Annotated in this window: 55 protein-coding genes and 4 tRNA genes (1 of these 59 running past the window's edge); 26 read left to right on the forward strand and 33 right to left on the reverse strand. The window is 51.9% G+C overall.

Going from position 1 to position 56,849, the window contains the following annotated elements; translation table 11 throughout:
• From dnaA to gyrB, 5 genes are all read left to right on the forward strand, one after another.
• On the forward strand, window positions 1-1,812 hold the full coding sequence (dnaA, locus tag CpATCC19410_RS00005; RefSeq protein WP_014400874.1) for a chromosomal replication initiator protein DnaA: 1,812 nt from the start codon (window positions 1-3) through the stop codon (window positions 1,810-1,812).
• A 583-nt stretch (window positions 1,813-2,395) separates the two neighbouring features.
• Window positions 2,396-3,583 (forward strand): DNA polymerase III subunit beta, encoded by a 1,188-nt coding sequence (gene dnaN, locus CpATCC19410_RS00015; RefSeq protein WP_013240862.1) that lies wholly within the window; start codon window positions 2,396-2,398, stop codon window positions 3,581-3,583.
• 66 nt (window positions 3,584-3,649) lie between these two features.
• The gene (gene recF / locus CpATCC19410_RS00020; protein ID WP_014400877.1) at window positions 3,650-4,864 is read left to right on the forward strand and encodes a DNA replication/repair protein RecF; all 1,215 of its coding nucleotides are present in this window, start codon (window positions 3,650-3,652) and stop codon (window positions 4,862-4,864) included.
• Window positions 4,854-5,426, forward strand: coding sequence for a DciA family protein (locus tag CpATCC19410_RS00025; protein ID WP_013240864.1), 573 nt, complete (start codon window positions 4,854-4,856; stop codon window positions 5,424-5,426). The genes recF and CpATCC19410_RS00025 overlap by 11 nt, the downstream gene beginning before the upstream one ends.
• 139 nt (window positions 5,427-5,565) lie before the next feature.
• Window positions 5,566-7,611, forward strand: a complete 2,046-nt coding sequence (gene gyrB, locus CpATCC19410_RS00030) for a DNA topoisomerase (ATP-hydrolyzing) subunit B (protein WP_013240865.1) — start codon at window positions 5,566-5,568, stop codon at window positions 7,609-7,611.
• Between the two features lie 81 nt (window positions 7,612-7,692).
• Here the strand turns inward: gyrB and CpATCC19410_RS00035 are convergent, their stop codons facing one another.
• The 3 genes from CpATCC19410_RS00035 to CpATCC19410_RS00045 form a co-directional block, all read right to left on the reverse strand.
• Entirely contained in the window at window positions 7,693-8,127 is a 435-nt protein-coding gene (locus tag CpATCC19410_RS00035) for a DUF6918 family protein (protein WP_014400878.1), read from the reverse strand.
• Between the two features lie 313 nt (window positions 8,128-8,440).
• The gene (locus CpATCC19410_RS00040; protein WP_013240867.1) at window positions 8,441-8,704 is read right to left on the reverse strand and encodes a hypothetical protein; all 264 of its coding nucleotides are present in this window, start codon (window positions 8,702-8,704) and stop codon (window positions 8,441-8,443) included.
• Window positions 8,701-8,913: a hypothetical protein gene (locus CpATCC19410_RS00045; protein ID WP_014400879.1), complete on the reverse strand. Its 213-nt coding sequence runs from the start codon at window positions 8,911-8,913 to the stop codon at window positions 8,701-8,703. The genes CpATCC19410_RS00040 and CpATCC19410_RS00045 overlap by 4 nt, the downstream gene beginning before the upstream one ends.
• A 167-nt stretch (window positions 8,914-9,080) precedes the next feature.
• On the opposite strand from CpATCC19410_RS00045, the gene gyrA reads away from it, so the two are divergent.
• The 11 genes from gyrA (at window position 9,081) to CpATCC19410_RS00100 (ending at window position 17,542) form a co-directional block, all read left to right on the forward strand.
• A complete protein-coding gene (gene gyrA / locus CpATCC19410_RS00050; protein WP_013240869.1) occupies window positions 9,081-11,645 on the forward strand; it encodes a DNA gyrase subunit A in 2,565 nt (854 codons plus the stop codon).
• Window positions 11,645-11,989, forward strand: a complete 345-nt coding sequence (locus CpATCC19410_RS00055; protein ID WP_013240870.1) for a DUF3566 domain-containing protein — start codon at window positions 11,645-11,647, stop codon at window positions 11,987-11,989. Before gyrA ends, CpATCC19410_RS00055 begins: the two co-directional genes overlap by 1 nt.
• A 185-nt stretch (window positions 11,990-12,174) precedes the next feature.
• Window positions 12,175-12,251: transfer RNA gene (locus CpATCC19410_RS00060), tRNA-Ile, on the forward strand.
• Between the two features lie 8 nt (window positions 12,252-12,259).
• Window positions 12,260-12,332 (forward strand) — tRNA-Ala (locus CpATCC19410_RS00065).
• 99 nt (window positions 12,333-12,431) lie between these two features.
• Window positions 12,432-13,211: a YwiC-like family protein gene (locus CpATCC19410_RS00070; protein WP_014400880.1), complete on the forward strand. Its 780-nt coding sequence runs from the start codon at window positions 12,432-12,434 to the stop codon at window positions 13,209-13,211.
• A 326-nt stretch (window positions 13,212-13,537) separates the two neighbouring features.
• Entirely contained in the window at window positions 13,538-14,053 is a 516-nt protein-coding gene (locus CpATCC19410_RS00075) for a YPDG domain-containing protein (protein WP_014300357.1), read from the forward strand.
• A gap of 232 nt (window positions 14,054-14,285) precedes the next feature.
• Window positions 14,286-14,358 (forward strand) — tRNA-Ala (locus CpATCC19410_RS00080).
• Between the two features lie 4 nt (window positions 14,359-14,362).
• Window positions 14,363-14,611, forward strand: coding sequence for a hypothetical protein (locus tag CpATCC19410_RS00085; protein ID WP_054250846.1), 249 nt, complete (start codon window positions 14,363-14,365; stop codon window positions 14,609-14,611).
• 72 nt (window positions 14,612-14,683) lie between these two features.
• Complete coding sequence (locus CpATCC19410_RS00090; RefSeq protein ID WP_014300358.1) at window positions 14,684-15,685, forward strand: substrate-binding domain-containing protein; 1,002 nt, start codon at window positions 14,684-14,686, stop codon at window positions 15,683-15,685.
• Window positions 15,682-16,767 carry an ABC transporter permease gene (locus CpATCC19410_RS00095; RefSeq protein WP_013240875.1) on the forward strand — a complete coding sequence of 362 codons (1,086 nt, stop codon included), beginning with the start codon at window positions 15,682-15,684 and terminating at the stop codon, window positions 16,765-16,767. The genes CpATCC19410_RS00090 and CpATCC19410_RS00095 overlap by 4 nt, the downstream gene beginning before the upstream one ends.
• Window position 16,768: 1 nt before the next feature.
• Window positions 16,769-17,542 (forward strand): ATP-binding cassette domain-containing protein, encoded by a 774-nt coding sequence (locus CpATCC19410_RS00100; RefSeq protein ID WP_014400882.1) that lies wholly within the window; start codon window positions 16,769-16,771, stop codon window positions 17,540-17,542.
• Window positions 17,543-17,609: 67 nt separating this feature from the next.
• Here the strand turns inward: CpATCC19410_RS00100 and CpATCC19410_RS00105 are convergent, their stop codons facing one another.
• On the reverse strand, window positions 17,610-18,281 hold the full coding sequence (locus CpATCC19410_RS00105; RefSeq protein ID WP_013240877.1) for a hypothetical protein: 672 nt from the start codon (window positions 18,279-18,281) through the stop codon (window positions 17,610-17,612).
• Window positions 18,282-18,358: 77 nt separating this feature from the next.
• On the opposite strand from CpATCC19410_RS00105, the gene CpATCC19410_RS00110 reads away from it, so the two are divergent.
• The 3 genes from CpATCC19410_RS00110 to CpATCC19410_RS00120 all read left to right on the forward strand — a co-directional run bounded on the left by CpATCC19410_RS00110 (window position 18,359) and on the right by CpATCC19410_RS00120 (window position 21,017).
• Window positions 18,359-18,895 (forward strand): peptidylprolyl isomerase, encoded by a 537-nt coding sequence (locus tag CpATCC19410_RS00110; protein WP_013240878.1) that lies wholly within the window; start codon window positions 18,359-18,361, stop codon window positions 18,893-18,895.
• A gap of 61 nt (window positions 18,896-18,956) precedes the next feature.
• Window positions 18,957-19,727, forward strand: a complete 771-nt coding sequence (locus tag CpATCC19410_RS00115) for a rhomboid family intramembrane serine protease (protein ID WP_013240879.1) — start codon at window positions 18,957-18,959, stop codon at window positions 19,725-19,727.
• Window positions 19,728-20,669: 942 nt separating this feature from the next.
• Window positions 20,670-21,017: a DUF5979 domain-containing protein gene (locus CpATCC19410_RS00120; RefSeq protein WP_013240882.1), complete on the forward strand. Its 348-nt coding sequence runs from the start codon at window positions 20,670-20,672 to the stop codon at window positions 21,015-21,017.
• A 728-nt stretch (window positions 21,018-21,745) separates the two neighbouring features.
• On the opposite strand, the gene CpATCC19410_RS10785 is transcribed toward CpATCC19410_RS00120, so the two are convergent.
• Entirely contained in the window at window positions 21,746-21,892 is a 147-nt protein-coding gene (locus CpATCC19410_RS10785; RefSeq protein ID WP_013240885.1) for a hypothetical protein, read from the reverse strand.
• 343 nt (window positions 21,893-22,235) lie between these two features.
• Here CpATCC19410_RS10785 and CpATCC19410_RS00125 point away from each other — a divergent pair, with 343 nt between their 5' ends.
• On the forward strand, window positions 22,236-22,589 hold the full coding sequence (locus tag CpATCC19410_RS00125; RefSeq protein WP_014400884.1) for a type I-E CRISPR-associated protein Cas5/CasD: 354 nt from the start codon (window positions 22,236-22,238) through the stop codon (window positions 22,587-22,589).
• Window positions 22,590-22,663: 74 nt separating this feature from the next.
• Here CpATCC19410_RS00125 and CpATCC19410_RS00130 read toward each other — a convergent pair whose 3' ends face one another.
• Window positions 22,664-23,698 (reverse strand): IS1/IS1595 family N-terminal zinc-binding domain-containing protein, encoded by a 1,035-nt coding sequence (locus CpATCC19410_RS00130; RefSeq protein ID WP_014300361.1) that lies wholly within the window; start codon window positions 23,696-23,698, stop codon window positions 22,664-22,666.
• 413 nt (window positions 23,699-24,111) lie between these two features.
• Between CpATCC19410_RS00130 and pld the strand changes: the two genes are divergently transcribed.
• Window positions 24,112-25,035 carry a phospholipase D Pld gene (pld, locus tag CpATCC19410_RS00135; RefSeq protein ID WP_013240889.1) on the forward strand — a complete coding sequence of 308 codons (924 nt, stop codon included), beginning with the start codon at window positions 24,112-24,114 and terminating at the stop codon, window positions 25,033-25,035.
• Window positions 25,036-25,087: 52 nt separating this feature from the next.
• Here pld and CpATCC19410_RS00140 read toward each other — a convergent pair whose 3' ends face one another.
• The 3 genes from CpATCC19410_RS00140 to CpATCC19410_RS00150 are packed head-to-tail and all read right to left on the reverse strand — an operon-like array spanning window position 25,088 to window position 28,016.
• Window positions 25,088-25,954, reverse strand: coding sequence for an ABC transporter ATP-binding protein (locus CpATCC19410_RS00140; RefSeq protein ID WP_014400885.1), 867 nt, complete (start codon window positions 25,952-25,954; stop codon window positions 25,088-25,090).
• Window positions 25,955-25,962: 8 nt separating this feature from the next.
• Complete coding sequence (locus CpATCC19410_RS00145) at window positions 25,963-26,949, reverse strand: FecCD family ABC transporter permease (protein WP_013240891.1); 987 nt, start codon at window positions 26,947-26,949, stop codon at window positions 25,963-25,965.
• Complete coding sequence (locus tag CpATCC19410_RS00150; protein WP_013240892.1) at window positions 26,949-28,016, reverse strand: iron chelate uptake ABC transporter family permease subunit; 1,068 nt, start codon at window positions 28,014-28,016, stop codon at window positions 26,949-26,951. The genes CpATCC19410_RS00145 and CpATCC19410_RS00150 overlap by 1 nt, the downstream gene beginning before the upstream one ends.
• Window positions 28,017-28,062: 46 nt before the next feature.
• On the opposite strand from CpATCC19410_RS00150, the gene CpATCC19410_RS00155 reads away from it, so the two are divergent.
• Window positions 28,063-29,115: an ABC transporter substrate-binding protein gene (locus tag CpATCC19410_RS00155; RefSeq protein WP_014300363.1), complete on the forward strand. Its 1,053-nt coding sequence runs from the start codon at window positions 28,063-28,065 to the stop codon at window positions 29,113-29,115.
• 131 nt (window positions 29,116-29,246) lie between these two features.
• On the opposite strand, the gene crgA is transcribed toward CpATCC19410_RS00155, so the two are convergent.
• From crgA to CpATCC19410_RS00195, 8 genes are all read right to left on the reverse strand, one after another.
• The gene (gene crgA / locus CpATCC19410_RS00160) at window positions 29,247-29,516 is read right to left on the reverse strand and encodes a cell division protein CrgA (RefSeq protein ID WP_013240894.1); all 270 of its coding nucleotides are present in this window, start codon (window positions 29,514-29,516) and stop codon (window positions 29,247-29,249) included.
• Window positions 29,517-29,628: 112 nt separating this feature from the next.
• Window positions 29,629-31,623 (reverse strand): Stk1 family PASTA domain-containing Ser/Thr kinase, encoded by a 1,995-nt coding sequence (gene pknB / locus CpATCC19410_RS00165; RefSeq protein ID WP_013240895.1) that lies wholly within the window; start codon window positions 31,621-31,623, stop codon window positions 29,629-29,631.
• Window positions 31,620-33,140 carry a serine/threonine-protein kinase gene (locus CpATCC19410_RS00170; protein ID WP_013240896.1) on the reverse strand — a complete coding sequence of 507 codons (1,521 nt, stop codon included), beginning with the start codon at window positions 33,138-33,140 and terminating at the stop codon, window positions 31,620-31,622. The genes pknB and CpATCC19410_RS00170 overlap by 4 nt, the downstream gene beginning before the upstream one ends.
• Window positions 33,141-33,147: 7 nt before the next feature.
• Complete coding sequence (locus tag CpATCC19410_RS00175; protein WP_013240897.1) at window positions 33,148-34,608, reverse strand: penicillin-binding transpeptidase domain-containing protein; 1,461 nt, start codon at window positions 34,606-34,608, stop codon at window positions 33,148-33,150.
• Window positions 34,605-35,978, reverse strand: coding sequence for an FtsW/RodA/SpoVE family cell cycle protein (locus CpATCC19410_RS00180; protein WP_013240898.1), 1,374 nt, complete (start codon window positions 35,976-35,978; stop codon window positions 34,605-34,607). Before CpATCC19410_RS00180 ends, CpATCC19410_RS00175 begins: the two co-directional genes overlap by 4 nt.
• Entirely contained in the window at window positions 35,979-37,490 is a 1,512-nt protein-coding gene (locus CpATCC19410_RS00185; protein ID WP_014400889.1) for a PP2C family protein-serine/threonine phosphatase, read from the reverse strand.
• A complete protein-coding gene (locus CpATCC19410_RS00190) occupies window positions 37,490-37,969 on the reverse strand; it encodes an FHA domain-containing protein FhaB/FipA (protein WP_013240900.1) in 480 nt (159 codons plus the stop codon). The genes CpATCC19410_RS00185 and CpATCC19410_RS00190 overlap by 1 nt, the downstream gene beginning before the upstream one ends.
• 76 nt (window positions 37,970-38,045) lie before the next feature.
• Window positions 38,046-38,999 carry an FHA domain-containing protein gene (locus CpATCC19410_RS00195; protein WP_013240901.1) on the reverse strand — a complete coding sequence of 318 codons (954 nt, stop codon included), beginning with the start codon at window positions 38,997-38,999 and terminating at the stop codon, window positions 38,046-38,048.
• 349 nt (window positions 39,000-39,348) lie between these two features.
• Here CpATCC19410_RS00195 and CpATCC19410_RS00200 point away from each other — a divergent pair.
• A tRNA-Leu gene (locus CpATCC19410_RS00200) sits at window positions 39,349-39,432 on the forward strand.
• Between the two features lie 222 nt (window positions 39,433-39,654).
• On the opposite strand, the gene CpATCC19410_RS00205 is transcribed toward CpATCC19410_RS00200, so the two are convergent.
• The 8 genes from CpATCC19410_RS00205 to CpATCC19410_RS00240 form a co-directional block, all read right to left on the reverse strand.
• The gene (locus CpATCC19410_RS00205) at window positions 39,655-40,368 is read right to left on the reverse strand and encodes a CPBP family intramembrane glutamic endopeptidase (protein WP_013240902.1); all 714 of its coding nucleotides are present in this window, start codon (window positions 40,366-40,368) and stop codon (window positions 39,655-39,657) included.
• Between the two features lie 138 nt (window positions 40,369-40,506).
• On the reverse strand, window positions 40,507-41,037 hold the full coding sequence (locus tag CpATCC19410_RS00210) for a DUF2812 domain-containing protein (RefSeq protein WP_013240903.1): 531 nt from the start codon (window positions 41,035-41,037) through the stop codon (window positions 40,507-40,509).
• A complete protein-coding gene (locus CpATCC19410_RS00215) occupies window positions 41,034-41,357 on the reverse strand; it encodes a PadR family transcriptional regulator (protein WP_013240904.1) in 324 nt (107 codons plus the stop codon). The genes CpATCC19410_RS00210 and CpATCC19410_RS00215 overlap by 4 nt, the downstream gene beginning before the upstream one ends.
• Before the next feature lie 174 nt (window positions 41,358-41,531).
• Complete coding sequence (locus tag CpATCC19410_RS00220; RefSeq protein ID WP_013240905.1) at window positions 41,532-42,530, reverse strand: ABC transporter substrate-binding protein; 999 nt, start codon at window positions 42,528-42,530, stop codon at window positions 41,532-41,534.
• A 9-nt stretch (window positions 42,531-42,539) separates the two neighbouring features.
• Window positions 42,540-43,310, reverse strand: coding sequence for an ABC transporter ATP-binding protein (locus CpATCC19410_RS00225; RefSeq protein ID WP_013240906.1), 771 nt, complete (start codon window positions 43,308-43,310; stop codon window positions 42,540-42,542).
• Window positions 43,307-44,431, reverse strand: a complete 1,125-nt coding sequence (locus CpATCC19410_RS00230) for a FecCD family ABC transporter permease (protein ID WP_013240907.1) — start codon at window positions 44,429-44,431, stop codon at window positions 43,307-43,309. Before CpATCC19410_RS00230 ends, CpATCC19410_RS00225 begins: the two co-directional genes overlap by 4 nt.
• A gap of 70 nt (window positions 44,432-44,501) precedes the next feature.
• Window positions 44,502-45,884, reverse strand: coding sequence for a magnesium transporter (locus tag CpATCC19410_RS00235; protein ID WP_013240908.1), 1,383 nt, complete (start codon window positions 45,882-45,884; stop codon window positions 44,502-44,504).
• Between the two features lie 277 nt (window positions 45,885-46,161).
• Window positions 46,162-47,760, reverse strand: coding sequence for an alpha-amylase family glycosyl hydrolase (locus tag CpATCC19410_RS00240; RefSeq protein WP_014400890.1), 1,599 nt, complete (start codon window positions 47,758-47,760; stop codon window positions 46,162-46,164).
• Between the two features lie 290 nt (window positions 47,761-48,050).
• On the opposite strand from CpATCC19410_RS00240, the gene CpATCC19410_RS00245 reads away from it, so the two are divergent.
• Window positions 48,051-48,341, forward strand: coding sequence for a hypothetical protein (locus CpATCC19410_RS00245; RefSeq protein ID WP_013240910.1), 291 nt, complete (start codon window positions 48,051-48,053; stop codon window positions 48,339-48,341).
• A 156-nt stretch (window positions 48,342-48,497) separates the two neighbouring features.
• Here the strand turns inward: CpATCC19410_RS00245 and CpATCC19410_RS00250 are convergent, their stop codons facing one another.
• From CpATCC19410_RS00250 to CpATCC19410_RS00270, 5 genes are all read right to left on the reverse strand, one after another.
• On the reverse strand, window positions 48,498-49,772 hold the full coding sequence (locus CpATCC19410_RS00250) for an MFS transporter (protein ID WP_013240911.1): 1,275 nt from the start codon (window positions 49,770-49,772) through the stop codon (window positions 48,498-48,500).
• Between the two features lie 634 nt (window positions 49,773-50,406).
• A complete protein-coding gene (locus CpATCC19410_RS00255; RefSeq protein ID WP_014300367.1) occupies window positions 50,407-50,616 on the reverse strand; it encodes a hypothetical protein in 210 nt (69 codons plus the stop codon).
• A 378-nt stretch (window positions 50,617-50,994) separates the two neighbouring features.
• On the reverse strand, window positions 50,995-51,639 hold the full coding sequence (locus CpATCC19410_RS00260) for an anti-sigma factor (RefSeq protein WP_013240912.1): 645 nt from the start codon (window positions 51,637-51,639) through the stop codon (window positions 50,995-50,997).
• Complete coding sequence (locus CpATCC19410_RS00265) at window positions 51,636-52,223, reverse strand: sigma-70 family RNA polymerase sigma factor (protein ID WP_014400892.1); 588 nt, start codon at window positions 52,221-52,223, stop codon at window positions 51,636-51,638. The genes CpATCC19410_RS00260 and CpATCC19410_RS00265 overlap by 4 nt, the downstream gene beginning before the upstream one ends.
• 59 nt (window positions 52,224-52,282) lie before the next feature.
• Window positions 52,283-52,576 (reverse strand): hypothetical protein, encoded by a 294-nt coding sequence (locus CpATCC19410_RS00270; RefSeq protein ID WP_014400893.1) that lies wholly within the window; start codon window positions 52,574-52,576, stop codon window positions 52,283-52,285.
• Window positions 52,577-52,933: 357 nt separating this feature from the next.
• Between CpATCC19410_RS00270 and CpATCC19410_RS00275 the strand changes: the two genes are divergently transcribed.
• On the forward strand, window positions 52,934-54,571 hold the full coding sequence (locus tag CpATCC19410_RS00275) for a cytochrome c biogenesis protein DipZ (protein ID WP_013240915.1): 1,638 nt from the start codon (window positions 52,934-52,936) through the stop codon (window positions 54,569-54,571).
• A 205-nt stretch (window positions 54,572-54,776) separates the two neighbouring features.
• Window positions 54,777-55,403 carry a hypothetical protein gene (locus CpATCC19410_RS00280; RefSeq protein WP_013240916.1) on the forward strand — a complete coding sequence of 209 codons (627 nt, stop codon included), beginning with the start codon at window positions 54,777-54,779 and terminating at the stop codon, window positions 55,401-55,403.
• Window position 55,404: 1 nt separating this feature from the next.
• On the opposite strand, the gene CpATCC19410_RS00285 is transcribed toward CpATCC19410_RS00280, so the two are convergent.
• The 3 genes in view from CpATCC19410_RS00285 to CpATCC19410_RS00295 are tightly spaced (each overlapping or abutting the next) and all read right to left on the reverse strand, a layout consistent with a single transcriptional unit that may run on beyond the window.
• A complete protein-coding gene (locus CpATCC19410_RS00285) occupies window positions 55,405-56,067 on the reverse strand; it encodes an ABC transporter permease (protein ID WP_014300370.1) in 663 nt (220 codons plus the stop codon).
• Window positions 56,064-56,702 carry an ABC transporter permease gene (locus tag CpATCC19410_RS00290; protein WP_013240918.1) on the reverse strand — a complete coding sequence of 213 codons (639 nt, stop codon included), beginning with the start codon at window positions 56,700-56,702 and terminating at the stop codon, window positions 56,064-56,066. Before CpATCC19410_RS00290 ends, CpATCC19410_RS00285 begins: the two co-directional genes overlap by 4 nt.
• Window positions 56,699-56,849, reverse strand: the end of a protein-coding gene (locus CpATCC19410_RS00295; RefSeq protein ID WP_014400895.1) for an ABC transporter ATP-binding protein. The gene runs 737 nt beyond the window's last position; only the last 151 of its 888 coding nucleotides appear in the window; its start codon lies off the right edge, out of view — the gene reads right to left on this strand; it ends in the stop codon at window positions 56,699-56,701. Before CpATCC19410_RS00295 ends, CpATCC19410_RS00290 begins: the two co-directional genes overlap by 4 nt.

Genomic DNA, 56,849 nt, shown 5'->3' on the forward strand with positions numbered 1-56,849 from the left:
GTGTCGGAGGCTCCATCGACATGGAACGAGCGGTGGCAAGAAGTTACTAATGAGCTGCTGTCACAGTCTCAGGACCCGGAAAGTGGTATTTCCATTACGCGACAGCAAAGCGCCTACCTGCGTCTGGTTAAACCAGTTGCTTTTGTAGAGGGTATTGCCGTTTTAAGCGTTCCTCACGCCCGAGCGAAAAAAGAGATTGAAACTACGCTGGGACCTGTTATCACAGAGGTATTGTCTCGTAGACTAGGTCGACAATACAGTCTTGCAGTGAGCGTTCATGCTCCAGAGGAAAATCCAGAAGTATCCTCGGCCACTCCAGATGCTGTGTCTTATTACCAGGAACAATCTGCAGTTTCTGGACAATACGGAGCAACTTCAGCCAATGCTGACTTCCAGAATCAACAAAGCACGATATATCGCAAGCCACAGGAGTCGCAGTATCCTGTGACTTTTGGTGCTTCTTCATACGGAAATGAGAAGTACCAGGAAAATTCCCAAGACCAGGGCATTTCTCATCATCCTTATGGTTTTAATGAGGCTCAACGCATTGCTTCATCTGCCTCTCATGCTGTTCCGCAAAGTGGTTCTGAGCTACTGCACGATCCTGTTCACACACGCAGGACAGATGCTGCCCTAGACCAAAATTATCCGGGAAATACCGGGGGGTGGCGTACTGAGCATATTCAGGAACCCATGCCTACTGAGCAGATTCCTTCCGGCACGCCGCGTACTCGTGAGCAGCCATCGTTTAACCCGGATCGTGCGCTAGCGCTGAACCCGCACTACACATTTGATTCTTATGTGGTCAGCGATTCCAATAAGTTACCCTGCTCAGCAGCGATTGCTGTAGCAGAAAAGCCAGCCCGTGCTTACAATCCTCTTTTTATTTGGGGAGACTCAGGTTTAGGCAAAACCCACCTTATGCATGCAGTGGGTAACTACGCTCAATATTTAAATCCGCGTCTTCGCATTAAATATGTTTCTAGTGAGGAATTCACTAATGAATATATCAATTCAGTGCGAGATGACAGGCAGGAAGCATTCAAGCGTAAATATCGTGAACTAGATATCTTGATGGTCGATGATATTCAGTTCCTCCAGGGAAAAGAAGGAACCCAGGAAGAATTTTTTCATACGTTTAATGCGCTGTATCAGGCAAATAAACAGATTGTTTTATCCTCAGACAGGCCTCCGAAACAGCTGACTACCTTGGAAGATCGGCTACGTACGCGATTCCAGGCTGGCCTTATTGCAGATATTTACCCGCCAGATTTAGAAACTCGAATTGCGATTTTGATGAAGAAGGCGGCGTCGGAAAGCATTGTTGCTGATCGTGAGGCTATCGAGCTGATCGCGAGCCGTTTTAATACGTCGATCCGCGAATTAGAAGGCGCTTTTATTCGTGTTTCCGCGTATGCCTCGCTGATGTCTCCGGATAAGGGTAAACACCGTATTGATCTGCGGATAGCCGAAAAAGCACTCGAAGATATGATGCCGGAACAAGCAAATGAAGAGATTACGGCAACGACTATCCTTGCAGCTACTGCCGAGTACTTTGAGATGGATGTTAATGCGCTCAAAGGCAGTGGTAAGACTCGTGCAGTCGCGCACGCGCGTCAGCTAGCGATGTACCTTTGCCGCGAGCTTACAGATTTATCGCTGCCTAAGATCGGTGAACAATTTGGCGGTAAAGACCACACCACGGTGATGTATGCGGATCGAAAGATTCGTAAAGAAATCACCGAGAAGAAAGAAACTTATGATGAGATTCAGCTGCTCACGCAGCAGATTAAGAGTTCTTCTCGCGGATAAGCTCGTTACTAGTCTCTAAATAAAACTGCCTCCCAGAAAACAGTGGGAGGCAGTTTTATTTTGCCTTTTCGCACGGTCACAAAGATTTTAAAAGTAGTCCACAGAGTTATACACGCTGTGTAATTACAAACTTGTAATTCAGTGATACTCGACACATTTTTGGGATTTCCGACACCGAAAAACGTCTGTGGATAAAGCCCACATAAATGTGCAAGAATCAGCCCTGACCTGGGGATAAAATGTGGATAATCAGCCGGGGTAAAAAGTTATCCACAGGGCGTACATGTTATCCACCGAAATTCCACAGCCCCCTTCACAACTCAAAAATCTGCAACGACCGTAGGATTTCCCTCTCATTTCACAGAGTGCACAGGACTTACTGTTATTACCAACGATTTACTCTTAAAGGAACTAAGTAGAAAGAGGGGCTGGGGAATAACAACTTTTGCGGCTCGGCCTGCGGACTCGTTGGATTCTTGAAATTACAAAAATCTGGTGCTGCGGAGTTTTGCAGCCGAGCCAACCCGGGTACGGTTAGGTCTTGTAATTCCAAGATTCACTCAAGCGAGGAGCCCTCATACGCATGGACGCACAAGCTGTCTCATTCCGGGTCGAGAAGGAAGACCTTTCAGGTGCAGTGAGCTGGGTTGCGCGTAACCTGCCCACAAAGCCCACCCAACCCGTACTACGAGCCGTAGTCATCACAGCCGATGATGAAGGTCTAGAGTTTGCCGGCTTTGACTATGAGATCTCTACAAAAGTTCGTATTTCTGCAGATGTAAGCCAACCTGGACGAATAGCCGTTGCAGGAAAGCTGCTTTCAGACATCATCGGGACTTTGCCAGCAAAACCAGTAGAAATTTTTGTAGAGGGTAGCCAAGCTCTTGTGGTCTGTGGATCCTCTCGTTTTGAGCTTCCGCTTATTCCCTTGGACGAATATCCGATTTTGCCTAAGCTGCCTGCAGCAACAGGCGCCATCGATCCTAAACTTTTCGCAGACGCAGTGCTCCAAGTCGCAGCAGCAGCCGGAAAAGATGACACGCTGCCTATGCTGACCGGTATCCACATGGAGATCGACGGGGAAGACGTCACCCTCACAGCCACTGACCGCTTCCGTCTAGCTTTGCGACGTTTCCAATGGACTCCCGCTGTCCCCGACGCCAAGGCTGATCTGTTGATCCCCGCGAAAAATCTCTCGGACAACGCCCGAAGCCTTGATCAAAACTCGACTGATCCCGTGGAAATTGCCGTCGGCGCCGGGGAAAGCATCGGTTCAGAAGGCCTTTTTGGCATTCATATCGATAGCCGACAGACCACAACCCGTATGCTAGACGCGGATTTCCCCAATGTGAATCCGCTGCTGCCTAAAGTCCATAAGTCAATGGCAAGCGTTGAAATTTCCGCATTAGCAGACGCAATTCGCCGTGTTGCTTTAGTTGCTGAAAGAAACGCGCAGATCAGACTCCAATTTTCTAAGAACGAAGTGATTTTGTCGGCGGGCGGATCTGATGCCGGCCACGCAGAAGAATCGGTTCCTTGTGCATATACAGGCGATGAGGATTTCCTGATCGCTTTTAACTCCGGTTACTTACGCGATGGTCTAAGCGTGATCAAGACAAACCGCGTGGTCTTCGGATTTACCGAGCCTTCTCGTCCTGCAATCATGATCCCGGAACCCGAGGAGCTGCCGGAAGCTGATTCTGATGGCACGTTCCCCACGCCTAATACTGACTTCACATACCTTTTGATGCCGGTTCGACTACCAGGATAAAAGCGAAAACTGCTGGTGAGAGGCTCCCTGCTTCTCACCAAAGACAGCAAGCCAGAGGTAATTACCGTGTACATTCGCGAGCTATCGCTCCGAGATTTTCGTTCGTGGGCAGACTGCCACGTGAATCTTGAACCGGGTGTCACGGTTTTTGTCGGACGCAATGGTTTTGGAAAGACAAACATTGTTGAGGCCATCGGATATATTGCGCATTTGGGTTCTCATCGAGTCTCCCAAGACTCTCCGCTAGTTCACCAAGGCAAAGACTCTGCCCGGGTATCTGTTACTGCTGTTAACCAGGGGCGTGAGCTCACCGCTCATATGCTGATTAAAAGTAAGGGCACCAATCAGGCTCAGATCAATAGAACCCGATTGAAGTCTCCTAGAGGCCTTTTAGGCGTGGTTCGGACTGTCTTGTTTTCTCCTGAGGACCTGAGCCTAGTCCGTGGTGAGCCGGGGGAGCGTCGACGCTATCTAGATCATATTGTTGCTACGAGAAAACCCCGGTTAGCTGGCGTAAAAGCTGATTATGACAAAGTTTTAAAGCAACGAAATTCGCTGTTAAAAACAGCTAGTGCATCGCTTCGCCGAGGTTACGGCGCGGATGATGGAACTCTATGCACACTGGACGTGTGGGATGCTCAGCTTGCTCGGCTTGGCAGCGAGCTCATACACGCTCGACACAGCCTCGTTGAAGAGCTCACTCCGCTTGTTCACTCCGCATATGCCCGAATTGCTCCTGAGTCACGGCCAGCTCGCATTAACTATGAATCTACGGTTCCTGTGCCGGTTGCTGTAACGGATGCCGAGGAGGCGTCGTCAAGCATTCCTGACCTGGATGTACTGGAAGCCTCCATGCTTTCGCAACTGGGAGTGCAGCGAAAAAAGGAGATTGATAGGGGATTAACCCTGGTAGGGCCACATCGAGACGACTTAGCCGTTTTATTGGGCGACTATCCAGCTAAAGGTTACGCAAGCCACGGGGAAACCTGGTCGATGGCGTTAGCTTTGCGGTTAGCAGAATTTCACCTGCTTAGTGCAGACGGTTCTGAGCCTATTCTGATACTCGACGATGTTTTCGCGGAACTAGACTCCAAACGCAGACAAAAACTCGTGGGGATAGCCATGGAAGCAGAACAAGTACTGATTACGGCCGCTGTAGGTGACGATCTGCCAGATAACTTGGCAGAATCAGTGGTACATCGTCATACGGTGACCATGACCGATACATCAGAAGGGCGTATTTCTGAGTTGGACAAGGAAGGAACGAGCGATGAGCAATAAACCTGCTGATGCTGGATCAGAAGATCCCGTAGCAGAGGCATTTGCTGCTATTCGTGCGGAAGCCCAGCGGCGCACAGGGCGCATCCCCGATCTCTCCGTCCAAGCTCCGCGTTCTGGTTTAAAGCTTAATCACGCCCCAGCTGCACCTCGCAAACACCAAAAAACAGGAAAACCAACTGGCCTGGATGGTCGCAGATTACGTCGCTCTTACGACGTTGAGCCCGTGGGATCTGTGCTGAGCAAAGAAATTCAACGCAGGGGTTGGAAACACGGGATTGCCGGCGGCTGGGTGCATTCGCACTGGGATGAACTGGTGGGAGAAAAAATAGCAGCACACACTAAAGTAGAAATGCTCAAGGATAAGTCCCTTTTTATATCCTGTAATTCTACAGCTTGGGCCACAAATTTACGCATGATGCAGCGTACTATTTTGCAGGCTATTGCGGAGAAAGTGGGACCTGACGTAGTGGCCGAGCTCAAAATTTTTGGCCCTAAGACACCTAGCTGGCGCCATGGTCCGTTACATGTGAAAGGTCGCGGTCCACGCGATACATACGGATAAACCGGGGAGAACTGTTATGGAAACGTCTAATTCACCCCTATTTTGCCGTTGTAAGCGTGTGAATGCATTCCCTGTAGGGAGGTAGGCAGTGTAAGATGGAACGGTCTAAGCGTATTTAATAACAAGGAGTGCTCGTTCCGTGGCAACCGCTGAACATGAATATGGCGCCTCATCCATTACGATCCTTGAGGGTCTAGAGGCTGTACGTAAGCGCCCCGGTATGTACATCGGCTCGACCGGTGAACGCGGCCTACACCATTTGGTGTGGGAGGTCGTGGATAACTCCGTAGACGAGGCAATGGCTGGTCACGCCACGCACGTTGACGTCACTCTGTTGGAAGACGGCGGAGTGGAGGTCGTGGATAACGGCCGAGGCATCCCCGTCGATATGCATGCCTCTGGTGCACCGACGGTTCAGGTCGTTATGACGCAGCTCCATGCTGGTGGCAAATTCGATTCTGATTCCTATGCGGTTTCCGGTGGTCTCCACGGCGTGGGTATCTCTGTGGTCAACGCTCTATCCACTCGCGTTGAGGCCGACATTAAACTTCATGGCAAACATTGGTATCAAAACTTCTCCAATGCCGTTCCAGACGAGCTAGTCCAAGGTGGAAATGCACGGGGAACAGGAACCACCATTCGGTTCTGGCCAGATGCTGAGATCTTTGAAACCACCACCTTTAAGTTCGACATCATCGCTCGTCGTTTGCAGGAAATGGCGTTCCTGAATAAGGGACTGACCCTTTCTCTGACGGATAAGCGCGTGAGCGATGAAGAACTTGAGCTGGAGGCAATCGCTGATGAAGGCGATACTGCAGAGAACGTTTCTCTAGAAAAAATAGACTCCGATGCCGATGGGAACATTGAAGCCCCTGCTGCTCCGAAGAAACGGGAGAAGAAAAAGGTCTTTTATTACCCCGAGGGACTCAAAGACTATGTCGCGCATCTGAATAAATCTAAGCAGGTCATTCACCCCACTATCGTTGCCTTTGAAGCCAAAGGTGATGATCACGAGGTTGAAGTGGCTATGCAATGGAACAATGGTTATGCGCAAAGCGTGCATACCTTTGCCAACACCATCAACACGATTGAAGGTGGCACCCATGAAGAAGGGTTCCGTGCCGCGCTTACAACGTTGATGAACCGCTACGCGCGTGAACACCGACTGCTCAAAGAAAAAGAATCTAATCTCACTGGTGACGATTGCCGTGAAGGGCTTTCCGCAGTTATTTCCGTCAGAGTGGGTGATCCCCAATTTGAAGGGCAGACTAAGACAAAACTCGGTAATACTGAGGTAAAAGGCTTTGTTCAGCGCATGGTCAATGAGCATGTAGCAGATTGGCTGGACGCTAACCCCGCAGAAGCAAAGACCATTATCAATAAAGCCGTGTCTTCTGCTCATGCGCGTATGGCGGCACGTAAAGCCCGTGATCTGGTGCGCCGTAAATCTGCAACGGATCTTGGTGGTCTTCCAGGTAAATTGGCAGATTGCCGCTCCAAGGACCCGGTGAAGTCTGAACTTTATGTGGTAGAGGGCGATTCTGCAGGTGGTTCCGCTAAAGCCGGTCGAGATTCCCTATACCAGGCTATCCTTCCGTTGCGTGGAAAAATCCTGAATGTGGAAAAAGCACGGTTGGATAAGGTGCTCAAGAACGCCGAGGTTCAGGCAATTATTACTGCTTTGGGCACAGGCATCCATGATGAGTTTGACATCAACAAGCTGCGGTACCACAAGATTGTTCTTATGGCCGATGCTGACGTTGACGGATCCCACATTGCTACGCTGCTGCTTACCTTGTTGTTCCGATTCATGCCACAGCTTATCGAGGAAGGCCACGTTTATCTGGCTCAACCGCCGCTGTACAAGCTCAAGTGGGGTAAGGGCGACCCCGGCTTTGCTTATTCGGATGCCGAGCGCGACTCGCTTTTGGAAGAAGGCTTAGCGCAGGGGCGCAAGATCAACAAAGATGATGGAATCCAGCGTTATAAGGGTCTAGGCGAGATGAACGCCAGCGAGCTGTGGGAAACCACGCTTGACCCCGAGTTCCGCGTACTGCGCCGAGTGGACATCAATGATGCACAGCGTGCTGATGAAATTTTCTCCATCCTGATGGGCGATGACGTTGCAGCTCGTCGTAGCTTTATCACGCGTAGAGCAAAAGACGTTCGCTTCCTTGACATTTAGGCTAAGAGACTAAAAAACAGGTCGACTCCGAGAAAACTTCGGAGTCGACCTGAACGCGTTTAGTAGTAGATCTACGCGCTGTTACATATGGTTTTGCATGATACGTCCAAGGCCTTCGACATTGGGCTCGATGAATCCGGCAGCTTTGCCGCGAAGCGAGCTATATGCCTTTTTAAGCGCCGGAACGTCGATTTTTTCTGCGTTACGGTCAGCCATAACAAGCAATTCGCTGGATACCTCTGTTTTGCGTTCTGCAAGGAAAACACCAAAATCAGTGGCGCCTGATTCTTCGAACTGAGTCCAATAAGGATCCAGAACCTCGATGACATCGGGGAGGAGGCGGTTAGCAGCTTTTGTGACGATATCGCTGTTGACTGCTTTTGCTGCCCCTATGGCACCTTTAAATGCCATTCCGGAGATTCCTTTTTGCTCAGCAACGGTTGTCTCGATGAATGCAGAAAGCTCTGCGCCCACGGTGGCATGCTTGGTTTCGAGGAGGGACTTCAGACTCGACATATATGTATGTGACCTTTCACAATGATGGCTTATACAGAGATACTTAGGTTATCGCTTGATTATATATAAAGCGACCTCCGTTGTTGGCCACACCAGAGATTGATATGCCCAACAACGGAGGTCGCTCGCGTTGTCATTCTTCCGCCACAGGAAACGCATTTTTTGAACAGTCGAATTATTCACTGCCGTTTACTGTAATCACAACAGTCACAGATGTTACATGATTTAACTCTTTTGCGGCAATAAAATGACGCAAAAACATCTGCCCTGCTTGCCTTTTGTTATTAAAACTATTTCTGTGGGGCTCTAAAAGCTAAGCGTTCAAGTCTTTTAATACCCGGGAAAGAAATATTCCGAAAGATTCGTTGCCTCTGGTGAGCGGGGATACCTGGGGGACGAAAGATCGGAGATATTCCGACTGCTGCGCAGGTGAGGAAAAGGGGGAGGATCCTTCAAAGGAAGCTGTTGTCACTGCTGCGATTGCCGCAATTGCGGCAAAGTCGTTGATTGTGGCGTTGCAGGTGCTGCAGAAGTCGTCGGCAAGCATAAGTACCTGCTCTGGAGACAGGCCTCTCATGGCCGGTTTCCGCGTATGCGGCGTTCAGTAGCTGTGAATGCGGGGAGGTGGGCGCGGGCCAACTCGCGTATTTCAGAGTCTGCTAGAGCGCGTACTGCGGTGTTGATGATGGCTCGCACAGCTGCTTCGTGTTTGCTGGATCCTTGAATTTCGGCGAGCAGTGTAAGAGCCCGGTCCTGTTCTGGGGTTAGTCGTAGAGTCATTGCCACAGGGGAATGGTATCAGTTTGGTAGCAAAAATAGGGCTAGATATGTCTAGATCACGCTTTAATGGGGTACTGGGCAGGTTTAACAGATAGAATCGAAGAGTTAAGTTCTCAGCGACATATTCGAACCGCTGTGTAAGGCTGTTCGGACATACCTAGAAAAGGTGACATATGAGCGACGATCTCTTGGGCGGCGAGGGATTCGATCGGATTCATCCGATCGACCTCAACGAGGAGATGGAGACCAGCTACATCGATTATGCGATGTCAGTTATTGTCGGACGTGCTTTGCCGGAGGTCCGTGATGGACTGAAGCCGGTACACCGCCGCATTCTTTACGCAATGTATGACTCTGGTTATCGCCCAGAACGCGGATACGTAAAATCCGCCCGTCCAGTGTCGGATACCATGGGTCAATTCCACCCTCATGGCGACTCAGCGATTTATGACACCCTGGTTCGTCTTGCCCAAGATTGGAACATGCGTTATCCGCTTGTCGACGGCCAAGGTAACTTCGGTTCCCGCGGTAACGACGGCCCCGCCGCCATGCGTTATACGGAGTGTCGACTCACTCCGTTGGCTATGGAAATGGTCCGGGATATTCGCGAAAATACCGTCGATTTTTCCCCAAACTATGACGGTAAAACCCAAGAACCGGATGTTCTTCCATCGCGCGTTCCTAACCTTTTGATGAACGGCTCAAACGGCATCGCCGTGGGTATGGCAACCAACATCCCGCCTCACAATCTCAACGAGCTTGCCGACGCCATCTTCTGGCTCCTGGAAAACCCAGATGCGGATGAAGCCGCAGCTCTTGAAGCATGCATGTCCTATGTAAAGGGGCCGGATTTCCCTACCTCTGGGCAGATCGTTGGTTCTCAAGGTATCAATGACGCCTACACCACTGGCCGCGGATCTATTCGTATGCGGGGTGTGACTTCCATTGAGGAAGAAGGTAGTCGCCAGATCATTGTGATCACGGAGCTTCCGTATCAGGTGAATCCGGACAATATGATTTCTAACATCGCGGAGCAGGTGCGTGATGGAAAACTTGCCGGTATCTCCAAGATCGAGGATGAGTCCTCGGATCGCGTGGGTATGCGTATCGTGGTCACACTTAAGCGCGACGCCGTGCCGCGCGTTGTACTGAATAACCTGTACAAGCATTCCCAGCTGCAGACTAACTTTGGCGCGAATATGCTTTCCATCGTTGATGGCGTGCCACGCACCTTACGTCTAGATCAGATGCTGCGTTATTACGTTACGCATCAGATTGAAGTCATTGTTCGTCGTACACAGCATCGCCTCGAAGAAGCTGAGAAGCGTGCTCATATTCTGCGTGGTCTGGTTAAGGCCCTGGATATGCTCGACGAGGTTATTGCTTTGATCCGACGGTCGGCCACAGTTGACGTTGCGCGCAGCGGATTGATCGACCTGCTTACTATCGATGAGATTCAAGCTGATGCTATTTTGGCTATGCAATTGCGCCGTTTGGCAGCTCTTGAGCGACAGAAGATCATCGATGAGCTGGCAGAAATTGAAATTGAAATTGCTGATTACAAGGATATCCTTGCTAAGCCGGAGCGTCAGCGTGCCATCGTTCGCGATGAGCTTAAAGAGATCGTGACTAAGTACGGCGATGAGCGTCGTACGCAAATTATTGCGGCCACGGGGGACGTTACTGAAGAAGACCTCATTGCTCGTGAAAACGTGGTGGTGACCATTACTTCTACCGGTTACGCTAAGCGCACCAAAGTGGATGCTTATAAGTCTCAGCGTCGTGGAGGTAAAGGCGTACGCGGCGCAGAGCTTAAGCAGGATGACGTGGTTCGGCACTTCTTTGTCTGCTCCACGCACGACTGGATCTTGTTCTTTACCAACTTTGGCCGAGTCTATCGGCTCAAAGCATACGAGCTCCCAGAAGCTTCCCGTACCGCGCGCGGCCAACATGTGGCTAACTTGCTGGAATTCCAGCCGGAAGAGCGCATTGCTCAGGTTATCCAGCTGCAGTCGTATGAAGACGCCCCATACCTGGTACTCGCCACTGCTCAGGGGCGTGTAAAGAAGTCGCGCCTGTCCGACTATGAGTCCAACCGTTCCGGTGGTTTGATTGCTATCAACCTGGGAGAAGAAGACAAACTTATTGGTGCAGCTCTTTGCTCCAATGATGACGAGCTGCTCTTGGTCTCTGAAGAAGGCCAGTCGATCAGGTTCAGCGCTGATGATGATCAGTTGCGTCCTATGGGGCGTGCTACAGCTGGCGTGAAGGGCATGCGTTTCCGAGGCGACGATCAGCTGCTGGCTATGACCGTAGTGCGTTCGGATGCTTATCTTCTTGTCGCAACGTCAGGCGGCTATGGAAAGCGCACTTCGCTTGAGGAATACTCCCAGCAGGGTCGTGGTGGACTTGGCGTGGTTACCTTCAAGTACACGCCAAAGCGTGGCAAGCTTATCGCTGCGGTGGTCGTTGATGAAGATGACCAGATCTTTGCTATCACATCCGCGGGCGGAGTTATCCGTACTGAGGTCAACCAGATTCGCCCAAGTTCGCGAGCCACCATGGGTGTACGCTTGGTCAATCTAGAAGACGGTGTGGAGCTGCTTGCTATCGACCGCAACGTTGAAGGTGAAGGCGAAGAAACTGCTGAGGCAGTTGCCACGGGAGCTATCGACGGTCCCGCAGATCGTGGTCGTCAGACCGAAGTGAACATTGAGCCTGAAGGAGCAGACCAGTAATGGCAACACGTCATGTTGTTATAACTCGAATTTCGCCTGTGTCGGCGTTTAAGACCGCTCTATCTTTGTCCCTTATCGGTTTAGCTGCCTGGGTCATTTGCGTGGCGCTTTTATATCTTGGAATGCAGGCTGTAGGCGTATGGGACAACGTCAACGAGGTTATTGGTGGCGTTGGTGGTAGCCAAATAGTTACGTTTGGTCTAGTCCTCAGCGTGGCTGCGTTGATGGGTGCTATTACCTCCATCATCGTGACTGTTCTCGCGCCTCTCGGTGCGATTATCTACAACGCAATCGTGGATCTCTTCGGTGGCCTTGCCATCACGTATCGTGAAGAAAACGATTAGTTAGGTGTTGTGACATAAAACGAGGCCTCTTGCTGCGGACATGGAAAACATGATTCCCCGGCAAGAGGCTGTCTTTATTGTCTTTTGTAATGGGATAGCGGTTGTTGGAAGTGTGTAAATATGTGCTATAAGCAGGCGATTTGCTAACTTTCATGGTTTCTAGGTAAAGTTCTATCTCGTTCCCAGGGCCTATAGCTCAGTCGGTTAGAGCGCATCGCTGATAACGATGAGGTCGCAAGTTCGATTCTTGCTAGGCCCACCAGGAACAACGGGGCATTAGCTCAATTGGTAGAGCACCTGCTTTGCAAGCAGGAGGTCAGGAGTTCGATTCTCCTATGCTCCACAGACAAGGACCCAAGCTTAAAGCTTGGGTCCTTTTTGTTGTAATGATCTTAGGCACATCCCCTTAAAGCACTTTTGCGTCGATATTAGAATGGGCTAAATGACTAGAGTTTCGACGCCTCGGAAATCCCGTCGCTCGCCAGGATGGATACCTAACCAGCATGGGGCATGGTTTATGGTGACTGTTCCTGCCATCATCGGCGTGGCCCTCGCACCCGCATGGATTGATATTCCGCTTCTGTTGTTGTGGTGGTGTGGTTATTTTGCATTTTTTGCGGCGAGCGTATGGATGCGCGGACGGTACCGAAAGCACCATCTGCCACCGCTTGTCACTTATGGCGTAGTTACTGGAATTTCAGGTTTAGTGGTTTTGCTCTGTCAATGGCAGCTGGTGGTGTGGATCCCCGCATTCCTTCCTCTCATTGGGATCGCTGTGTATGAAACATGGCGGCGTCGGCCACGTTCACTGCTCTCTGGGCTAGCTACCGTGTGCGCAGCCTGCCTTATTCTGCCCGTTATCACCTGGGCTGGCGATGGCCTCACAGTGCGTGTGTGGGCCATATGCGGGGTCCTGCTGCTGTATTTTGCTGGCAGTATCCCCTATGTAAAAACGCTTATCCGGGAACGCGGCTCTCGACCTTGGCTTATCGGTTCCATAACTTTTCACATAGTTTTTCTGATCATCGCCTGTGTGGCTGCTGCCTATCAGATGGTTCATGTTGCGGTGGCAGTGGTCGCCGGGATTCTTCTACTCCGCGCCTGGCTTATGCCTGTCACCGGTGCGCGCCGGGAACGCCTGTGGACTCCCCGGCAGGTGGGGCTTCTCGACGCTCTTCTAGGGGTGCTTGTTGTCCTAACCGCAGTGCTTCCTCCCGCTTAATGAAGAAAAGGCCGCCGCTTTAGAAAACTTGTTTTCCCTGTTAATCGATATTTTTTCATAATGGCACCGCTGTGCGCTGGGGTTTTTCTGGGATTATTGAACAATCCCATATTTAGTGTGTGATGCAGAACTCACTTTTTGAAAACGGGTGGTAACAAGGGCGATTTTTTGCCGAATTGTGGTTAAAACGAGATCGCCTATTGATAGAAAAATGATTATCCGTAAGGTGGGGCTCGTCCCAAACACGGGACGACAGGATTGAGCATTCGATCATGCCAACAACAGGCATCATCCTGAAACCTTCAATATGGATTAAGGAGAATTGTTTGTCTTCTAACAAGAACGTTGCTCTCCGCAACCTAGCAGTAGCTGCTGGTGCCACCGCTCTAGGCCTTGGGGCGGTATTTGGAACTGCTGGAGCGGCTATGGCCGCTGATGAGCCGGCAACTCCACCAGCCGTAAACGCAGAAAAGCCCGCCCCTTCCATCGAACAGGACACTCCTGTTGACGTGGATAAGCCGGAAACACTAGATCCCGATGAGAAAACCCCTGAGATCGATGATCGTGATGACGTACTGAAGTACGAACCGACCACCGTGAAAGCAGGGCACACCGCTTATGCGGAAATCAAGGGAGATGTTGATGAGGACACCATCTTTGGATACTCACAGTCGGGTATTCCAGAGGGCTGGTTTGTCTCTGTCGATGAAGAAACCGGCAAAGTGAGTGTTAGCGCCAGCCCTGATGCAAAGCCTGGTGACACCTATACTGTGAAGGTCAAAGTAGTGGACCTTGACGGAAAAGTAACATGGGCGGAAGCACCTTTCACCGTGGGTGAGTAAGGAAGTGTATATCTACGCTAACCGCAGGGATTATCTTATCTAAGCAAGGACAATGAGACTCTTGGTAAAAGGGGTCTCATTGTCCTTATTTAATAGGAAGTATGTTGTATAAGCGGTGAGGGATAAAAGGGAACCAAAGTGGGAAAAATTAAGTTTTAAGAGCTGCGATGACTCTAGTTTGTTACCGCATTAGACGTAACGTAGATCTAGTTGCTACACTGATGTCTGCACCGGGGCATTAGCTCAATTGGTAGAGCACCTGCTTTGCAAGCAGGAGGTCAGGAGTTCGATTCTCCTATGCTCCACGGTATGAAGAAGACCACCTCTAAATTTTTAGAGGTGGTCTTCTTGCATGAAATAGGATTTGAGGGCATGGGTGGGGGCGTCGATACGCTTAAAACGATAACGCCTAATTATCAGGATGCTGCAGCGGAAGTACAGCAGCCGAGTCTTGAAAAAGAAACCGGATTGTGGGCCGATGCCGCGCATCCCACAGGAACGGGCATGAGGGGCTGCCCCCGATTGAGGGGTGAGGCTTGTGCAGCTCAAGCCCTCTGAATCGATAAACTAGCTGGTCAGTACAGTACCGTTGAGCTTGACCCTGGTGACATAGTGCGACACTATGCATAGGTGAAAAATCTCCGGTTCCCCCTACATGCGGCGGTCATTACACTCGCTGCATCCGTCGTTCTCAGCGCTTGCTCTGCAACAGGTGGCGCTCCGCGCTCCTCGAATATTACGGGCGGACAATCGGGTGGAGTAGATACGCCTCGCTACGTGGTCGCAATGGTGACGCACGGTGCTCCAGGCGATACTTTCTGGGATTTGATACGTAAAGGCGCGGAAGATGCGGCAAAGAAGAGCAATATAGAGCTGCGGTACGCGTCGGATCCGGAAGCGCCGAATCAATCTAATCTGATTCAAAACGCCATAGATTCCAAAGTCGATGGGATAGCAGTGACTATGCCCAACGCGGAGGCAATTGGGCCAACCGCAAAGAAAGCTGTGGCAGCAAAAATCCCAACGGTGGCGCTCAACGCAGGACTAGATGCTTACCAAAAATATGACATTTCTGCGTTCTTTGGACAGGAAGAAAAGGTAGCCGGAACTCTAGCTGGTAAACGCCTTGCACAGGATGGGGCTAAGCACGCTCTCTGCGTTATCCATGAGCAAGGTAACTCTTCTCAAGAAGCTCGCTGCGCGGGCCTTAAAGAGGGGCTTGCAGACGCCGACGTAGAAATTCTTTATGTCAATGGTAAGGATATGACCAGCGTGCAATCCACAGTGCAGGCAAAGCTAGCTCAGGATAAAAGCATCGACTGGGTGATGGGGCTAGTAGCCCCTGTCGCTCTCACCAGCGTGGATGCAGTAAAAAACTCTGGAAGCTCAGCCAAAATATCAACTTTTGATACTAACGCTCAGTTAGTGACCGCCATTAAGAACGGTACAGTGCAGTGGGCCGTAGATCAGCAACCGTATCTTCAGGGATACCTGGCTATCGATGCGCTGTGGCTCGCACAGCGTAATGGTTCGACTGTTGGCGGAAATAGACCTGTTTACACAGGTCCGAGTTTTGTTGATGCCACCAACGTAGACAAAATTGCAGACTCAGCAAAGGAAGGCCTGCGTTGATTATTCCTCGCCCTACCGCACAATCCGCAGCAGCAAGTACCGCGGACGTCGGAACTGCCACCAAAAGCGACGATCGGCTACGTCGGCGGACAGGCTTTTCGGCGCTGATTCGGCGTCCAGAGTTTGCCAGCCTGCTAGGCGCAGTAGCCATATTCGTTTTATTTTTGAGCGTGGCGCCGTCGTTTCGCTCCATTGACGCATTAACCACGGTCCTTTACGCAAGCTCTACTTTAGGAATCGTCGCTGTATCTGTGGGCCTGCTCATGATTGGCAGTGAGTTTGATCTGTCCTCGGGGGTTGCTGTTACTACAGCCGCGTTGGCTGCGACGATGCTGAACTACAACTTGCACCTCAACAGCTGGGTTGGGGCGTTACTGTCTTTATTTATTGCTCTGGCGATTGGTGCGTTGAGCGGGTACCTGGTTACCAAGACCGGTATTGATAGCTTCCTGATCACACTAGCGGCATTTTTAATGCTGCAAGGACTTAACCTGGCCATTACTAAGCTCGTAACCAGCCAAGTAGCTACTCCCAGTATCGCGGATATGGAAGGATTTCCCTCAGCGCAAAAGGTCTTTGCCGGTACCGTGCACATAGGCAGCGTCTCTGTGCGCGCGACTGTTTTTTGGTGGATATTCTTTGTAGCAGCGAGTTCATGGTTGCTGTTTAAGACGCGGTTTGGCAACTGGATTTTTGCAGTAGGTGGGGATGCCAACGCAGCACGTGCCTCTGGCGTTCCCGTGGCACGCGTCAAAATTATTTTGTTCATGTTTGTCGGTTTTGCCGCCTGGTTTGTGGGTATGCATAACCTCTTTACCTTTGACTCCATTCAAGCTGGTCAAGGCGTAGGAAACGAGTTTTTGTATATTATCGCCGCGGTGATCGGCGGCTGTGCAATGACCGGTGGGCGAGGCACGATCATAGGCACTGCTATTGGTGCCCTCATCTTTGGAATGACAAACCAGGGGATTGTTTATGCAGGATGGAATCCCGATTGGTTTAAGTTTTTCCTCGGAGCCATGCTGCTTTTTGCAGTGCTCACTAATACTTCCTTTGCCACACTAACCAAGGGGAGAAAATAAAATGGATACGTCTACAACCCCGATTATTGAGCTCCGCGATATTACTAAAAGCTATGGTGCATTTGATGCTTTACGCGGTGTGAACCTGAGCGTTGCGTCAGGTGAGGTAACGTGCGTTTTAGGTGATAACGGCGCCGGTAAATCCACACTCATCAAGATCTTATCCGGCCTGCATAAACAGACCTCTGGAGAGTTGCTTATCGACGGCCAGCCAGTAACTTTTAGCGGCCCCCGTGCAGCATTAGACAATGGCATTGCTACTGTTCACCAAAACTTAGCGGTGGTTGGGCAGATGTCGGTGTGGAGAAATTTTTTCTTAGGACAAGAGCTCACAGGTTTTTTGGGGCGTCTCCGTGAATCTGAGATGCGCTCGATTGCTCAAGAACAATTGAAGACTATGGGGATTGATCTTCCCGATATAGACGTAGAAGTTGAGTCGCTATCGGGTGGGCAACGCCAGGTGGTAGCGATTGCTCGCGCGGTCTATTTTGGTGCTCGCGTTATTATCCTTGACGAGCCCACTGCGGCTCTCGGCGTGAAACAATCTAGCATGGTGCTGCGCTTTGTAGCAGCTGCACGAGACAAAGGTCTCGGCGTTGTTCTTATTACCCACAACCCTCATCACGCGTATTTGGTAGGGGACCGCTTTACCATCCTCAACCTGGGCAATCAGATACTCAATGCATCGCGGGATCAGGTGACCCTGGAGCAACTAACGCAACAAATGGCCGGTGGCGGGGAACTAGAGGCATTGAGCCACGAGTTATCTCGTTAGGGCTGGGGAGGCGTCGATAAGCAAAAAACACCGCCTCTTCCTGAATCTCGCGGAGAGGCGGTGTTGTTTACTTGGTGTCCTTAGAATCCGTATGCTGCCTTAGCTGATCTTCTAGGGATCCGAGGAGCTTTTCATCTCGCTCTGTGGCGCCTTCTTCCGGAGAAGAAACATGCTCTTCCTCGTCATCCACCGGGGTTTGAGTGGAATAGACAAGGCGAGATTCTTCTGTGTTCACAGAATCCGCACCGAAGTCCTCTACGTGTGGTGGTTCAGTAGAGACGACGTTGCGCTTGCTTAAAAAGTAGTAGGCGACGGCACCGATAGTGGCAAGGATTGTAGTGAAGACAGAGAAGTTGAACAGGCGTTTGCCAAAGCTAGGCTGCTTCTTTGGAGCTGCGCTCTTCTTGGCGGATTTTGCAGCCTTTCGTGCCGCTTTTTGAGCTTTTTTAGACTTCTTGTTTACCGTCTTCACTGTGTTGTCTTTAGCCGCTGCGGCATCAGCGATCGCGGAGTCAAGTCGCTTGCGAGCTTGCTCAGTAAGAGAGCTGACACGCTCTTGCGACTGATCATAAAACTCGGTGACATTGGCTTTCACGTCTTTGTGGATGTCATCGTAAGAATCAGCAGCGTTGAGTAGCGCATCGTATGCTTCACGAGTCTTACGATCGCGGTAGTTTGCGTACTTGTCGTATGCGGCCTTGGTAACCAAGATCGCGCCGCGAATGGTGCTGCTATTCATAGGATACTCCCATCAGAAACTGACAAAAATGAGTTCGTTGTCCTTTCTAGCGTAGCGAGGTTAACGCATTCGCGCTTATGATGGTGCGTATGACTTTGAAAACCGCTACCGCGATTTTGCACACCAACCGTGGCGATGTTGCAATCGAGCTCTTTGGCAACCACGCACCAAAGACTGTAGAAAACTTTGTCACCTTGTCCGATGGCTCCGCAGACTACAAGACTGAGAATGCATCTGGGACTACTGAAGGACCGTTCTACGATGGAGCAGTGTTCCACCGCATCATCGATGGCTTTATGATCCAAGGTGGTGACCCCACCGGCACAGGTCGTGGCGGCCCAGGCTACATGTTTGCAGATGAGTTCCACCCTGAGCTCCAATTCGACCGCCCGTTCCTCCTAGCCATGGCTAACGCTGGCCCAGGGACTAACGGTTCCCAGTTCTTTATCACCGTGGTGCCCACCCCGCACCTCAACAACCACCACACCATTTTCGGTGAGGTAACCGACCCTGCATCGCAGAAGGTTGTTATGGATATTGCTCAGACTGCTACCGACCGCATGGATCGCCCTGTCGAACCAGTTGTGATCGAGTCTGTAGAAATCACGGAGTAAAACGCTTCACGCATCCCCAAGTATCGCGACCACTATGGCGCGAGTACTTGGGGTTTTCTGTATGTTCCACGAGAATGGAGGAATGTCCGACCCGAGAATCCTCCATGCAGCGTATAAACAAGCTCCTGTCACAGTTCTACTGAGCTTATCGACGCTCATCATTTTCCTTATTACGGCTTTCCAATCGCAGTCGATAACCGACAATCTTTATGACTCTTGGATCGGTACCCACTGGATTCTCTATACACCAGAGATGCATGAACCTCTAGGAATGTTGCGCGCAATTGGGTCAATGTTCCTGCATATCGGGCCTGGTCACCTTGCAATCAATATCTTTCTCCTTTTCTTTTTAGGCCGAGAGATTGAGCAATGTATAGGCTCTGCTCTGTTTTGCGCGGCATATTTTATTAGTGGATTAGGCGCATCGTTAATGATTATGATCATGGATCCGCTTTCTCCGACTGCTGGAGCCTCTGGGGCCATTTATGGGTTGATGGCGATCATGGTTGCCATAGCAGTAACACGAAAAACTGATATTCGTGCGCCTCTCATTCTGGTTGCGGTGAACGTGGGATACTCGTTGATTGCCGATAACGTCTCTCTTTGGGGACACATCGGTGGGCTTGTTGCGGGCTCAGTGGTCGCGCTTCCTCTTATGGCTTTTCATCGTAAACACGTTATTGCTGGCGGTACTGGTGGATTTTTGGTTTATGGAATGCCGAGAAATCATCGCGCTTTTACCAAAGACCGGTTAATCACATGGTTTGTAGTAGCTGCGATTGTTGTGTGTGAAGCTATTGGAATTTGGATAGTCGGTATGAAGTTGTTGTAGCACTGTTAAAACAGTTCAGTGCTGTGGGATCGTTTGCGTGATCTTGCAGCACTATTTTTATGCGTTGGTCTTTCCTCTGTGGATAGTTTTAATCTTCCGAATACGTCTGTTTATACACAACCTTGATGGACGATTGTTCATTTAAATTACAAACATGGGATTTATGCCCGTATATATGGAGTTATCCACTGAAATTACACAGATTTTTGGAATAATTTGTAGTTCTCACAATGACATGAATTATCCACAAGAGTTATCCACACTGTGGATAATTACACGAGTGTTGTTCACTTCTCCAATCTCTAATCTCTGATTTTTCGAGGCGAATGACCTGCACTTTTTCAGAAGTTCTCGAACAAAAACCCAGGTGGGGAAGAAGTGCACAACTTTATCCACAGGGTGTGAGAAACCTCTGGGGATAATGGAAACACTGGGTTCTACACATTTTTATACACAGCCTGTGGATAACTTTGTGCACAGTTGTACACATGGCAGTGGAAAGAAAAATTGGGACCGATGGTGACCCTATACTTATTGCAGATGTGAAGCGCTGTGGTGGGGAATAAAATCAAAGCGCCGATTGTATCCGATTGGCTAGGATGCAACAGTTCTTGTGAATAAAAAGCGGTGGGGCTGAACGCTGCTATGCGGCTTATGGCTAAAAATGAGTGGTTGTATCGACGAGGACTGGGTAAGAGTTTTGGGACTCGGAACACCCGTGTTGCGTCACACCTGTGGATGGGATTGCTCACTTATTGGGAAGCGTTTCTAGGGTGGAAGCGTGCCGTGGAGAAACCTTATGAGTGCCATAACCTTCTCAACTGCACGCCACAGCAGGTATCCGTTGAATTTCCCCTAACTCCAGCCCGCTCATCTCTTTGCTCACTATCTCAACCGAGAAGCCTGCTTTAGGTTCTACTGTCTATAACACCGCAGAAGTGAATGGCAGAAAGATCAGTGGTAGCGTTACGTTCCCTAGCGCCGGTGGCCAGGGGGCGGGGAAGCAAAGGCGGGTTTACGATTGAAAAAATTGTTTCCGGGGAGCGTACCTCGAAACAATTTTCCTTTGCGTGGTCGTGCACGTCGCAAGGCAAAGAAATGAAGAATGGCACTATTAAACTCACAAACGGGGACGTGCATCATGAGAAACAGCTGGATAAAGATGCCTCGTGCGTGATTAAAGAGGAAGATGCTGATGCAGCGTCTGAGAAGAAGCATTCTTTGAAGTGGTCTGTAGACAGTGAGGAAAAAAGAAGGGGAGTCCGTAACCATATCCATCAGGCAGCCTGAAGAACAGGCAGTTCAAGTAGTAGCAACGAATATTTATTGCCAGGGAGAACCAGAGGATCCGGAGATCCCTCCCGTGCCTCCTACGACTACAACCACGTCGGTGCCGCCGTCGTCATCGCCAAGAACTACAGAACCCACGCGGGCACCGCGTAATCCTTTATCTTGGTGATAATCAGTGTGCAGACGAGGAGCTAAATCTTCGTCTGGAAAGCTCTATTGCCCCGCTGAGTTAGAAGGTCGCCGATTTTAGTTCCAGAGGAAAGCGCATACGCTCATGAGACTCTGCATTTATGGAAATGTAGATGATGACTTTTCTCTTCATGGTCGCCTTGGTAACGCTATCAGCGGCAGCACTCTACGGAGCCAAATATTCGAGCGATTCCAGAGGACGCGGGTGATTCTTGCTAATTGCCGCAGTGCTCTTTATCTTCACTGTCCTGCTAACTATAGGAAGCTTCAGCTTCTGGCTATAGCCGGTAGAACTAGCCACGAATGCGCGTTCCCAACTGTACGGTTCGTGTTAGAGCTACCAGCTATAAAGAAACGTAAAGACTCACACCGCACCATCTCCCTCGACGATTCCGGCGACTACCGCAGACTCTCCGAAAGCTAGCAAGCCGAAGCTGACCGCTTGGACAACAAAGCCGGACACCTAACAAGCGAGATAGCCGTGCTGGTAAAGATCCGTGCGGAAGTCGAGCGATATCCAGAGACACCAACACAAGAGATTAAGGATGCATGAGTGGTAAATCTGCGTAGCTGGAACTACCTCCGCGTACGCGGAGAAAAGCGGCACGCAAAGCCGAAAGCTTATCCACGCCCGTCCCGAGCGCTGCCGCTAGCTGCTCATCGGTATGAAGATGCCGAGTGCGCATGATGTATCGAGGGCGCCGGCACGGACTCTGAATTGGGGTGCGAGATTCATTTGTTTTCCTTCCAAGTCAGTAGTGCGAGTAGTGCGATAGGGACTAGCAGCAGCGGGGGGGGCGCCTACTGCGGTGACGATCAGTGCGCTGGTGAGGTATATGCCGTATTTGGTTGTTTTGCTCATGGTGTTTTCTTTTTCTTTGGTAGTGTTTTGGGTAAGCCCCGCGGCGCTGGCTAATAGGGTTAGCCAGCGCCCGGGGTCTCACTGGAACTACCTCAGCATACGCGGAGAAAAGGACGGGAAAACGGCCCAGTGCTAAGACAACTCGTTTAACTCCTGATGGACGCGGAATGACAAGCATTATCCAGCGTACCTACCTGGCAGAAGCTGAATTTATCGTCGAAGTAGCGTCAGATACGCATGGTGAGCTGTTGCGTGATGCGCTACGCGCACCGAAGTTCAGCACCTATCTAGGGCGGAAGGCTTTCGCGCCAGCATTCCCGTTCTTTTTAGGCGCCACTGCGGACGTCGATGTGCTTCATCGCATCCCTGCTTGCGATCTTTCTGGCACTAAACGCGATACTGCGCGGGTTCAGATCCATCATCGCAGTGCTGGTCTGCAGACCTCTGCGGAGCATATTAATGTACCTGCGGTGCAGGAACGTTCTGATTGGTTAGAAAAGACAAAAGCGCTGTTTACATAGCTCTTAAGTGGTCTCTCACAGAAGCATGAGGGACCACTTTTATATTATTTGTAGACTCCGACGGTGCTGGATGATCATCTCCAGTGATCATGGCTGATAATGCGCTCGGGTATAAAAGGAGACTCGGTCTTACTATTCAGATACCACTCCACCATTCTGCAGCCATGATCGTGGTTGATACCACGGTGTGCACTGAAAAGATTTGTAATATCTGTGCTGATGGTCTCTCCCAACTGTGAATCGCGACGAGACAAAAATACGTTGTGGGCAACAATGTCGGATCCGGAAAAAGGAAAGAAGAGTTCTTCCTTTTTGATCAATTTTCTATACATGAAGCGGATTGTTCGTAACTCTTTATGCGTCCACTCCCATTCGTAATCGTCTATGCTGCAGTTATCTTTAGAAACATTGGTGCGATGTTTTAGCAGTTCTTTCCATCTGTCCTCCCACCTGGCGTAGCGAGCGAGCCACAACTTAGCCTGTTCGGACGTATAAACATTCTTAAGGGAATCGGTTAGCTCTTTTATCTCTATAGCAGGCTGAGTTCGGGGTGTTTGTGAAGTTTTTTGATCAACGCTCTTTCTAATATGAGATAGGCATCGGCGTACTGGTATCCCCGGCCATATGGATTGGATTGTCTGAGCCGTTGATTGACTTCCGTCAATAACTGCGGCACTTGGCTGCGGGAAATGGTCATGCACCTGCATACATGCGATTTTATTGTCTTTGTCTACCCATTTCCATCCCAGTACATGGGAGCTGTTATATGCCACGAGAAGGTGCTCTGGGCGGAAAGAAGCTCCTTTATCCAATACCAATATGTACGCGTTGTCTAACATCTCTGGCTGTGGGACGGGAACCTGCCAGCACCAGGACATTGAACGACGCTGAGCTCGCGAAATATCGTTGTTATAGCGCGAGGTGGGGCCTAAAAGCCACGTTATAAAATCCTTCATCTGTCTTTGATGCAGCGTCCCTGATCGCGTTGCTGTCGACGATGCTCCGCATCCCTTGCATCTGTACCGGGTCTTTCCTGTGGACGTTTTGCCGTTCTTTTTTAGGAGATTGCCGCAGACGTTGCAGTGATTCCGGTATGGATGTGAAGCCATAATCAATAATTAGCAGCTTTAAATCTGCTATGGATACCCTAAAAGTTACAATTTTGGACACATTTTTTGTCCTTTAAGTTCAAAAACCTTGAACGTATCTGACGCATTTGAATACATATCATTCATATGTAATGCCTGATTGATAACGCCAACCTTTTAAATGGGGCTCCCCATCTCCTCTCTAGGGGATGGTTTTCTGTGTCAACTGTCAGCTTTCTGAAAATTATATGAGTTATAAACATATGCAATAACCCTTGATTTTATTGTTATTTAAGTTTCATAATGGGGATATAGCGCAGGGTGTTCACGCTGGTAAAGGGCTATTTTTGGGCACCTCTCCGTGGGAAATGTATCCGCAAATTATAGTGCGACATCCTTTTGTTGCTCTATTTATCGAAACTTGGTGATAAAAAATGAGGGAGAAAGTTGTTTTATTCTTATCAATAATTATGGCGATCATGCTTCCGGTAGGGAATGCAGCTGCAGCGCCTGTTGTGCATAACCCAGCTTCTACAGCAAATCGGCCAGTCTATGCGATTGCCCACCGCGTTTTAACCACTCAAGGCGTGGATGACGCAGTTGCGATCGGTGCGAATGCGTTAGAAATTGACTTCACTGCGTGGGGTCGTGGCTGGTGGGCAGATCATGATGGTATTCCTACTAGCGCAGGTGCTACTGCAGAGGAAATTTTTAAGCATATAGCTGATAAGCGTAAGCAGGGAGCAAATATTACTTTCACCTGGCTTGACATCAAGAATCCAGACTACTGCAGGGATGCTCGTAGTGTGTGCTCCATAAATGCGTTGCGTGATTTGGCACGTAAATATCTTGAGCCGGCAGGGGTTCGAGTTCTCTATGGGTTCTATAAGACAGTCGGCGGACCTGCCTGGAAGACAATCACCGCTGATCTTCGGGATGGCGAGGCGGTAGCTCTTAGCGGCCCGGCGCAGGACGTATTAAATGATTTTGCAAGGTCTGAAAATAAGATCCTTACTAAACAAAAAATCGCTGACTATGGTTACTACAACATTAACCAAGGGTTTGGTAACTGCTATGGAACCTGGAATCGGACTTGTGATCAACTCCGTAAGTCCAGCGAAGCTCGTGACCAAGGAAAACTCGGTAAAACTTTTGGGTGGACAATCGCTACAGGTCAGGACGCGCGAGTTAATGATCTTTTAGGAAAAGCCAACGTAGATGGACTGATCTTTGGCTTTAAGATTACTCACTTCTACCGTCATGCAGACACCGAAAATTCTTTCAAAGCCATCAAGAGGTGGGTGGATAAGCACTCCGCTACTCACCATCTGGCTACCGTAGCGGATAACCCGTGGTGAGCTAGCAAATAAGTAGACATTTGACCGCTAGGGCCTCTCAGCGTAAGAGGCCCTAGCCCTGCATCATAGCGACGTTTGGCACTGGTAATTCGGTTGGAATGACTACGAGTTGGTCGTCGATAAGCATGGTGCGAACCGTGATATTAAAAACTTCGGATATGAGTTCTGCGCTGATCACTTCCTGCGGGGAACCGGTAGCTACGATGCTGCCATTTTTCATAACAATCAGGTGGTCGGCGTAGCGGACAGCCTGTTGTAGATCGTGCAGTACCGCGACAACGGTGCGATTGAGCTGAGTTGTAAGAGATCGTGCTAACTCAAGAAGTTGGTACTGGTGGGCGATGTCTAGGAAGGTGGTGGGTTCGTCCAGAAGTACCGTAGGAGTATTTTGGGCTAGAACCATTGCAAGCCATACGCGCTGACGCTGTCCACCGGATAAATCGGTCACGCGTTTGTGAGTGAGTTCTTTAACACTGGCGGCATTGAGAGCAGCGTCGACGGCACGAGTATCTTCGGCGGTCCATTGATGTAACCAATTGTGATGAGGGAATCGTCCGCGGCGGACGAGCTCTTCTACCGTGATATCGGCCGGAGTGATGGTGCTTTGGGGGAGAAGCGCAAGCTGTTTGGCTATCTCCTTGGTATGCAGGTGGGTGAGATTGTGCTGATTAAGATAAATCGACCCAGTGTCTGGGGCAAGAATACGGGCACAGCTTTTAAGCAGCGTTGACTTTCCACAACCATTAGGGCCGATGATAGCCGTGAACTTCCCCGTGGGTATGTCAACACTAAGGTCGGTGCTTACAACATGCTTATCCCAGCTAAGGGTGACGTTTTCTGTGCGAAGGGCAGACGTATGATCCGTGGAAATGCCAGCTGTAGTGGGTAAATCTGTAGAGATAGTTTTAGGGGTATGCACAGGAATCCTTAGGCGCGTCGGGAAGCTGAGGCAATGAGAGATAGCAGGTAAATGCCACCAATAACTACAGTGACTAGCCCCACGGGGAGCTGAACGGGTGCGAATGCCCGCTGCGCAATGATATCTGCGACAAGGAGCAATGTTGCGCCCGTGAGTGCAGAGACTAATAGAGGCGTGCGAGGGCTGGCCGTGATGCGTTGAGCAATATGAGGGGAGGCCAATGCGATAAAAGAAATAGGTCCGGCGATGGCAGTAGTGGTCGCAATGAGGAGGACTCCGACGATCAACAGGACAAACTTGCTGGGATTTACCGGGAGTCCAAGCGCCGTGGCGGTATCGTCGCCAAGATTGAGGATATCGATGCGTGAGCCCAGGAGCAGCGCCAGCGCCACGATGATGCCTAGTGCTATTACGGCGGGGGTGGCTGCGGCCCAGCGGATTCCGTTGAGAGTTCCGGCGCCCCAGCTAGCAGCAGATAATGCGGTATTGAGGTCGCCACGGGTAATAAGCCAGCGGTTAAACGCCGAGAGCATTGCGGAAACACCAAGGCCTACCAGGATGATGCGGAGGCCGTCGATACGCACTCGAACAGAGAATGCCATGACTGCGAGGGCCGTGGCCAGACCTCCGGCGAGAGCGCCGAAAGCGACGGAAGCAAAACTGGTCATGCCCGCCATCATGGTGAGAAGAACCCCGGTATAAGCACCCGTATTAAAGCCGATAATGTCCGGGGAGCCCAGCGGATTTCGGGTTAATGCCTGGAAGAGTGATCCTGCGATGCCTAAGGCAGCGCCTACAAAGAGGGCTGTGACGATTCTCGGGGCTCGCCAAGAAAATACGATGGTGTGAGCAAGGCTAGAATCATCGCCTTGAAAAACCGACCATACTTTGGCCGTGGTGATGCCCGCGCCGGGCAGTGAAACAGCCACCGCCGCGGAGATGGCCAGCAGCAGTGTCAGAATAAGTGCGGTATACAAGGAACGGCGATGAGTCATCACATGTCTCCCTTCCTGCTTTGGGCATAAGCGATGAGAAATGGTGCGCCGATAAAGGACACAACCACTCCGGCGGGAAATTCGCCGGGGACAATCAAACGCCCCACAATATCCGCTACCACGAGAACGAGCGGTCCAAGAAGCAGGGAAGTGATGAGGACACGAGGCAGATCAGGTCCCACAATCCAGCGGGCGACATGGGGAACCATAAGGCCGAGGAAGATAATGACTCCAGCTGCAGCGGTTGCACTGGCCGCAAGTATTACTACGGCAATAAAAGAAATGAAGCGGATGCGTGCCGTGGATGCGCCAATAGATGTAGCCATGGCATCACCCAAAGCAAGTGCGTTAAGTCCGTGAGCGCAAGCGATTGTGAGCACAATGCCGAAGGCAAGACCCACACCGGCGATTCCCAGAGGCATAAGCGTGCCGACGTCCACGCTTCCTACCATCCAACTCTTTAAACGATCAAAGGCCTGCGGATTAACTAAGGAGAGCCCCTCGCCGATTCCTGAAAGGATTGCGCTCAGAGCCACACCAGATAAAACCAGCCGGACTGGGTCTGCTGTTGCTGATCGATGAGTACCCACCGAGTACACCACCGCTGCTGCACCACATGCTCCCAGGAGTGCTAGTGCTAAGAATGCCCATGGTGAAGAAGCACCGAAAAGAGCGATGCCGACCACGATGGCAAAAGCAGCGCCCGAATTAATTCCCAGTGCGCCGGTGTCTGCTAACGGATTGCGAGTGAGGGCCTGAGAGAGCGTGCCAGCAAGACCAAGAGACATGCCGGCGACAATGGCTAGGAGGGTGCGCGGAACGCGTCGGTCCCACACAATGGTGGAAGACACATTAGTGGGATCTGGATGGAATAGAGCGTTAAGGATCTCAGGAAGGGGAATAAGCCTTGCGCCGATCATGACGCTGGCGATACTTCCTACGACAAGCAGTACCGCTAACAGCAGCACTACGACAAGCAGTGAGCGGCGCGTTCGCTGTACGTTGGGCTGAGACTTCCGAAGGAAGCCACGGATCGGGCTAGGGTTGGATGAGGCGGTCGAAACCATTGTTCTATGTTAACTACATCAATTAGTTTAGGCTAAACTGGTCATTGTGAAAGACACTCAATCTCTGAATACATGGAGCCACCGCATTGCTGTGATGCTGGCTCTTTTCCTTTCAATTTCCCTCATCTTTTCATTGGCCGCATGCTCATCCGAAGAAAAACAATCCAAGGATGCTGGACAAGGTAATGCTGACGTAGCCACCGGTGGTGCACACTTCTCCACGGCTGATGCAGAAACTGCAAAGCTCGGTAGCGACGCAGCTCCAGGTGAGTTCCCTCGTACTGTTAAGCACGCTTTGGGTGAGACCGAGATCAAGGAACAGCCTAAACGTGTGGTTGTTTTGGATACCGGTGAACTAGATAGCGTCCTTTCCCTAGGTATCACCCCTGTGGGAATGGTGACTACTAAGGGAGCAAACCCTGTCCCAAGTTATCTTGCAGACAAAGTAAAAGACGTTAAAAGCGTAGGAACGATCAACGAGATCAATGTAGAAGAGATTGCTGCTTTGCAGCCTGATCTGATCCTGGGCAGTAAACTGCGCGCAGACAAAATTTATGCTCAGCTCGCAGAAGTCGCACCAACTGTCTTCTCCATCCGTCCTGGATTCCCTTGGAAAGAAAACTTCCTTCTCATTGGCGATGCTCTAGGTAAAGAGAAAGAAGCAGAGGCAAAGCTGAACGAGTACACCGAAAAGGTTGAGACCATCAAGGCCTCCGTGCCAGCAGATACCACGGTCTCCCTTCTTCGTTTCATGCCTAAGCGTATTCGCCTTTATGGCAACAAGTCTCTCCTCGGTGTAATTCTTAAAGACGCAGGCCTTGCCCGTCCGGAGAATCAGAACATTGATGAGCTGGCTACTGAAATCTCTCCTGAGACTATCGACCAGGCAGAGGGAAGCGTGATCTTCTACAGTAGCTACGGCAAGCCTGATGCGACCGGCCAAGATGCCATTGTCAATGGCGCTGCGTGGAAGAACCTTAACGCGGTGAAGAATGGTCAGGCGCATGAGGTTAATGACGACGTATGGTTCCTAGGCCTTGGGCCCACCGGTGCTATGCAGATCGTGGAAGAACTCAAAGAACTGCTCCCCAAGAAGTAGCGGTTCAGATATCGCTAGCTAATTAAAGGAAGCCACAGAGTTCTCTCTGTGGCTTCCTTTATTATTCTGCGAGACTCAATGCATAGCACCGCGTAGACGAATCCGCGGTATGACTGAAGCTAAGGGGAGAACTAGCGCCATCCCATAGTCATGAGTAGCCCCACAATAAACAGACCGAAACCGATGCCATAATTCCATGCGCCAAGGGACATCATGAAAGCGATATCTTCACCTGCGAGGTAGTTGACAATAAGCCATAGTAGACCGGCCAGAATAAGGCCGAACATGATGGTTTTGTACCACACTGGAGTGCCCGTGGAATTGATCTTCACCGGGGTGCGGTTAGAGGTAGAGCTCGACGCAAAAGGAGCGGAGCTCTGGGTGATCTTTGACTTTGGCATAATGCACCTTTGTATGTCTATATAACGTTGAAATGGCTCGCAAGCCACGTAATGCAACTAATCTATCAGCTTTGGCTGGACTTACCAGCCCTGCGCATTGGTATCGGCGATACTAGCGAGTGCCAGTAAGAGCTGAGAGGCTGAATTCATAGAGATGAATTTCTATTGGTGAATCTTTGCGTAGTGGGGTGCCGGCGGCCGGAACCTGGGAAGCGATCAAATTCTGATCGGACAAAGATACCGTGGGTACGCGTTCTCCCTGAGTGAGCTTAGAAGCAGTACCCGTCCAACCTGCAGCATTAAGCGCCCTTACGGCATCAGCAACGGTAAGCCGAGTGATGTTGGGGACGTTAAACATTTGGCCGTTGGATACCTTGACCGTGATTGTTGATCCCTTAGGCACTTCAGTTCCCTCGCCAGAGACGGCAACAACGGTACCGGCTGGTTCGGGAGCATCCACAGTACGTACATCGGGTACAAATCCCAGTGACGTGAGATTGCCTTCTGCCTGGTCCCACTTCATTCCTGTCACCACCGGAACACGAACATTTTGCACTCCAGTAGATACGGTGATGACCACCTTTGAGCCTCGGGAAACTTGCGAGCCAGCGCTTGGAGTTTGCTCTATGATTTCTCCATTAGGAACGCTATCTGAGCTTTCTTCACGAACAGTTGAATCCAACTGCAATCCGGCTTCTTCAAGAATCTTCGCTGCATCTGCGGTATTCTTGCGCGCAAGATCAGGGACCTCAGTGACTTCCTTGCCAGAAGAAACAATCACTGTAACAGTGGTGTTTTTTTGTACTGAGGAACCGCTTGTGGGGTTGGTTCTGATGACTTTCCCCCGTGGCACCTCGGGGTTAGCCTCTTCGATCACATTGACCTGGAGACCCAGCTGCTCTAGCTGGTTCACTGCATCTTGCTGAGACGTCTTTTCCAACTTGGGAATATTGACTAATGATCTATTTTTGCTGCTGTTGCTCACATAATCGTAGGCAAAAGCGCCGCCTACGCCGAGCACCAGCACTGCAAGAACCGCAAGAACCGCCTTCATTGCTTTGCTCATGCCGGATCGATCTTCTTCCGCGGCATGAGCCGGGCCAGCAAAAGCAGAGCGCTCATATCCGGCTCTTTCTGCTCGCGACGTGACCGGATCCGCTTCCGGCTGATCTAGCTGAGTGACGGGAACGATAGTGGTGGGGTTAGGCTCTTGGCTGATCAAGCTGGCAGGTGAAACGTAATGGCGAGCAGCTTCTGTCACAGCATGCCGAGCTAGACGTTCAAGATCCGCACCCATTTCCATAGCCGTTTGGTAGCGATCACCAGGGTGCTTGGCCATCGCTGTGAGGACTACGGCATCGACGTTCACCGCAGCAGTAGGGGTGAGATCGGAAACAAATTCACTGGGCTTGGCCGGGTCCTCTTGGACATGCTGATAGGCGACGGCGAAGGGTGTTTCTCCTTCAAAGGGAGGACGCCCGGTAAGGGTCTCATAAAGTACGCAGCCCAGGGCGTAGACATCGGAGCGGGCGTCGGCAAGCTTGCCTCGGGCTTGCTCAGGGGAGAGATACTGGGCGGTGCCGATCACTGCGGAGGTCTGCGTCATGGCGCTGGTGGCGTCGTCAAGCGCGCGGGCGATGCCAAAGTCCATAATTTTTACCGCGCCCGTATTAGTGATCATCACGTTTGCGGGTTTAATGTCGCGGTGAATGATCCCGGCGTCGTGGCTAAACTGCAGCGCTTGGCATACCGGAAGCAACGTTTGTGCGGCTTCTGTTGGGGAAAGTGGGCCGTCTTCTCGCACGATATCCCGGAGGGTTCGACCGTGCACCCGTTCCATCACGATGTAAGGAGTGCTGATGCCCGCTCGTTCGGTCTCGCCAGTGTCATACACCGCAACAATCGCTGGGTGATTCAGCTTGCCGGAGTTTTGGGCTTCTCTGCGAAACCGCTCGCGGAAATTCACATCGCGGGCAAGGTCTGCACGCAGCATCTTTATGGCGACTTCGCGGCCAAGGAGAGTATCGGTGGCAGAGTAGACCTCTGACATTCCACCCGTGCCGATGACCTCACCAAGCTCATAGCGGCCAGCAATCACATCGTTCATGGGGCACCTCCTTGTTCTGGGGTATTAAGAGTGTTCAATAGATCGGCGATGGGGTCAGAACCGTTTCCGCGTGTTGGAGTGGGAGACGTATTCTGATGAGTGGAAGGAACTTGCGACCTCTCGTTGAGATCTACGGTCGGCGCTGTTCGGGGATTGTCCGTGGGCGGCAGCGGAACAACAGATTCTGAGGCATCAGGAAATTCCGAAGGTTCACTGCTAATCGTAGGAGTTACCTGTGGACGCTGGATTGGCCGTGGTTCTTCCCGAATCGTAGGCGTTTCCGTGACCGTTGCGGTAATCGTCTCGGGATTGACCGAACTACTGGGCTGGTCACTTCCTCCCAACAAATCGCCAAAGATACCTTGGCTGGCAGCCCATACGCCGGCACCAAATAATGCTGCGAGGAGAACTCCCACAGCGAGACCAGTGCCTACTCCGCCAGAGCTCTTTTTCTTTTCCTCCGGCGGAATTGTTGCGGGAGCTGCGCTATAACCAGTATGAGTTCCCGTCATCTGACCAACAGAAACAGTCTGCGGAACCTCTCCAGTGGCTGGGATAACCGTGGTGGGTTGTGCCGTCTGACCTAATGCGTGGGTTGAAGCAGTAGGGGTTGGTTCGGGTGCTATCTGCTGGAGCTGTGCTGACTGAGGCTGCGGGGGACGCTGCCCCATACGGGTAGTAGACACTGCCAGGGCAAGCTCATTGCCGTCGGCATATCGATGCGCTGGATCCTTACGTAAGGCGATACCGATAAGCTCACGGGCTGGGGCGGAAACCGTAGTGGGAAGAGCGGGTGGTGCCTGGTTGATATGGGCGATAGCTACCGAGACAGAGGAATCACCTGTGAAAGGACGTCTGCCGGCGAGCATCTCATACCCCACAACGCCAAGGGAATAGACGTCTGATGCTTCAGTGACATCTTTACCCTGAGCTTGCTCCGGTGAGACGTATTGTGCAGTTCCCACTACCATGCCGGTGCGAGTCAACGGGACAGCGGCCGCCGCCTTGGCTATACCAAAATCGGTGATTTTTACTTTGCCGTTTTGGGTAATCAGGAGGTTTCCGGGCTTAATATCGCGGTGAACCATGCCCATCCTGTGAATAATGGATAGGCCATGGGCCGCCTGCTCGAGGACATCGAGGGCAAGATCCTCATCGAGGGTTCCTTTACGCGCCAACATGTCTGCGAGAGACTCACCACGCACATATTCCATGACAATGAAGCACAATGTCCGGCCAGATGGGTCGGTGAGTTCGCGATAATCAAAAGTTTGTACAACGTTTTCTGAGATGATGTTCTCGCTGGCGAGCGCCTCGTTGCGGAACCTGGAGAGGAACTCATTGTTATCAGAAAACTCAGGACGCAGGACCTTGACTGCTACCTCGCGTTGGTTACGGGTGTCGTCGGCAAGCCATACTGTAGACATGCCGCCGGTACCCACAACCCACTGGAGACGATAGTCGTCGCCGATGAGGGCCTGAAGCGCGGGATCTGGAGAAGCGTAATCAATGCTCATATCGGTCCTATCTCTGCGCGCCACGCGCTGCTTGAGCTGCTGCGATTACTGCCCGACCAATTGGGGCGGCTACCGAACCACCAGTTGCTGCCTGGCCAGCTGAACCACCGTTTTTTACCACCACGGCTACGGCAACATCGGCGTTAACAGAAGGTCCAAAGGCGATATACCACGCGTGGGGGTTGGAATTTCGAGAATCTTCACCGTGTTCAGCAGTACCCGTCTTGGAGGCGATGTCTGCGCCAGTATATCCTGCCGTATGGCGCTCAGAAAGTCTCATGAGCTGGGTTAACGTAGTGCTTACCTGAGGGCTGATCGCCTGATTGAGCTCGCGGGGTTTGGTCTCAGAAATCGTCTTTAAATCCTGTCCAACAATCTTGGAGACCAGGTAAGGTTCCATTCGCTTGCCGCCATTAGCCACTGTTGCAGCGATAACCGCATTTTGTAGGACGGACATTGCTACGTCTTTTTGGCCAATCGCAGATTGCCCGCGGGCCGCTGCAGAAGAAATATCTCCGATCGTTCCACGTGCCATACCAATCCCGAGATCGTAGGAATCCCCAACACCAAAAGCATTAGCTGCTTCCTGCAGCTTTTCGGCGCCTGTATCTATACCCATCTGTACAAAGGCGGTATTACAGGAAAACTGGAAGGCCGTAGCTAGGGTGACTTCTTTAGCGCCGGCGCATGTTTGGCCAGCGTAGTTCTCTAATGTTGCCGTAGTTCCGGGAAGCGTAATCTGAGATTGGCCAGTGAGCTTAGAATCTGGACCATACCCGGCGTTGAGGCCCGCTGCAGTTGTAATCACCTTGAACGTGGATCCTGGTGGCAGAATCTCCTGAGTTGCATGGTTAAGGAGTGGGTTTCCCGGGTTGGAATTAAGCGCTGCCCACGTGGATTCTGCAGTCGTGGGATCCACGATCGCAGCAGGATCGAAACTCGGCGTAGAGGCCATGGCGAGTACCTCACCAGTAGAAGGGCGCAGTGCTACTACGGCACCCTCATAGCCAGCGTTGGCCAGCTGATTATAAGCAACTTCTTGCACACTGGGGACTAGAGTGAGCTCTACGTTAGCGCCCTTATGCTCGTTGCCCAGGAGATCGTCCCACCACCGTGAGAATCCCAGAGAATCATCCGTGCCGTTGAGGATCCCGTTGTAGCTTGACTCCAACCCTGCGGTTCCATAGATATCGGATAGATACCCCTGTACTGGCCCATAGGCAATGGGATTGGTCACGTAGCGACGCTGGTAGTAACCATTCTCGTCTTTATAGGACTCGGCCAGTACCTGGCCGCCAGCAGAGATTTGTCCGCGAGCCTGTGACTTTGCCTCGATGAAGGCTCGCCGGTTATAAGGACTCTGTGCGTATTTTTCCTGGCTGAAACCTTGGATCCTAGTTAGGTTAACTAGGAGGACAAGAATGAGAAGAAGCGCGAAGACGCTAGTAAAACGGATTGATCGGTTCATCGTTGAGCCTCCTTGCTAACAACTGGCCTATGTCCAACAGAAGACCCACCTTGAGCAGTAGCTCCTGCGACATCAGACTGTCCGGAGTGTGCCGAGTGAGAGATCCGCAGGATCAACCCAAGAAGGATGTAGTTAGCCATGAGGCTGGAGCCGCCTTGGGACATAAAAGGTGTGGTCAAACCAGTCATTGGCATGAGGGCTGTAATGCCGGCGGTCACCACAAATACTTGAATAGCAATGGTGAGGGAAAGTCCAGAGGCAACGAGCTTTCCGTAGGAATCACGTGCGCGTAATGCCGTACGGAAACCACGGGTAACAAAGATGGCAAAAAGAACCAGAATAGCTGCCAGGCCTACGAGGCCGATTTCCTCGCCGAGAACGGCAAGTATGAAGTCGGATTCTGCGACCGGAATGAGCTCTGGATGGCCTTGTCCGAGACCTGAACCGGCAACGCCGCCCGAGGAAAGTCCGAACAATGATTGAGAGAGCTGATATCCCGTGCCATTGAAGTTGGCTAGGGGATCCATAAAATTGTTTACTCGGGATTGGATCTTGGAAGAGATCTGGTACAACGTAGTACCGCCGATGACCACCAGCATGGCGCCGATGAGTAGCCATGAGACGCGGTTGGTGGCTAGGTAGAGCATGCCCAATACTGTGCTGAACAGCAGGAGTGCTGGGCCAAAGTCATTCTCACCGGCCATCACCAGAATGGCAAAGAACCAGACAGCCAAGATAGGACCGAGGTCCCGCAGCCGAGGGAATTCGAGGCCTAAGAGGCGGTATCCCGCCACATTAAAAAGCGCTCGCTTGTTCACTAATAATTGGGCGAAGAAAAGCAACAGCAGAATCTTGGAAAATTCTCCTGGCTGAACAGAGAAGGGGCCAATGGAGATCCAAATATTAGCGTCGGCGTTCATCTTGGTGGGCCATACGAGTGGCAGTGCAAGAAGCACAAGCCCAAGCAAACCCAAGATATATGAATACCGAGAGAGTATTCGGTGATTACGGATCACAGTGAGTACTACGATCATCAAAATGATAGCCACGAGCGTCCATATAACCTGCCGGCCAGCTAGCGATTTACCAGTGGCCAAGTCGAGTCTATAGACGGTAACTAACCCCAGCCCGTTAAGCACACTGGCCACGGGAAGCATGAGCTGGTCTGCATTGGGTGCTGTGAAGCAAATGGCCAGATGCGCAATGGTGAATACTCCGATGAACCCACCGATCACCCACAGCGTTTCCGTGGTTACCTTGAGACCCTGCGCCATGTTCAGGTTGATCAGGGTGACTCCGATGAGAACAGTGGCCAGGACAAGCAAGCCAAATTCGATGCGTCGTGAGGCAAGGCGTTGAGCAAAAGACATTTACTTCACCTCTCTACAAGTCACTCCGGGAGTGGAGAGATCACCCGGCTCCGGCTTTTTGCTTGGCGACGCCCCCTCCTGCTCCTGAGGAGCAGCGGGGTTTGCTTCCGCTTGAGGGGGTGCACCATTAGGTGCTTGGTCTTCGGGCTTCTTCTCGTCCGGTTTAGTCACAGCCTCGCGGGTGACGCATACCGGCAGCAGCTGATTGGCTAACTGCTGCACTTGCTGCTGTACGTCGTTGTAGTTGCCTTCCGGCAGGCTAGCGACGGAACTACGTGCAGACTCGGTGAGGTCTTTGAGCCGGAAGCGGTGGCAAGTATCGTGAGAATTCTCAGGAATAAGGGAGAGATCGCCACTGGAATTCAGGCAGGCATATTGGTAAGTGGAATGTAGTGGCTTACCAAAGAATTCAAGATCCACGCCGCGTTCAATCACGATCGCGTTTTCTAGACCTTCTTCATTGGCAGTGGTCACGTAATAATTGTTATCTACCATGGTTTTTGCCCACCAGCCACCGGCTATGGCTGCAGCAATCACAAGAAGTGTGATGATGCCCGCCCAAAATTTACCGCGTCCGCTTTTCTTCTCACCATCGGTGGGGGGCTCGTTAGTGTTGACGGCATTAGCCTGATCTGCTGTAACCGTGTGTGCATCGCGCGCCGGGATAGTCTGTGGCTGGCGTGCCGCCATCACTATGGCAGCCCGACCCGCTGAGGTATCGGGACGGGGATCCTCTGGTTGTTCTCCGTTCAATGCCCCTGCTGTTACGGGGACTACAGGGAGCTCTTGGTCGTCACTGGGGCCTTCCACGATGTCAGCGACCACTACGGTGACGTTATCCGGGCCACCAGAACGCAGCGCTAGGTCCACGAGCTTGCGGGCCACCTCGGCGGGAGTCCCTTGGGCAATAGCAGTTTCTATGGTCGAGTGCGTTACTGGGTCAGAGAGTCCGTCGGAACATAGCAACAGCCGATCGCCAGCACGGGCTTCTAGCATGGTGAGCGTAGGCTCAACGGGGCGGCCAGTGTAGGCCTTCAAAATCATAGAACGCTGCGGATGCGTGGAGACGTCTTCAGGGGAGAGCTCGCCTTTATCTACTAGTGACTGCACATAGGTGTCATCCACAGTGATTTGTTCAAGTTCGCCATCGCGATAGCGGTAGCCGCGGGAATCGCCAACGTGGCACATTGCCAGGTCGGTGCCGTTGAACATGATTGCGGTGAGCGTGGTGCCCATGCCGTTGGTGGCCGGTTCATCCCGCACGCCCTGCGCGATCGCCCGGTTAGCGTCGTCGGCGCCCGATGCAAGCAGCGCGAGCATATCGTTGTCGTCGGGGCTGGCGTCGAGCGGCATGAGGTGCTTGATCATCAGCTGCGATGCCACCTCACCCGCTGCGTGACCGCCCATGCCGTCGGCAAGCGCAATGAGGTGAGGACCCGCGTATGCAGAGTCCTCGTTATTCCCGCGCACGAGGCCTCTATCGGAGGCCACCGCATAATTAAGTCTGAGCATTAAGCAGCCAACCTCACCGTTGTACGCCCGATTTTAATGTCACTACCAGTGCTAATTTTTTCTGGTTGGTCAATGCGATAACCGCCCACAAACGTTCCGTTGCGGGAGTCTAGATCCTCCACAAACCACTCGTTGCCGCGCTTTATCAAACGCGCATGGCGTGCCGACGCATAATCGTCGCCGACAACAAACGTGCACTCTTTGGCTCGGCCCAATGTAATCTCATCCAATGAGCCCAAATCCAGACGTGAGCCCATCAATGGGCCCTCAACAATCACGATCTGGCGCGGTGTGCCGCCTCGCTTTGCTGGCTTGCTTACGTTCATCGCGCCGGGAATGGCCGGCGCAGCTACGGGGGCTCCGCTTGACTGTGATGCCGTCTTGGCATCTTTACGTTGGATCCACAGCGCAAGCAGGATCAGCAGCCATAAGAGCACCAGTAGAGCGATGCGCAAGCTGAAAACAATAACGGATTCCACGAGGAGCTCCTTATAAACCTAGCTTTTGTCCTGTGAGCAATGCGTAGGCCGTTAGTAACGGCCGGAGTGGGGGAGGTTAATAGTACGTGGGATGAACAATACGGACTTCAATGTGGGAATGTCCTACGGTGATCACGTCGCCGTCTTCAAGCAGCCAGTTATCAATAGGGGTGTCATTGACAGTTGTGCCATTTGTGGATTTCAAATCCGTAAGGATGGCATCGTGTCCATTCCACGTAATTTCTGCGTGTTGCCGGGATACGCCGGTATCAGGAAGACGGAAATCTGCGTCGTTGCTGCGTCCGATAATGTTGGAACCTTCATGGACTAGATAGGTCCGAGAAGAACCATCCTGCAACAATAAGCTGACCGTTGGGGTAGTCGGTGCTGCCGGAGGAACTGGAACCTCCGTGTGGATAGCCTCGGGGGCCTGCGCCGTAAGATACTCGGTGCGGGGCTCTTGGGGGAACTGCGGCGACTGATAGTGCTGCACGACGTCCTCGCTTTCATCGTCCTGGAAAGAATCGGAATCCCACTGCGATCCCTTGGGATCCGTATTGTCTGCGTCCTCTATATCTTCTATATCGTCTGCATCAACGGAATCGGGTGCGGCATAATCAATTCCTTGGAAGCCGCTATAGCCAGTGGGAGTTGGATCAACACTTGAAAAGGCGCGTAACTGGCCTGTACGTAAACCTGACTCAATGGCAATGGTTACTACAACAGGGCCCACGCATGTCCAGCCTTGATTACGGTTGTAGCGGCTCATTTGATCTGCGAAATCATCAGCGAGTGAAGGATAACGCTGTGAAAGATTGGCCAGATCCTTAGGGCTTACACCAATATGAAAAACATTTGGCGCCTCGACGTCACCCTCATATGTACGGACTAGATTATCCTGGGCCTCCTGCTTGAGAAGCTCCTCGATCTCTGCAGGAACTACTTTGCCGCCAAAGACGAAGGCGAAGCCATTGTCCAGGCCGCGCTGCATGGCGCTATCCAGCCTGGCCATCTTGTCCATTAAAGACATTGAGTCATCGCCTCCTTAAAATGCATAGTCCTTACGTACTTACTCGCTACTCGTGACCTCAACACCCACTTTGCAGCAGTCCTTGGCTGAACACCTTGGGCCGGCTTCCGGCTAGTAGAAGAAAGAACTTCTGAGCGTAGCCTTGGCATTTGCGTGTGAAAAGCTGAGATCATATACCTACGGGCATGCGATGTAACCAAGTATAGGGGGCAAAGGGGTGCTTACCCTAGCCGTGTACCAAGGAAATATCCATGTATAGCACGTAAAATGCATTAAAGACGTGCCTGTTTGTCACTAACAGGCAATTTTGTGATACGTTTGACCGGTCGCAATTATTGCTTCACCACCTGCCCAGGTGGCGGAATTGGCAGACGCGCTGGCTTCAGGTGCCAGTGTTCGCAAGGACGTGGGGGTTCAAGTCCCCCCCTGGGCACAAAGAGCGGTTTTGAATCGCTGAGGCCGGAGGTCGCACACTCTTGTGGGGTGTGGGGGCTCCGGTTTTTTCGTGTTCCCAAAAACGACAATACTAAGACGCATTAGCTGATCTGTAGCGTTGTCGCATAGATTATGCGTGCGAGTTTTCAGGGCACATCACATCAGCGAGATCGCGTAGAAAACCCTGCGGGGCAACTGTGAATTGATATCCCACCCTGATTTACGCGCTTAGCGCAATGATTGTCACCAGAGCGTTGTTGGCTGCGTGGACGATAAGGGGTGCCCACATCGTGGAAAACCACAGTCTGGCGAGCCCCAGAGAGATCCCTAAGAAAAACACGTACGCCATTATCGCGGGTGAGACGTGAGCCAGAGTGAATGCCAGAATCACGAGAAAAGACGCAAACTGTATTGGCATTTTGGTGGCTAGCCAGTCAAGGAGGACGCGTCGGAAGATTACTTCTTCAAAGAAAGGGACAATGAGGATGGTTCCTGCGAGTAAGGCGATGGACGCAATTGGGCCTAGGTGGAACCCTGCTGCAGCGTTATCAGCTTCCTTAGACGATAATCCCATTGAAGTTCCGACGATCATTGCTCCAATGCTGCCGATCGTGACAGTCAATGGGAACCACCACATAAGGTGCCAGAGCGATCTGCTTGAAGATATAAAACCGAGTTCTCGTCGTCCCCAGTGGCATCGTTGTATGAAGCCTAGATAGAAAAGCGCAATGCCTAGCAGCGATGCTCCGAGCATGCCGCCGACCACAATAAAGTCGGTTACTGGTGCCTGGATTTTCTTAGCCAAAAAACCGGCGGCAAATCCTCCAGATACGGCACCAATCACCATGCTGATAAGTAAGACTGTTGCCCATAGTAAATGCGTAATGCGAGGAGGCGGTGAGATTCCGGCGTATCGGTTTTGTGTTTGGCTCATGCATTTTCCTTCTATGTCAAAGACTTTATGTTGTTTGGGCATGCGTTCAGGGGAACCTTGGGAGCGAGGGTAACTCTACGGAATTACCGTTGACGTTGGAGTGGGAAACGTCGAGATGTATCCAGAGGGGTCCCCGCCTCAAGCAAGCGATTGCGGTGCGGGGAGCCTGAATCGGTGCCAACAGTAACCCAGAAGCGGCATCACGGTGTACACCACAGGGGCGAGCGTTATCACCAGCACCAGGGGAGCGACCCAAGAAGGTAGCTGGACGTAGGTGATGATAAAAACAGCTGCGATGAAGACTGCCAGGGCTGTTGCGCTGTAACGGGAGAAAATCTTTATCTGGCGGGTGAATTCTTCACGCTTGGATTCGATGCTGGTGTGAGCCGGAGTAGTTCCAGGCGGTGCTTTGAAGACGTGAATGTTGCTCGCGCTTAGGACATGCGTCCATCCGGCTGCGGCGAAAATATCATAGAAATCTTGGTGTGGGTTGTGTTCGTAGACAAGGTCAAAGATCGCGTGCTCGGGTTCTCCGTCTTTAAAGGTCCATCCGTGTCCGGCAAGGCCGACTCCTGAGAGGTGTTTTCCTTTGGCTGCCATGCGGGAAAACAGTTCAAGATCCTTGTTGGGGGAGAAAGCGAGTCCGCTTCCTATTCGGATTGTGTTCATGATGTCTCCAGAATTGAGTCGACCATGGTGATGAGTTGGCGGCGGCGTTCGAGATTGTCTGTGAGAACCTCGTGCCCGTGGGGGGTGATGTGGTAAATGCGGCGGTTCTCGTCGGTATCTACCTCAGTGATCAGATTGGCTGCGGTGAGTTTTTTCAGCGTGGTGTACAACGAGGCTGGGCCGATGTCGATATGTCCGTGGCTTGCGTCGTGAAGAAACTGCATTACTGCGTAGCCATGGCGAGGTTCGATGAGGGCTAAGAGGATATGAACGGCGGCGTCGCTGAGATTGCCGTTATCAAATCCTGAACTGCGGGCCATACTGCCTCCTTTCTTCGTTTCGAGTATATCGTTAAATAATATATATCATTAAATGATATTGCTGTCTATGGGAAAGCTCCCCCGTTAAGTTCGAGGGAGCTGGCTGGCCCAGCGGAAGTGTGGTTCTTAAAACGACACAGTAGGGGCTGTTAGGGGACTATTGCGCGTGATGACCTATTTAACCGCGCCGGGGTAGAGCTGGCTGGCGATGTGCTTCACGGCTTTAATGTTTCCTTGTGTTCCGGGGAACATATCGGACGTGGAGACTGAGATAATGCGGTTTTCCCGGACTGCCGGCATGTCGGGGAACGTCTTGGTTAAGTAATCGCGTGTGGATTGTTCATGGTCTGCGTCATAGGCCGCAAAGACGATGGCCTCGGGGTTCTCGGCTGCAAGTGCCTCGGGGGTTAACGTTGAGGCGAAGAACTCGGAGAAGTTCTTCTGGTCTGGGGTGAAAACGTTGTCTGCTCCGGCGCGCTTGAGGATGTCATATTCGATCCCAGCGCCGATGGCTTGCAAGGTGTCGCCTTCCCTGTAGATCTGCGCGACGCGTAGTTTCTTTTGATCTTTAAGCGCATTTTCTACGCCTTCGAGCTCGGCTTTGTCTTTATCAATCATCTTCTGAGCCTCTTCTTGCACCCCAAAGATGGTTCCTAGGTTGGCGAGGTCAGTGAAGAGGTCAGAAACCTCACCTGTCATGCGCCGGTCTTCGCAGCCGCCAGTGGCAACATAGGCGGCGGCGCCAGCTTCTTTGAGCTGCTCTATGCTGGCAAACCCCTGTTTGGCGGAGAACTCATAGGTGGTGGGGGAGTAAACAAAGTCCGGTTTAACCGCAAGGAGTTCCTCGCGGCTCGGGGGCATCACGCCGCCAATGGTGGGGATGTTTTTTGCCTTATCCACAACGTCATCAGGCAAGGCCTGTGCTTTCGCTTGAGCCTGTCCAACGATCTTATCCTTCAGTCCTAGGCGGATCAGCAGCTCTGTTTGTGCTGGATGCATGCCTACGAGGGCCTCGGGTGCTTTATCAAAGCTGAGTTCCCGACCACAGTTGGATATGGTCACGGCCTTGGCTGTTGAGCTGGTGGATGTTTCTGGTGCTGTTACGGAAGAGCCACAAGCCGTGAGTAGTAGTGCTGTGGAGGTTATAACGGTGAGGGATTGAGAGATACGCATTAAATATCCTTAAAGGCTGGAGGAAAGGGGAGTAAACGCGAGAACAGGATCGACTGGACCTGGGAGTAGGTGGGCGTTGATGGCAAAAGTCTCGCGGATGAGTTCTGGTGTGAGAACTTGTGAAGGAGTGCCCATGGCCACCACTGATCCCTGTTTGAGGAGGAGTACCCGGTCGCAATAGTGCATTGCAAGATTTAGATCGTGCAGTGCTGCGATGACCGTGCCACCGTGATAAGCCACGGTGGACATGAGCTCATGTTGGTGGCTGATGTCGAGGTGATTGCTGGGTTCGTCGAGAAGCAAAGCCGGGGTGCGCTGGGCAAGCGCGCGGGCAAGTAGCACCCGTTGTCGCTGGCCGCCGGACAGCGTAAAGACCATGCGGTCCGCGAGTTCTACGACGTCGGTGGCGTGCATCGCCTCCTCCACGATGCGGACGTCCTTATCGGTGTCTCGGCCCAGAATCGAATGATGCGGGGCGCGCCCCAACATCACTGTCTCCTCAACGGTTAAATCGAAATCGGTGGGAGAATCCTGCAGCATGACCGCCACGCGCCGGGCAACCTCGCGATGAGAAAGCGCGCGAACATCCTCACCTCCTAGTCGTACGGTTCCTGACGCGGGGTTAAGGCCGCGGTACACGGTGCGAAGAAGCGTGGACTTGCCTGAGCCGTTTGGCCCCACCAGCCCGAGGATCTGACCAGATTCCACTGAAGCGCTGACTCGATCAACGACAGTCCGGCCGGATAATTCCACGCTCACGCAATCAAATTCGATGTTCATCGGCCATACCCCGCCTTCTCTGCGCCACCCTGGCGCATAAGCCACAGGAAGAAGGGCGCACCAACAAAAGCGGTGAGGATGCCCAGCGGAATCTCCGTAGGGTGCGCGATTGTGCGGGCTAGTAGATCTGCTGCCATAAGAAACGCCATGCCACCCAGTACCGTTACCGGAATCATTCGGCGGTGATCTGCTCCCACCGCGATGCGCGCGATATGGGGAACAACAAGACCCACAAATCCGATGCCACCGGCAACAGCCACCACGGTCCCAGTGAGGACCGACGCTATGACCAAAAGGAGTGCGCGAAGTTTCGTCGCATTCACTCCTAAGGACATGGCAGATTCATCGCCAGTCATAAGTACATTGAGATGCCTTGCCAGCATGTAGGTCACCACGAGTGAAACAAGAAGCGCGACCAACGGTGCCACCACACTGCTTAACGACGCCGCCGACACCGATCCCAACAGGAAGAACATCACGCTCACCACGTTTTGTGCGCTGGTGGAAATGGTGAGGTAGCTTGTTATAGCGCTCAGCAATGTGCCCAAAGCGACGCCCGCCAGGATCATGCGAGTGGGAGAAAGTGTGCCATCTTTCCTTGCCAGGAGTGAGACTGCGATGCATGCGCACAGAGCGCCTAGGAATGCGGCGATGTTTAAGGGGAGGCCGCCAAGAGCTGCTGAACCAAGAACGATCACCAGCACGGCCCCTACGCTTGCTCCGGAGGAGACTCCGAGGATATAAGGCTCTGCCAATGGATTGCGCACGGTAACCTGCATTAATGCCCCTGCTAGCGCTAGTCCTGCTCCCGCGACCCCTGCTAGTAGTGTGCGGGGAAGTCGAAATTGCCATACGGCCTGATCTTGCAGGGTGCTAAGGCTGCCATCGCTCATCCAGGGCATATTGGGAATGAGATGCCCTGTCACTATTTGTGCAGCCTCTAAAAGGCTGACGTCAACGGTTCCGGTTGCTCCGGAAACGATAAGAAGAATGAGGATGGCAACGGTTAGGACGGCGCAGATGAGTCGTGTCTTGGCTGTTTGGCGTCGGCGGGTGGTGAGTTGCTTACTGGCACCCGCCGTTTTGCCGCTGAGCTGTTTAATCGCATTGTGGTGGGGCACCTGGACAATATTAAACGGTAATGAATGTCATTTCTAATACTTTTGACGCGCGTTGCTAGCGGTGGCGGGGTTAATTTCCCAGAATGATGAGCCGAGCAACAGTGAAATAGATGACGAGCCCTGTGCCGTCCACAATCGTAGAAATCATAGGACCAGATACCACCGCGGGATCTGCGCCAAACCTTTTGAGTAGGAGCGGAAGGAAGGAAGCGATCAGGGATGACCACAGGCAAATACACACCAGAGCTATGGCGACTGTCAGGATAACCGGTTGGACCACCCCTAAAGACCAAGCACGAATCGCTCCTAGTAGACCCATGGCCAATCCCAGTAGTAAGCCGGCACCTAATTCTTTAGGCAGTACGCGGCCCATGTCGTGGAGTCTTAAACTCTCAGTGCTCATTGCCCTAATGAGGGTGGTTGTGATTTGGGTGCCTATGTTTCCGCCGGTGCCAATCAGCAGAGGGATGAAAAACGCCAGTGCAACCACTGCTTCTAATTCATCCTGAAAATGGCGCAAGACAGTTCCTGTGTACATCTCGGCCAAGAACAATAGCGCCAACCAGACTATTCGGACCCGCCACAGTTGTTTTATTGAAGCTTGCCGGTATGAGACCTCGAGTGGCGAGGCACCTCCCTGGAGGGCATTATCTTCTCGCAATTCCGACTCGTGAATGCGCGTGATGGAGTTTCGGGTGATTACCCCAAGGACATGGTCGGCATCCAGAACGGGGACTGTACCTGTGGGGGAGCGGTGAGCCAATTCTGTTGCCTGCTCTTGGTCGCTGAGCGGCTTAGTTGACCATGTTCTTACCGTGGCGGCATCGACCATGACGTCCTCGACCGGTGTCCGATCTGGAGAGGTAATGAGAGTTGCTGGTGCGAGCCATCCCACCAAGTGCATGTCTGAATCTACGATAAAGATGCCTTCGTTGAATGTAGAAGGGGCTTGACGACACGCCTCTGCAGCCGTTCCTACACTGGAATGCACTGGGATTTTGATTGCTTCCGGACGCATCCAGGCGCCTGCGCATTCTGCGGGCCAGGAAAGCACACGTGAGAGTACAGCTGAGGTGGCCACGGGTAATGCTGATAGAAGATCGTCGACGAATTCTTCGGAATCCATAGCCAGCCGCCGTAATGTTTGTGCGGCAACATCGGTATCAAGCGTAACCACGAGCTCCGCACATTCTCGTGGTGATAAAGCATGTAGGACGCGAGCGGTTGCTTCGGGCCCAAAGACTGTAAGCAGAGTCCGGGCGTTCTCTGGCGTTAGGGTGGTGGCCAGTGTATATAGATCGTCCGTGGAAAGGTCTGTGATCAGCGTGGTCACCGTGCTGTGCGGCATGGCTGCAAACCATTGGGCGGCAGCTTCTGGCGTGTGTGAACGCAGAACTTCCACCATTGTGGCATCTGCCGATGGTGTAGTTGGTGAAAGATTGGCCTGATGCATCATGATCTCCCTTGTGCGGGGTAGAGCAGATTCATCGATGGTACAAAGTGCGGGTTTTCCCTAGACGTAAGGTGAATCGACGGGCGCGTGATTGTGCTCGGTCATCGTCTTTTTGTTCAGGAACCGGACTCGCACTGACGTCCATCGATGTCACCTCCTCATGTAACTGACGGCTTAAAATTTAAGGTCTTTAAAAGATTATTTTAATACAAATAAATATTTCCGCCTCTGTCAATGTTCGATGTATTACATTTGCGGATGTGTTGTGGAGTTAGCCTTAAGCTAATTCCACCACTACTCCCGATGACGGCCCCAAGTGCACGGTGTTGTCCTCCACTCGGGCGTCGCCGGAGCTCACGATGATGGTCGCCGGGGACTCTAGAGTGATGCTATCTGCGGTGTCGCCGGCATTAAGGGCTACTGCACAGCGCTTTCCGTCTGAGGATTCTCTGCGATAAGCGAGGATTCGGGAGTTATCGTGTGCCCACAGGAATGAGAAGTCGCTGTCTGCGTGCAGCTCTGGATGTTGCGACCGCAGCCCGATGAGCTTTTGTATGAAGGGGCGTAACGCCGCGGGATCCAGCATTTGCGAGGCCGCATCCGGGGCATCAGCGGCTGTGTCTTGTGGAAGATATAGCTCCTCTGTTTGTGCGCTGGAGAACCCGTAGTTTTTCTTCGCCGCATCCCACTGCATTGGCGTGCGGGTACCAGTGCGTTGGTATCCGCCCTCTTTAGTTGGGATATCGAGGTAGCGCATGCCAATTTCATCGCCATAGTAGATGAATGGGACGCCGGGCATGGTGAGTAGAAACATGAAGAACAGGCGGCGCTCGGCATCGTTGAGCCGAGGCGCAAGACGCGGGGTGTCATGATTGCAAGAGATTAGGCTGAAGTACCCAAGATCGCGGATCTGCTCATATTGCGGCCAGTATTGGTCGATGAACTCCTGTGGCGAGGTTCCGGACACCTGCTTGAAAAAGCTGAGGTCTTCGCTGCGCCCTAGCGGATCGTCTGTGTTGCGGGCCAAGATGTTATAGCCGTTGTTGCGCCAATCTAGGTAAAAGTCCATGTCAAAGCCGGCCTTAAGCGCCTGAATAGGCTTGCCCCATTCTGAGACAAATGCCGCCTCAGGGTAGTCATTGCGGAATCTCGCAAAGATTTTCTGCCACACCTTGATGGTTTCTTGTTTATCTTCACCATCAAATTTGACCAAGGAATCGGCCATGTCTACTCGGAAACCGTCCGCGCCTTTGTCCAACCAGTAGCGCATGATGTTGGCCATCTCTTCTTGGTTAGCTACCGGACCAGGGGCATCAACGCTTTGCTGCCAGGGGCGTGTTTTCTTGTTAAAGCCATAGTTGAGTGCCGGTTGGCTCTTGAAAAAATTGAGGATATAGGTGCCATTGCGGGGTGCCTCGCCTCCGATGAAGGGAAGGCCGTCGCCGTTATCAAAGGCGTGAGATGTCCAGATGTAGCGATCCGAATACTGGTTGGGTTCTGCTTTACAGGAATACTGGAACCAGTCGTTCTGCTCACTGGTGTGTCCGGGGACAAGGTCGAGTAGAACTTTGATCCCTCTGTTGTGGGCTTCCGTGAATAGCTTTTCTAGGTCAGCATTAGTGCCGTAGCGCGGTGCCACTGTGTAGTAATCGCGGACGTCGTATCCTGCGTCCTTAAAGGGGGAATCGAAGCAAGGGTTGATCCATAACGCGTTTGCGCCAAGGTCGGCTATGTAATCAAGCTTGTCGACGATCCCCTGTATGTCGCCGATTCCATCACCGTTAGAATCGTAGAAACTTTGCGGATAGATCTCATAAAAGATCGCCGTTTCAAGCCATGCAGGAGGAACGGGAAGTCCGTTTCGAGGGTTAAACATGCTTCTCCATTCTACCGACGGTTGTGTTTACGGAAATGCGCAATGAGCTAAACATGGTGCTTTTTGCTTGCGAAATGAAAGGCCCACCAGGAGCAGCTGCAGCTAGTTTGTTGACCAGGTGAAAAGGGTGTTGTTTTCATTAATTAAGCAATACCATTTCCATTAATGAAACATGTTGAAAATCTTTGAGATTGGTGTTATTTTCAGTTTATAGATCTTGTTGAAAATAACGGAGCGGGGCTGAAACGCCAATAGTTTCGGGTGCCGCTTATTGGAAAAAGGAGTTCACCATGTCCTGTACAACCCATGCAGAGCACACCCACACCCACGGCCCTGAGTGCGGTCACGTAGCTGTTCCTCACGGTGATCACGTTGATTACGTCCATGACGGCCACCTCCACCGTGAACATGAGGGCCACTGGGATGAGTGCGAGACCACCGAGCATCATGTTCATGAGAACCACGATCACCAGCATGGCCCTGAGTGCGGTCACGTAGCTGTTCCTCACGGTGACCATGTGGACTACATCCACGATGGACACCGCCACGCTTTTCATGAGGGCCACTGGGACGATCACTAAATAGTTCGTATCCTCACTACTGAAAGCCCCCTGGCAGTTGGACTGAGAAATCAGGAACCAACTGGCAGGGGGCTTTTGTGGGCTGGTGGCGGCTGTCTATTATCTGAGTCCATTTGGGTGTTTTTTGCCTATAGCGACGTTTATATTTGGAGTTTTCTAGCAAGAAGGTGAGGAAGTAACCGTCTTCCCGCGAGTGGCGATGCGCAGCGCTCGCCACGTTGGCGGTAGCACTGTAAAAAGCATCGTGCCGAGGCCAGCGACAACAAGTGCCAAGCTGGGGCCGATGCTAGTGATGACCGGGGCACCAACGATATAGCCAACGAGCATTGCTGAGTTATTAACCGTGCCCATTGTTGATAGTGCTTTGGACTTGATCGCTGGTCGTACACTGCCGACAATGACTATCCTGAGCGCGGCAACCTGGAGAGCATTACAGACTCCGGCCAGCGCAAAGAATGGGATACATACAAGAAGTGACGGCACGAATCCCGGAATGGCGATGCACAAACCCATGGCGGCGCCAGCCTTAACCAAGGTAGGCAGCGCGTTGGTCTCGGTGAGGCGTGCGGAAATGCGTGCGCCAAAAATGCGCCCTGCGATGAAGCCTTGGGCCACGATTGCGTAAATAAGTCCACTCGCCTGGAGCGTCTCCGTGGCGTAGAAGACGAGAGCCACGTTGTAGATGGACGTAAAAATGATGGCGGCCCAGATGCTTGTCAGTGCTTGGCGCGTGTGAGGTTGAGTAAGGAGCAGCGCGGGAGCCTCAAGGATGCTGCGGAAAATTTTGAGCGGTTTCCGCCCGGTATTGGTGCTATTAATCTGTGCAAAGTTTTTGCGGAGACGAAAACCTAGTATGCATAACACAAGGAATGAGCCTGCAACGGCTGCAGCTTCGTAGGCCAGTGCAGTGCTCAGGGTTCCAAAATCTAAAAGAAGGCCACCCAGCGCAGGTCCTGCGAAGCTTCCGCTGAGCCGTGCGGTGTCAAGGAGGGAAAATACGTGTGCCTGATTGTGCGATGGTGCGCATTCTTCCGCGATCACAAAATAGGCTGGGATAGACAAGCCACTTAATGTAGCCACCACAACGTTTCCGGCAATGAGGAACGCTGGTTCGGGGAAGAAACACAAAAGTACCAGAGCGACACATTCTATGAATGCGGCAGTCTGTGCGACGGTAAGTGGCCTAAACCTGTCAAAAAAAGGCGTGAGGAGCGGTGATAAAAATACCTGTGCACAAGCTCCTGAGATGAGAACTGCGGACACTAGTGCTTCGCCACTTTCACGCGAAGCAAAGTGAAGTGAAATAGCAAGCGACGTCATTGCCCCACAGGTGGCCACGAAAAAGTAGGTGACGGCAAGGGCATAGATGGAACCTAGTTTCTTGCCGTCACCTGGAAAAAATCGTGGGCACGTTATGATCTCCTCACCCAATGGTTTACCGAAACATCAGAAGGATTGGTTCCGATTGTTTGAAATAGTGCGGAAGGTGGGCGTCGCGGAAAAGGTCTTTTTTCTGTGAAAAGAAGTCCATGTCATACCATGTGACTCCAAAATGGACAGTTGCGCTGCCGTCTTTGGAAAGATTCACTGAGAACAAATTGCCAATCATAAGAGGTTCCCGGCTGATTAGAGCCCATTTCTGCAAGTCTTATGTCTGACTGTTCTACTTGACGGAGACAGTTCTTCAAGCTGGCTTCATCAGGAAGGCGGATTGAAACTTTGCTTTCGGCTACGGCCTCTCGACCTTGAGTACGCGAAGGTGTCGACCCCCTAGAGCTTCGATTTTTTGGGGATTGTTTGAAAAATGAACATTCCGTCCCAATTTTATATGAATTAGAACACTGCTAAAAAATAAGTGTTGAAAATCATATTTGTCAATAGGGGGTGGTGGGGTCATCATTGATGGCGCCTGTGAAAGACATCAGGTACCTCAGCTAAAAATGACGGGGAAATTGAGACATCTGTTGAATTTCTCCTTATGGCAAGAAATGAGTTGTCATTGAGTACCTGCACTGAGGTCACAAAGAAGCTTGCTGAACAGCACAAGCATGTATCAAAGAAACAGTTATCGACGAATTTTGTGAGTACCCACGGGAGCGTCCTCACGAGGGTTGCGCCGTGTTGCTGCACCTGGGGGAGAAACACCAGCAAGCTCTGTTTCAAGTTGAGGCGGGAGCTTGTCGAAGAATTTAGTGTCGCTCCGATCAAGTGTGTGGGCATGGGGCTCGGCCTTGATGTTGGCATGTTGCTGGGTCGTGACATTCGTTGCAAGCACTCACACCTAATAAAAAGACCTGAAAACCTATCTGGCCGTATTCAATTAGCTATCATCGAACGTCCTGGCGTCTGGCGGTAGCGCCTCCGGATCATGAAAACTACAGGGTAAATAAGTCATACCGGAACCAGCGACAATCCTCATTATCGGGGATAAACACAATGTAAAGGGTGAAACCGGGAGCATATCCGGTAAGCGATTGCGCTAGACGTTGAGCTCAAAAGTTGCGTTGGTGGCCGTCCCGCGCGGTCGCCATACACACTCGATAATGTTCGAAAACTATAGTTTGTTTGACTACATCGCACTGGCCAATAGAGGTGCAGGGCCAACCGAGTACTGCGGCACCGGTTAGCCCCTCACACTGTGCACGGCAGTCACTTACACATCTACTACGGCAAGGACTGTGCCCTGTGGCTGAGAGCTGCCCTTGAGTGGCTCCTCAGTAATCATCACCTTTGAGGTTTCCCCTGGTAATGGCATCCATACTCCATCGTGATCCTCGGGTCCGATAACGCCGGCGGATTTTGTGGAGCCGTCTGCCATCACTGCCCATACCTGTGCGCCCATGCCTTCGCTGAGTTTGGGTGCACCATCAACAAGCGCGCCGCCCTCATTCATTGACGAGGACACAACAATGTCCAGTGATGCGCCCATGGCATGAGTGTTGGCCTGGCGTACATCAGAAGCCGCTAGAATACTGTGCATTTCTGCATGCGGGTCTGCTTGTGGCCAAAATGCAAAGCCGCCAGCGATTATGGCTACCGACGCCGCCACGGCAAGAAACCCACGCGTAAACTTACGGCGCCCAGATAGCGGAATAACATCCGCAATAGGCTCAGCTGGGACATCGATCGGCGGCGCATGCGTTGCTTCTGGTTCCTCTTGGGGAATATCGGCAATGGCATCGAGGATGTTGTCTCGTAATTGCGCCGAGGGGATTATTGGTGCAGGTGCCTGCGCCAACAGGGCTTCGACATCGTGTGGGAAATCGTCGAAAGGTTCGCTGTGTCCTGTGGGGGTCATTGTGCACCTCCTTGCATGAGGCTCATCGCTGAGCGAAGTTTTTTTAATCCATCTCTGACCCGGGTTTTGGCAGTACCAAGGGGAACTCCGGTGGCCTGGGCAATTTCGGGGTGAGTTAGACCGGAGAAATAAGCCAGCATGATGGCGGTGCGGTGTGGTTCGCCGATGGCGTCGACAAGCTTGCGAACTCGCTGCGATTCCAGCGATTCCACTGCTTCTTCCTCGGCTGCGTGCCACGTTGTGGTTTGCTCTAGGAAGTCTTTGTTGTCGCGCTGTTTGGTGGCTACGTCGGAACGCAAGCGATCGATTGCTCGCAAGCGTGTGAGTCGTAGCGCCCAGGAACGGGCACCGCCTTTGGCTGGGTCGTAACTTTTAGCGCTGCGCCACAGCTCAATGAATACCTCTTGGATGACTTCCTCGGCTTGCGCACGATCATGAATGATCTGTGCTGCCAAACCCAACATTTGCGGGGCCAGTAGGTCATACAGGGCGGCGAATGCCCGCTGGTCGCCGTGAGCGCTGGCAACAAGCAGGTTATCGGGGTCCATGACCGGTAACTCTACAACGGAAAGGGTGGAAATCATGAACTATTAGTGAGGTGTTAAGGCTGTGGTCGCAGGATAGACATAAGAAACCTCAGGATTTAGTGCTTCATAGCGTCGCTGGGTTCTGTATGTTCCATGCGATCCATGTGGTCTTTGCCGTCCATGCCTTCTCTGTGCTCCATGCGATCCATGGCGTCCTTGGGCATGGCGTCTTTTGTCATAGCATCCTCCTTGGTCATGGCATCCTTAGACATTGCATCGGAGGGCTGGGAAGATTCGCTCGTGGACGTCTGGCTGGCGGGAGCTGGATCGTCTCCGCAGGCTGTGAGGCCGAGGGCAGCTGCAGAGAATGCGCCGATGATAAGTGCCTTACGGATCGTGGTGTTCTTCATAGAGGTCAGTGCTCCTTATACAAGACTGAGTTTCTGATGCAATGCGCGTTTTATGTTCCGCGCTTATTGAGTACTTCGGAGCTGTTGTGTGCGTTGGATTGGAAAAATAAAAACAACTGTGAATTTCATTGATTTGATAACAGTTCCAATGTTTCTACCTGTGTAATTGCGATTATCCAATCTGAAAGTTTCTTATGTTCCGTACTTCTTAATAACGGCTCGTGCACTGCACCATTGCTGCCATTGTTGTTGCGTCGTGAGTGCGAAGGGAGCCGCCGCGCATGGTTGCAACCAGAAGGTGCCGTGCTCCCAAAAGATTGTTAAAGCTGAAATATAAAAGCACATAAAGGAACACACATGCTTGAACTCATTTTGATCGGGCTTATCGGTGGCATCGTTACCGGTATATCTCCGTGTATTCTTCCGGTTCTTCCGGTCGTTTTGGCGGTTTCCGTAGACCGTAAACCTACCCATGTGATTTCTGGCCTGGCCCTTAGCTTTGCCACTATTACTTTGGTGGGAACTCTGATCCTTGGTGCGCTGGGATTGCCTAAGGATGTGCTGCGATGGGGAGGCATTATCTTGCTGGTCCTGGTGGGCGTAGGCATGATTGTGCCTAAGCTCGGCGAGTGGATCGAGGCACCATTTAACCGCATTCCGCGCCCAACATCGCTACAGCTCAAAGCGCGTAATAAAGGCGGCTTTGCTATTGGCCTAGCGCTGGGAGCTGTGTATGTTCCATGTGCGGGACCGATTCTTGCAGCTATTACGGTTGCCGGCGCAACTGGCGATATTGGACTTTCTACGGTGATCTTGACCGTAGCGTTTGCCATAGGCGCAAGCCTTCCACTGCTCATTTTTGCTCTCGCAGGTAACAAGATGGGTGAGCGTATCGACGCCGTCCGGAAGCATCGGGGCATCGTCGGCGCAATTATCCTGGCGCTGGCGCTGGCACTGGCTTTGAATGTTCCCGAGAAACTGCAGCGCAGCCTTCCTGACTGGACTGCCGGTGTGCAGGAGCGACTGAGCGATAACGAGGCTGTTCAGAATGCCCTCAGCAACGGAAATGGCAACCTAGATTCTTGCCGTAGGGCTGATAAGGGCAGCCTGCAAGACTGCGGATCGGCGCCAGAATTTGAGGGTTTGACCGGATGGTTTAACACCGATAAACCAGTGGGAACCCATGATGGCAAGGTGACTTTGGTCGATTTCTGGGCTTATGCATGCATCAACTGCCAGCGAGCAGGTGAACACATTACTAAGTTGTATGACACGTATAAGGATGCCGGACTTGAGGTAGTGGGCGTGCACGCGCCCGAGTATGGCTTTGAGCATGAGGCTGCCAACGTGCGCGCAGCGGCAAAGCGTGAGGGGATTAACTATCCAGTAGCGCAAGATAATGACTTTGCTACCTGGAAGAAGTTTAACAATCGATACTGGCCAGCACGGTATTTGATTGATACTAAGGGTAATGTGCGCCATATTCATGAGGGAGAGGGCGCTTATGCGGAGACTGAGCAGCTTGTTCGCCAGCTTCTCAAGCAAGCTAACCCCGATGTTCAGCTACCTGATCCTATTGAAACTGGTGGTGGAACAGATTCTAAGCTCACCGAGCAGCGCAATCCGGAGACTTACTTGGGTGCTGAACGTGCCCGTTTCTTTAACAATAATAATTATGGCCTGGGAGAACGCGACTTTACGTATAAAGAGCCCAGGAAGGGACAGTACTCGCTCAGCGGTAAGTGGGACGTGAAAAATGATCACATCGTTCCTGTTAAAGATGCAAAACTGTCGATCAACGTACACGCAGCTAAGGTTCAACTTGTGGTATCGGGACAAGGAAAAGTGAAAGCTACTTTCCCTGATGGTAGTGACAAAACTTTTGATGTATCCGACGGCACAATAGACGTCTATGACGCAGATAAGCCTCTTGACGGCATAATTTCTTTGGAAATCGAGCCAAGTGTAACGGCATACTCGCTTACTTTCGGGTAACACTGAAGATCTGTAAACGGGAGAGCACTCATAGGATGAATGCTCTCCCGTTTTTTATTCGTTTGCTTATGTGTTTCCCGGTGTAATGAATTTTACCCACCAAAGGGGTAAAAAACACCGACACTTTCCCTCTTGTAGCACATTTTCTACCCTTTTGCGCGTGTTTGTGAGAGAGTCAAAAAGAGTTAAAGGAGTGGAAAGCGTTATGGGGTTTTTGCCTTACGAGGCATTCGAGGGGGAAGTAGCACCTGTCGCGTCTGCCAGTGATGCGGAAATCATCGCTGGTGTGAAAGCGATTGTAAAAGCTGAGGGGCCGGTGTTGGGCTCTCGTCTTTTTGTAGCGTACTGCCGTGCTTCAAACCAGAAATTAGGTCGGCGGATTCGTGAACGCCTCATGTTCGCATTAGAGCAAGCCCTTAACTCTGGTGACATAGTAGCTGACATACCCTTTACTCGATCCAACGCTGAAGCCATGGTGCTTCGTCCTCGCTCTAGACCTGCAGTAGTGGTGCGTTCATTAGGTCCGCGTTCCCTCGAGCAAGTTCCGTTAGCGGAACTTCAGACCGTTATGTGCGGCATTGAGGCGGAGAATCCAAAGATAGGCAAAGGGGATTTGTACAAGCAAACCCTAATTTTTTATGACCGTTGGGGGAAGTTGAGCAATAAAGTACGCTTGATTTTAGATCCAGCTTATGACGCTGGTGGCCTCGGCGGTGAAGGATCGCGCCCCGCCATTAGCCGTCCGTATGCTTCTGGGCGGACGCCTGGATATCCTGGACAACGGCGGGGGAGATACCGGACTACGGTCCGAAAAGCTATGCGTGATTGGTAGATTATGCTGTTGCGCTGTGTGCCCCAGTGGTTCGCTGAAACATAGAAAGTACTAGGTCAAGGATCAGCGCTAACACAATAACCAAAACGGAACCAGCAAGCATCTCTATATAGTCGCGAGCCTTTAGGCCATGGAAGATGAAACGTCCGAGCCCTACGTCTGACGTATAAGCTGCAAGGGTTGCCGTGGCCGTGATTTGTAATGTTGCTGAGCGTATACCGCCTACGAGCACGGCGGCACCCAAGGGGAGTTCCACGTTTTTAATAATCTGCCACTCCGTGTAACCCATAGCGCGCGCAGCATCCACGGTGTCATGATCTGTGCTGGCAACTCCTGCATAAGCTCCGGCTAGCAATGAAGGAATAGCGAGTATCACTAGGGCTATGAGTGGTGCTTCTAATCCGATACCTAAGGCAAGGCCGAAGATCGTAAGCAATCCAAGTGTGGGTAGCGCGCGTGCGGCACCGCTGATCGCTCCTACTATTGCGGAGCCTCGTCCGGTATGTCCAATAGCTACACCGACTGGGATAGCAAAGGCGGCAGCAATGGCCACGGCTGCCAGGCTGATTCCTATGTGCTCACCAATACGGGCAAGATATCCGGTGGGCCCCCACCACTGAGAAGCCGTAGTGAGTAGGGCAAAGAGATCGGAAAACCAACTCATTTCTTTATCACCGACCAAGGTGCGAGTACGCGTTGAAGGATGAGACAGAGGACGTCGAAAAGCACCGCGAGTATGACTACAGCACCTATACCAGTGAGTACCTCAGCAGTAATATTGCGTTGAAAACCATCAGTAAACAGTGTTCCCAGGCTAGACACTCCTATTAATGCGCCGATGGTCACCAGGCCAATAGTGGAGACACCGAGCACGCGAATGCCGGAGATTAATACCGGAATAGCAAGAGGCAGATCAACCTTTAACGCAACCTGGGGCGCACTCATGCCTTGGGCAGATGCGGACATGCGCACGTCCTCAGGTATGGAACGAAAAGCATCTGTTGCAGTACGTGCAAGAAGAGCGACTCCATAGATGCATAGCGCGATAATGACGTTAGTATCTGATCGCAGGGGTACTCCCACGATGAAAGGAACCAATATCAGCATAGGAAGGGCGGGGATTGTATAAGCCAGGGAGGCCGCGGATACCACTAGGTTTCCTACGCGCGGATTGCGGGCGGCAAACATGCCGATGGGGATGGAGACCGCGATACTAATAAGGATTGCTGGAATACTGAGGAAGAGATGGGCTGCTGCCATATCCAGCACATATGGCCACGCATGACGTAGCCACCTCATGAGTCTGCACCTAGTCGACCGACCGGACGACCTTGCTTATCCACGACAACCCGTGAGCCACCGATGACCGTGGTGTGCAAGTCTCTATCTGACCGATGGGTGCCCATGAACTGGGCGACAAAATCATTGGCTGGTTGTGCGAAAATT

This window comes from Corynebacterium pseudotuberculosis (genome assembly GCF_002155265.1).
Lineage (GTDB): Bacteria > Actinomycetota > Actinomycetes > Mycobacteriales > Mycobacteriaceae > Corynebacterium > Corynebacterium pseudotuberculosis.

What these genes read in the sequence shown, in the direction of transcription:
- dnaN (WP_013240862.1), top strand. Translation starts at nt 2,396, where the DNA reads ATGGACGCACAAGCTGTCTCATTCCGGGTCGAGAAGGAAGACCTTTCA.
- CpATCC19410_RS00025 (WP_013240864.1), top strand. Translation starts at nt 4,854, where the DNA reads ATGAGCAATAAACCTGCTGATGCTGGATCAGAAGATCCCGTAGCAGAG.
- CpATCC19410_RS00035 (WP_014400878.1), bottom strand. Translation starts at nt 8,127, where the DNA reads ATGTCGAGTCTGAAGTCCCTCCTCGAAACCAAGCATGCCACCGTGGGC.
- CpATCC19410_RS00040 (WP_013240867.1), bottom strand. Translation starts at nt 8,704, where the DNA reads ATGAGAGGCCTGTCTCCAGAGCAGGTACTTATGCTTGCCGACGACTTC.
- gyrA (WP_013240869.1), top strand. Translation starts at nt 9,081, where the DNA reads ATGAGCGACGATCTCTTGGGCGGCGAGGGATTCGATCGGATTCATCCG.
- CpATCC19410_RS00055 (WP_013240870.1), top strand. Translation starts at nt 11,645, where the DNA reads ATGGCAACACGTCATGTTGTTATAACTCGAATTTCGCCTGTGTCGGCG.
- CpATCC19410_RS00070 (WP_014400880.1), top strand. Translation starts at nt 12,432, where the DNA reads ATGACTAGAGTTTCGACGCCTCGGAAATCCCGTCGCTCGCCAGGATGG.
- CpATCC19410_RS00085 (WP_054250846.1), top strand. Translation starts at nt 14,363, where the DNA reads ATGAAGAAGACCACCTCTAAATTTTTAGAGGTGGTCTTCTTGCATGAA.
- CpATCC19410_RS00100 (WP_014400882.1), top strand. Translation starts at nt 16,769, where the DNA reads ATGGATACGTCTACAACCCCGATTATTGAGCTCCGCGATATTACTAAA.
- CpATCC19410_RS00105 (WP_013240877.1), bottom strand. Translation starts at nt 18,281, where the DNA reads ATGAATAGCAGCACCATTCGCGGCGCGATCTTGGTTACCAAGGCCGCA.
- CpATCC19410_RS00110 (WP_013240878.1), top strand. Translation starts at nt 18,359, where the DNA reads ATGATGGTGCGTATGACTTTGAAAACCGCTACCGCGATTTTGCACACC.
- CpATCC19410_RS00115 (WP_013240879.1), top strand. Translation starts at nt 18,957, where the DNA reads ATGTTCCACGAGAATGGAGGAATGTCCGACCCGAGAATCCTCCATGCA.
- CpATCC19410_RS00120 (WP_013240882.1), top strand. Translation starts at nt 20,670, where the DNA reads ATGGCAGAAAGATCAGTGGTAGCGTTACGTTCCCTAGCGCCGGTGGCC.
- CpATCC19410_RS10785 (WP_013240885.1), bottom strand. Translation starts at nt 21,892, where the DNA reads ATGCGCACTCGGCATCTTCATACCGATGAGCAGCTAGCGGCAGCGCTC.
- CpATCC19410_RS00125 (WP_014400884.1), top strand. Translation starts at nt 22,236, where the DNA reads ATGACAAGCATTATCCAGCGTACCTACCTGGCAGAAGCTGAATTTATC.
- CpATCC19410_RS00130 (WP_014300361.1), bottom strand. Translation starts at nt 23,698, where the DNA reads ATGGCTTCACATCCATACCGGAATCACTGCAACGTCTGCGGCAATCTC.
- pld (WP_013240889.1), top strand. Translation starts at nt 24,112, where the DNA reads ATGAGGGAGAAAGTTGTTTTATTCTTATCAATAATTATGGCGATCATG.
- CpATCC19410_RS00145 (WP_013240891.1), bottom strand. Translation starts at nt 26,949, where the DNA reads ATGACTCATCGCCGTTCCTTGTATACCGCACTTATTCTGACACTGCTG.
- CpATCC19410_RS00150 (WP_013240892.1), bottom strand. Translation starts at nt 28,016, where the DNA reads ATGGTTTCGACCGCCTCATCCAACCCTAGCCCGATCCGTGGCTTCCTT.
- crgA (WP_013240894.1), bottom strand. Translation starts at nt 29,516, where the DNA reads ATGCCAAAGTCAAAGATCACCCAGAGCTCCGCTCCTTTTGCGTCGAGC.
- pknB (WP_013240895.1), bottom strand. Translation starts at nt 31,623, where the DNA reads ATGAACGATGTGATTGCTGGCCGCTATGAGCTTGGTGAGGTCATCGGC.
- CpATCC19410_RS00170 (WP_013240896.1), bottom strand. Translation starts at nt 33,140, where the DNA reads ATGAGCATTGATTACGCTTCTCCAGATCCCGCGCTTCAGGCCCTCATC.
- CpATCC19410_RS00175 (WP_013240897.1), bottom strand. Translation starts at nt 34,608, where the DNA reads ATGAACCGATCAATCCGTTTTACTAGCGTCTTCGCGCTTCTTCTCATT.
- CpATCC19410_RS00180 (WP_013240898.1), bottom strand. Translation starts at nt 35,978, where the DNA reads ATGTCTTTTGCTCAACGCCTTGCCTCACGACGCATCGAATTTGGCTTG.
- CpATCC19410_RS00185 (WP_014400889.1), bottom strand. Translation starts at nt 37,490, where the DNA reads ATGCTCAGACTTAATTATGCGGTGGCCTCCGATAGAGGCCTCGTGCGC.
- CpATCC19410_RS00195 (WP_013240901.1), bottom strand. Translation starts at nt 38,999, where the DNA reads ATGTCTTTAATGGACAAGATGGCCAGGCTGGATAGCGCCATGCAGCGC.
- CpATCC19410_RS00205 (WP_013240902.1), bottom strand. Translation starts at nt 40,368, where the DNA reads ATGAGCCAAACACAAAACCGATACGCCGGAATCTCACCGCCTCCTCGC.
- CpATCC19410_RS00210 (WP_013240903.1), bottom strand. Translation starts at nt 41,037, where the DNA reads ATGAACACAATCCGAATAGGAAGCGGACTCGCTTTCTCCCCCAACAAG.
- CpATCC19410_RS00215 (WP_013240904.1), bottom strand. Translation starts at nt 41,357, where the DNA reads ATGGCCCGCAGTTCAGGATTTGATAACGGCAATCTCAGCGACGCCGCC.
- CpATCC19410_RS00220 (WP_013240905.1), bottom strand. Translation starts at nt 42,530, where the DNA reads ATGCGTATCTCTCAATCCCTCACCGTTATAACCTCCACAGCACTACTA.
- CpATCC19410_RS00225 (WP_013240906.1), bottom strand. Translation starts at nt 43,310, where the DNA reads ATGAACATCGAATTTGATTGCGTGAGCGTGGAATTATCCGGCCGGACT.
- CpATCC19410_RS00235 (WP_013240908.1), bottom strand. Translation starts at nt 45,884, where the DNA reads ATGCATCAGGCCAATCTTTCACCAACTACACCATCGGCAGATGCCACA.
- CpATCC19410_RS00240 (WP_014400890.1), bottom strand. Translation starts at nt 47,760, where the DNA reads ATGTTTAACCCTCGAAACGGACTTCCCGTTCCTCCTGCATGGCTTGAA.
- CpATCC19410_RS00245 (WP_013240910.1), top strand. Translation starts at nt 48,051, where the DNA reads ATGTCCTGTACAACCCATGCAGAGCACACCCACACCCACGGCCCTGAG.
- CpATCC19410_RS00260 (WP_013240912.1), bottom strand. Translation starts at nt 51,639, where the DNA reads ATGACCCCCACAGGACACAGCGAACCTTTCGACGATTTCCCACACGAT.
- CpATCC19410_RS00265 (WP_014400892.1), bottom strand. Translation starts at nt 52,223, where the DNA reads ATGATTTCCACCCTTTCCGTTGTAGAGTTACCGGTCATGGACCCCGAT.
- CpATCC19410_RS00270 (WP_014400893.1), bottom strand. Translation starts at nt 52,576, where the DNA reads ATGAAGAACACCACGATCCGTAAGGCACTTATCATCGGCGCATTCTCT.
- CpATCC19410_RS00275 (WP_013240915.1), top strand. Translation starts at nt 52,934, where the DNA reads ATGCTTGAACTCATTTTGATCGGGCTTATCGGTGGCATCGTTACCGGT.
- CpATCC19410_RS00280 (WP_013240916.1), top strand. Translation starts at nt 54,777, where the DNA reads ATGGGGTTTTTGCCTTACGAGGCATTCGAGGGGGAAGTAGCACCTGTC.
- CpATCC19410_RS00285 (WP_014300370.1), bottom strand. Translation starts at nt 56,067, where the DNA reads ATGAGTTGGTTTTCCGATCTCTTTGCCCTACTCACTACGGCTTCTCAG.
- CpATCC19410_RS00290 (WP_013240918.1), bottom strand. Translation starts at nt 56,702, where the DNA reads ATGAGGTGGCTACGTCATGCGTGGCCATATGTGCTGGATATGGCAGCA.